Annotated in this window: 53 protein-coding genes and 1 pseudogene (1 of these 54 cut by a window edge); 32 read left to right on the top strand and 22 right to left on the bottom strand. The window is 58.3% G+C overall.

All coding sequences use genetic code 11. The annotated features are described in order from the left end of the window. Together KVG95_RS23175 and KVG95_RS23170 are read right to left on the bottom strand one after the other, a co-directional pair. A pseudogene (locus KVG95_RS23175) lies at positions 1–472 on the bottom strand (VapC50 family PIN domain-containing toxin) (its annotated part extends 92 nt beyond the left edge of the window); the annotation flags it as partial. Between the two features lie 13 nt (positions 473–485). After that, positions 486–947 carry a helix-turn-helix domain-containing protein gene (locus KVG95_RS23170; RefSeq protein WP_217858091.1) on the bottom strand — a complete coding sequence of 154 codons (462 nt, stop codon included), beginning with the start codon at positions 945–947 and terminating at the stop codon, positions 486–488. A gap of 249 nt (positions 948–1,196) precedes the next feature. On the opposite strand from KVG95_RS23170, the gene KVG95_RS23165 reads away from it, so the two are divergent. Together KVG95_RS23165 and KVG95_RS23160 are read left to right on the top strand one after the other, a co-directional pair. After that, positions 1,197–1,409 carry a type II toxin-antitoxin system HicA family toxin gene (locus KVG95_RS23165; RefSeq protein WP_217858090.1) on the top strand — a complete coding sequence of 71 codons (213 nt, stop codon included), beginning with the start codon at positions 1,197–1,199 and terminating at the stop codon, positions 1,407–1,409. Continuing rightward, the gene (locus KVG95_RS23160) at positions 1,409–1,813 is read left to right on the top strand and encodes a type II toxin-antitoxin system HicB family antitoxin (protein WP_217858089.1); all 405 of its coding nucleotides are present in this window, start codon (positions 1,409–1,411) and stop codon (positions 1,811–1,813) included. Before KVG95_RS23165 ends, KVG95_RS23160 begins: the two co-directional genes overlap by 1 nt. Before the next feature lie 113 nt (positions 1,814–1,926). On the opposite strand, the gene KVG95_RS23155 is transcribed toward KVG95_RS23160, so the two are convergent. Then, the gene (locus KVG95_RS23155; protein ID WP_217858088.1) at positions 1,927–3,132 is read right to left on the bottom strand and encodes an MFS transporter; all 1,206 of its coding nucleotides are present in this window, start codon (positions 3,130–3,132) and stop codon (positions 1,927–1,929) included. A gap of 236 nt (positions 3,133–3,368) precedes the next feature. On the opposite strand from KVG95_RS23155, the gene KVG95_RS23150 reads away from it, so the two are divergent. Beyond that, positions 3,369–3,998 carry a hypothetical protein gene (locus KVG95_RS23150; protein ID WP_217858087.1) on the top strand — a complete coding sequence of 210 codons (630 nt, stop codon included), beginning with the start codon at positions 3,369–3,371 and terminating at the stop codon, positions 3,996–3,998. 86 nt (positions 3,999–4,084) lie between these two features. Here KVG95_RS23150 and KVG95_RS23145 read toward each other — a convergent pair whose 3' ends face one another. The 8 genes from KVG95_RS23145 to gcl all read right to left on the bottom strand — a co-directional run bounded on the left by KVG95_RS23145 (position 4,085) and on the right by gcl (position 13,712). Continuing rightward, entirely contained in the window at positions 4,085–5,083 is a 999-nt protein-coding gene (locus KVG95_RS23145) for a sulfate ABC transporter substrate-binding protein (RefSeq protein WP_217858086.1), read from the bottom strand. A gap of 106 nt (positions 5,084–5,189) precedes the next feature. Then, entirely contained in the window at positions 5,190–6,014 is an 825-nt protein-coding gene (locus KVG95_RS23140; protein WP_123360178.1) for an ion transporter, read from the bottom strand. Between the two features lie 21 nt (positions 6,015–6,035). Beyond that, entirely contained in the window at positions 6,036–6,950 is a 915-nt protein-coding gene (locus KVG95_RS23135) for an urea transporter (protein ID WP_217858085.1), read from the bottom strand. Between the two features lie 128 nt (positions 6,951–7,078). Further along, entirely contained in the window at positions 7,079–8,494 is a 1,416-nt protein-coding gene (gene pyk / locus KVG95_RS23130; protein ID WP_217858084.1) for a pyruvate kinase, read from the bottom strand. After that, positions 8,484–9,764, bottom strand: a complete 1,281-nt coding sequence (locus KVG95_RS23125) for a glycerate kinase type-2 family protein (protein ID WP_052966769.1) — start codon at positions 9,762–9,764, stop codon at positions 8,484–8,486. The genes pyk and KVG95_RS23125 overlap by 11 nt, the downstream gene beginning before the upstream one ends. Positions 9,765–9,913: 149 nt before the next feature. Beyond that, a complete protein-coding gene (locus tag KVG95_RS23120) occupies positions 9,914–10,804 on the bottom strand; it encodes a 2-hydroxy-3-oxopropionate reductase (protein ID WP_007894261.1) in 891 nt (296 codons plus the stop codon). Positions 10,805–11,015: 211 nt separating this feature from the next. Next, positions 11,016–11,798: a hydroxypyruvate isomerase gene (gene hyi / locus KVG95_RS23115; RefSeq protein WP_008014978.1), complete on the bottom strand. Its 783-nt coding sequence runs from the start codon at positions 11,796–11,798 to the stop codon at positions 11,016–11,018. 138 nt (positions 11,799–11,936) lie between these two features. Next, entirely contained in the window at positions 11,937–13,712 is a 1,776-nt protein-coding gene (gene gcl / locus KVG95_RS23110; RefSeq protein ID WP_217858083.1) for a glyoxylate carboligase, read from the bottom strand. Between the two features lie 266 nt (positions 13,713–13,978). Between gcl and KVG95_RS23105 the strand changes: the two genes are divergently transcribed. The 3 genes from KVG95_RS23105 to KVG95_RS23095 all read left to right on the top strand — a co-directional run bounded on the left by KVG95_RS23105 (position 13,979) and on the right by KVG95_RS23095 (position 16,281). Beyond that, positions 13,979–14,419 carry a GlcG/HbpS family heme-binding protein gene (locus KVG95_RS23105; RefSeq protein WP_217858082.1) on the top strand — a complete coding sequence of 147 codons (441 nt, stop codon included), beginning with the start codon at positions 13,979–13,981 and terminating at the stop codon, positions 14,417–14,419. Between the two features lie 213 nt (positions 14,420–14,632). After that, a complete protein-coding gene (locus KVG95_RS23100; protein ID WP_038979664.1) occupies positions 14,633–15,091 on the top strand; it encodes an REP-associated tyrosine transposase in 459 nt (152 codons plus the stop codon). 242 nt (positions 15,092–15,333) lie between these two features. Then, positions 15,334–16,281, top strand: coding sequence for an IS110 family transposase (locus KVG95_RS23095; RefSeq protein WP_217858081.1), 948 nt, complete (start codon positions 15,334–15,336; stop codon positions 16,279–16,281). Between the two features lie 115 nt (positions 16,282–16,396). On the opposite strand, the gene KVG95_RS23090 is transcribed toward KVG95_RS23095, so the two are convergent. Continuing rightward, entirely contained in the window at positions 16,397–17,005 is a 609-nt protein-coding gene (locus tag KVG95_RS23090; protein WP_008073046.1) for a TetR/AcrR family transcriptional regulator, read from the bottom strand. A 134-nt stretch (positions 17,006–17,139) separates the two neighbouring features. Here KVG95_RS23090 and KVG95_RS23085 point away from each other — a divergent pair, with 134 nt between their 5' ends. Then, positions 17,140–18,054, top strand: coding sequence for a DUF808 domain-containing protein (locus KVG95_RS23085; protein WP_217858080.1), 915 nt, complete (start codon positions 17,140–17,142; stop codon positions 18,052–18,054). A 176-nt stretch (positions 18,055–18,230) separates the two neighbouring features. Here the strand turns inward: KVG95_RS23085 and KVG95_RS23080 are convergent, their stop codons facing one another. Together KVG95_RS23080 and KVG95_RS23075 are read right to left on the bottom strand one after the other, a co-directional pair. Continuing rightward, positions 18,231–19,019, bottom strand: a complete 789-nt coding sequence (locus tag KVG95_RS23080; RefSeq protein WP_123720733.1) for an MlaA family lipoprotein — start codon at positions 19,017–19,019, stop codon at positions 18,231–18,233. Beyond that, positions 19,012–20,310: a serine/threonine protein kinase gene (locus KVG95_RS23075; protein ID WP_217858079.1), complete on the bottom strand. Its 1,299-nt coding sequence runs from the start codon at positions 20,308–20,310 to the stop codon at positions 19,012–19,014. Before KVG95_RS23075 ends, KVG95_RS23080 begins: the two co-directional genes overlap by 8 nt. Before the next feature lie 223 nt (positions 20,311–20,533). Here KVG95_RS23075 and KVG95_RS23070 point away from each other — a divergent pair, with 223 nt between their 5' ends. Next, positions 20,534–20,902: a hypothetical protein gene (locus tag KVG95_RS23070; protein ID WP_217858078.1), complete on the top strand. Its 369-nt coding sequence runs from the start codon at positions 20,534–20,536 to the stop codon at positions 20,900–20,902. Positions 20,903–21,015: 113 nt separating this feature from the next. On the opposite strand, the gene KVG95_RS23065 is transcribed toward KVG95_RS23070, so the two are convergent. Further along, positions 21,016–22,611 carry a glycoside hydrolase family 17 protein gene (locus tag KVG95_RS23065; protein ID WP_217858077.1) on the bottom strand — a complete coding sequence of 532 codons (1,596 nt, stop codon included), beginning with the start codon at positions 22,609–22,611 and terminating at the stop codon, positions 21,016–21,018. Between the two features lie 286 nt (positions 22,612–22,897). Between KVG95_RS23065 and KVG95_RS23060 the strand changes: the two genes are divergently transcribed. The 3 genes from KVG95_RS23060 (at position 22,898) to KVG95_RS23050 (ending at position 25,921) form a co-directional block, all read left to right on the top strand. Continuing rightward, complete coding sequence (locus KVG95_RS23060) at positions 22,898–23,749, top strand: glycine betaine ABC transporter substrate-binding protein (RefSeq protein WP_217858076.1); 852 nt, start codon at positions 22,898–22,900, stop codon at positions 23,747–23,749. A gap of 205 nt (positions 23,750–23,954) precedes the next feature. Further along, positions 23,955–24,266 carry a DUF485 domain-containing protein gene (locus KVG95_RS23055; protein ID WP_007894282.1) on the top strand — a complete coding sequence of 104 codons (312 nt, stop codon included), beginning with the start codon at positions 23,955–23,957 and terminating at the stop codon, positions 24,264–24,266. After that, a complete protein-coding gene (locus tag KVG95_RS23050) occupies positions 24,263–25,921 on the top strand; it encodes a cation acetate symporter (protein WP_217858075.1) in 1,659 nt (552 codons plus the stop codon). The genes KVG95_RS23055 and KVG95_RS23050 overlap by 4 nt, the downstream gene beginning before the upstream one ends. Before the next feature lie 1,032 nt (positions 25,922–26,953). Here KVG95_RS23050 and gltA read toward each other — a convergent pair. Beyond that, the gene (gene gltA, locus KVG95_RS23045; protein WP_007898998.1) at positions 26,954–28,243 is read right to left on the bottom strand and encodes a citrate synthase; all 1,290 of its coding nucleotides are present in this window, start codon (positions 28,241–28,243) and stop codon (positions 26,954–26,956) included. Positions 28,244–28,605: 362 nt separating this feature from the next. On the opposite strand from gltA, the gene sdhC reads away from it, so the two are divergent. From sdhC to KVG95_RS22985, 12 genes are all read left to right on the top strand, one after another. Then, on the top strand, positions 28,606–28,980 hold the full coding sequence (gene sdhC / locus KVG95_RS23040) for a succinate dehydrogenase, cytochrome b556 subunit (protein ID WP_123360162.1): 375 nt from the start codon (positions 28,606–28,608) through the stop codon (positions 28,978–28,980). Further along, a complete protein-coding gene (gene sdhD, locus KVG95_RS23035) occupies positions 28,974–29,342 on the top strand; it encodes a succinate dehydrogenase, hydrophobic membrane anchor protein (RefSeq protein ID WP_052967227.1) in 369 nt (122 codons plus the stop codon). Before sdhC ends, sdhD begins: the two co-directional genes overlap by 7 nt. A gap of 3 nt (positions 29,343–29,345) precedes the next feature. Further along, positions 29,346–31,118, top strand: coding sequence for a succinate dehydrogenase flavoprotein subunit (sdhA, locus tag KVG95_RS23030; protein WP_123720740.1), 1,773 nt, complete (start codon positions 29,346–29,348; stop codon positions 31,116–31,118). 11 nt (positions 31,119–31,129) lie between these two features. Beyond that, on the top strand, positions 31,130–31,834 hold the full coding sequence (locus KVG95_RS23025; protein ID WP_007898989.1) for a succinate dehydrogenase iron-sulfur subunit: 705 nt from the start codon (positions 31,130–31,132) through the stop codon (positions 31,832–31,834). A 262-nt stretch (positions 31,835–32,096) separates the two neighbouring features. Beyond that, positions 32,097–34,928 carry a 2-oxoglutarate dehydrogenase E1 component gene (locus KVG95_RS23020; RefSeq protein WP_007898987.1) on the top strand — a complete coding sequence of 944 codons (2,832 nt, stop codon included), beginning with the start codon at positions 32,097–32,099 and terminating at the stop codon, positions 34,926–34,928. A gap of 42 nt (positions 34,929–34,970) precedes the next feature. Then, entirely contained in the window at positions 34,971–36,188 is a 1,218-nt protein-coding gene (odhB, locus tag KVG95_RS23015) for a 2-oxoglutarate dehydrogenase complex dihydrolipoyllysine-residue succinyltransferase (protein ID WP_007898985.1), read from the top strand. Positions 36,189–36,298: 110 nt separating this feature from the next. Further along, the gene (gene lpdA, locus KVG95_RS23010) at positions 36,299–37,735 is read left to right on the top strand and encodes a dihydrolipoyl dehydrogenase (protein ID WP_007898983.1); all 1,437 of its coding nucleotides are present in this window, start codon (positions 36,299–36,301) and stop codon (positions 37,733–37,735) included. A 179-nt stretch (positions 37,736–37,914) separates the two neighbouring features. Next, a complete protein-coding gene (sucC, locus tag KVG95_RS23005; protein ID WP_007898980.1) occupies positions 37,915–39,081 on the top strand; it encodes an ADP-forming succinate--CoA ligase subunit beta in 1,167 nt (388 codons plus the stop codon). Continuing rightward, positions 39,081–39,962, top strand: coding sequence for a succinate--CoA ligase subunit alpha (gene sucD, locus KVG95_RS23000; RefSeq protein ID WP_007898976.1), 882 nt, complete (start codon positions 39,081–39,083; stop codon positions 39,960–39,962). Before sucC ends, sucD begins: the two co-directional genes overlap by 1 nt. Positions 39,963–40,270: 308 nt before the next feature. Next, positions 40,271–41,584: a branched-chain amino acid transport system II carrier protein gene (gene brnQ / locus KVG95_RS22995; RefSeq protein WP_217858074.1), complete on the top strand. Its 1,314-nt coding sequence runs from the start codon at positions 40,271–40,273 to the stop codon at positions 41,582–41,584. Positions 41,585–41,858: 274 nt separating this feature from the next. Continuing rightward, the gene (locus KVG95_RS22990) at positions 41,859–42,596 is read left to right on the top strand and encodes a DUF599 domain-containing protein (protein WP_030131722.1); all 738 of its coding nucleotides are present in this window, start codon (positions 41,859–41,861) and stop codon (positions 42,594–42,596) included. Beyond that, the gene (locus KVG95_RS22985; RefSeq protein WP_217858073.1) at positions 42,596–42,997 is read left to right on the top strand and encodes an MAPEG family protein; all 402 of its coding nucleotides are present in this window, start codon (positions 42,596–42,598) and stop codon (positions 42,995–42,997) included. The genes KVG95_RS22990 and KVG95_RS22985 overlap by 1 nt, the downstream gene beginning before the upstream one ends. Before the next feature lie 77 nt (positions 42,998–43,074). On the opposite strand, the gene KVG95_RS22980 is transcribed toward KVG95_RS22985, so the two are convergent. Beyond that, positions 43,075–43,320 carry a hypothetical protein gene (locus KVG95_RS22980; RefSeq protein WP_123720744.1) on the bottom strand — a complete coding sequence of 82 codons (246 nt, stop codon included), beginning with the start codon at positions 43,318–43,320 and terminating at the stop codon, positions 43,075–43,077. A gap of 157 nt (positions 43,321–43,477) precedes the next feature. Between KVG95_RS22980 and KVG95_RS22975 the strand changes: the two genes are divergently transcribed. From KVG95_RS22975 to htpG, 3 genes are all read left to right on the top strand, one after another. Then, positions 43,478–43,954: a PaaI family thioesterase gene (locus KVG95_RS22975; RefSeq protein WP_217858072.1), complete on the top strand. Its 477-nt coding sequence runs from the start codon at positions 43,478–43,480 to the stop codon at positions 43,952–43,954. Next, the gene (locus KVG95_RS22970; protein ID WP_030131718.1) at positions 43,951–44,403 is read left to right on the top strand and encodes a PaaI family thioesterase; all 453 of its coding nucleotides are present in this window, start codon (positions 43,951–43,953) and stop codon (positions 44,401–44,403) included. Before KVG95_RS22975 ends, KVG95_RS22970 begins: the two co-directional genes overlap by 4 nt. An 81-nt stretch (positions 44,404–44,484) precedes the next feature. After that, positions 44,485–46,389, top strand: coding sequence for a molecular chaperone HtpG (htpG, locus tag KVG95_RS22965; protein ID WP_217858071.1), 1,905 nt, complete (start codon positions 44,485–44,487; stop codon positions 46,387–46,389). Between the two features lie 44 nt (positions 46,390–46,433). Here the strand turns inward: htpG and KVG95_RS22960 are convergent, their stop codons facing one another. Both KVG95_RS22960 and KVG95_RS22955 read right to left on the bottom strand, forming a co-directional pair. Beyond that, complete coding sequence (locus KVG95_RS22960) at positions 46,434–47,321, bottom strand: pirin family protein (RefSeq protein WP_217858070.1); 888 nt, start codon at positions 47,319–47,321, stop codon at positions 46,434–46,436. A gap of 61 nt (positions 47,322–47,382) precedes the next feature. Continuing rightward, a complete protein-coding gene (locus KVG95_RS22955) occupies positions 47,383–47,799 on the bottom strand; it encodes an OsmC family protein (protein ID WP_217858069.1) in 417 nt (138 codons plus the stop codon). Between the two features lie 164 nt (positions 47,800–47,963). Between KVG95_RS22955 and KVG95_RS22950 the strand changes: the two genes are divergently transcribed. Together KVG95_RS22950 and KVG95_RS22945 are read left to right on the top strand one after the other, a co-directional pair. After that, the gene (locus KVG95_RS22950; protein WP_217858068.1) at positions 47,964–48,977 is read left to right on the top strand and encodes an amidohydrolase family protein; all 1,014 of its coding nucleotides are present in this window, start codon (positions 47,964–47,966) and stop codon (positions 48,975–48,977) included. Between the two features lie 218 nt (positions 48,978–49,195). Next, complete coding sequence (locus KVG95_RS22945; RefSeq protein WP_038979700.1) at positions 49,196–49,660, top strand: DUF3859 domain-containing protein; 465 nt, start codon at positions 49,196–49,198, stop codon at positions 49,658–49,660. A gap of 72 nt (positions 49,661–49,732) precedes the next feature. Here KVG95_RS22945 and KVG95_RS22940 read toward each other — a convergent pair whose 3' ends face one another. The 3 genes from KVG95_RS22940 to purM are packed head-to-tail and all read right to left on the bottom strand — an operon-like array spanning position 49,733 to position 52,163. Then, positions 49,733–50,446 (bottom strand): DUF3108 domain-containing protein, encoded by a 714-nt coding sequence (locus tag KVG95_RS22940; RefSeq protein WP_123496149.1) that lies wholly within the window; start codon positions 50,444–50,446, stop codon positions 49,733–49,735. 8 nt (positions 50,447–50,454) lie between these two features. After that, positions 50,455–51,105, bottom strand: a complete 651-nt coding sequence (purN, locus tag KVG95_RS22935) for a phosphoribosylglycinamide formyltransferase (protein ID WP_018925121.1) — start codon at positions 51,103–51,105, stop codon at positions 50,455–50,457. Continuing rightward, positions 51,105–52,163 carry a phosphoribosylformylglycinamidine cyclo-ligase gene (purM, locus tag KVG95_RS22930; RefSeq protein WP_008013877.1) on the bottom strand — a complete coding sequence of 353 codons (1,059 nt, stop codon included), beginning with the start codon at positions 52,161–52,163 and terminating at the stop codon, positions 51,105–51,107. The genes purN and purM overlap by 1 nt, the downstream gene beginning before the upstream one ends. Before the next feature lie 387 nt (positions 52,164–52,550). Here purM and KVG95_RS22925 point away from each other — a divergent pair, with 387 nt between their 5' ends. The 4 genes from KVG95_RS22925 (at position 52,551) to KVG95_RS22910 (ending at position 56,524) form a co-directional block, all read left to right on the top strand. Next, entirely contained in the window at positions 52,551–53,609 is a 1,059-nt protein-coding gene (locus KVG95_RS22925) for a DUF2066 domain-containing protein (RefSeq protein WP_217858067.1), read from the top strand. A gap of 30 nt (positions 53,610–53,639) precedes the next feature. Continuing rightward, positions 53,640–54,713, top strand: a complete 1,074-nt coding sequence (locus KVG95_RS22920; RefSeq protein WP_217858066.1) for an AI-2E family transporter — start codon at positions 53,640–53,642, stop codon at positions 54,711–54,713. A gap of 228 nt (positions 54,714–54,941) precedes the next feature. Continuing rightward, a complete protein-coding gene (gene hda, locus KVG95_RS22915) occupies positions 54,942–55,646 on the top strand; it encodes a DnaA regulatory inactivator Hda (RefSeq protein ID WP_007898944.1) in 705 nt (234 codons plus the stop codon). 227 nt (positions 55,647–55,873) lie between these two features. Beyond that, positions 55,874–56,524: a C40 family peptidase gene (locus tag KVG95_RS22910; protein WP_217858065.1), complete on the top strand. Its 651-nt coding sequence runs from the start codon at positions 55,874–55,876 to the stop codon at positions 56,522–56,524. Positions 56,525–56,625: the final 101 nt, after the last annotated feature.

Raw genomic sequence — 56,625 nt, 5'->3', positions numbered from 1 at the left:
GCGGCATCTTTAGCTGTTTGCGTTGCCGTTGTGCTGCCGCGACAACCGCTGCCGGGTCCAGGTCAAAGAGGTTATCGACGAACTCGTCAGGATGCTGGGCCTCGATGCCAAAAGGTCCGAGTGTTTCATCGGGAAAGTCTTTCTGATTAAAAGTCACAATGACACTGGCGTTGCAGCGTATGGCGGCAGCCAGAACATGCCGGTCATCGATGTCGGGCAATGTGAGCCCTTCGATCAGCTTTTCGTAACCGGATACGCAAGCATCGGGTATGGCCTGATCCATCAAGTCGGACGTGCGATCCAATTGCTCTGTTGTCAGGTCCGGACGGTTTTTCAACAGATTGCGCTTCCATTCGTTGTGTATCTCCAGTGACCATCGCGCCCGAAAACGTCCTGAGAGTGCTAGCCACATCAGAAAGTCTCTCAGGGGAGCTGGGTACAAAACACATGCGTCATATACAGCGGTAAAGGGGAGTGCCTCACTCCTATCCTGTCCTTAACGCTTGTGCTTGCTCGGCGAGAAGCGTCATTGCTTGCTCGCTGGCGGTGTCGCGCCGGTTTTTATAATCCATCAAATCGGCAAAGCGCACACGTCGGTGCTTGCCGGTTTTGTGGTAGGACAACTCGCCGGACTCCAGCAGTTTGATCAGGTGCGGGCGTGAGACATTGAGTAAGTCCGCCGCTTCCTGGGTGGTCAGTTCCGCATGAACCGGGACGACCTTTACCGCATTGCCTTCTGCCAATGCAGCGAGGATGTCGACCAGCAATCGAAGGGCTGAAGTGGGCAGTTCGACGCTGTGAGCTTCATTCTGTTCGTCGAAAATCTGGATGCATTGGGTTTCGAATTGAGTCGCGAGATAGGCCGCGAGGGCGCGCTGGCCTTCGATAGCGGCCTGAACTTCGCGCGCCATGGGCAGGTTGATCGGTGGGTGGATGATTAAGGACATGATGAAATTTCAACATTCTGAGTAGCGATGCTGGAAGGCTATTCGAATCAAACGAAAATCGCAATAAACGAAAAAAGAGCTTGTTTAAGGCTCTTTTAACAGCAAGGCCTGGACGTAATCCAGAGCCTTTGTAGGTCCGATCAAAATCACACCCTGTAAAACAACCGAGCGTCGCTATCCGGTTTTTTGTGCTTGAGTAAAAGTAACTCCAGGGTTATTTTTGTTTGAGCCGGAGCAAGGAGGCTGATGGTGCAGAGCAGGTTATTGATCAAGGAACTGATAGAGGCGGGCTGGGCACTGGAACGGGTCACCGGCAGTCATCACATCTTCACTCACCGTTACAACCCTTACACGATACCCGTCCCTCATCCGAAGAAGGATTTGCCGGTCGGGACGGTTAAAAGCATCAGGAGGCGAGCCGGGCTTTATTGCCCGGGAGCCAGTTTGGCAGGAGATCCATAATGCAATACCCAATCTGTATCGAGTGGGGCGACGAGAACACCGCCATCGGTATTCAGATCCCCGATATCCCAGGTGCCGTAACGGCCGGGGATACGTTTGAAGATGCTTACAACGCGGCGGTCGAAATTGCCCACATCATGCTGCAGGAGCTCATGGCAGGCGGGGAGTCAATTCCGATGCCGACCTCAGCGGCTGCGCACCGCGAGAATCCGGAATTTGCCGACATGGGGTGGGGGATGCTGGAACTCGACATCTCGCCGTATCTGGGCAAGACCGAGAAGGTCAATGTGACGCTGCCTGGCTACGTGATCCAGCGCATTGACCGCTATGTGCGAGAGCACAATGTCAAAAGCCGCTCCTCCTTTCTCGCGGATGCGGCGATGGAGAAACTGGTTCGGCCTTGAGTGGCATCAGTCGAATCGCCTTCGCGGGCAAGCCTCACACCTACATGTCTTGCATTACCCCTGTAGGAGCGAGCGGTGCGGCGATCCGACTTGCCCGCGAAGCTTTTAGCGTCCTAAGCCGTCGCCAACGAACGCCTCTGCGAAACACTCAAAAACCGCAACAACGCCAACAACGGAAACGCACTACCCACAATCACGATCCACAACCAGCCACCATGCTCATACACCGCGCTGGCCACCGAAGAACCAAACGCACCGCCGATGAAGATGCTGGTCATGTACAGCGCATTCAGACGGCCGCGGCTTTTAGCGTCGAGGGTGTAGACCGCGCGTTGGCCGAGGACCATGTTCATTTGCACGCAGAAATCCAGCACTACCCCTGTCACGGCCAGGCCGATAACGCTGTAGACCGGGTGGATGAAGGCGGGCAGGAAGCTCAGGCTGGCGAATAGCAGGGCCAGCAGCGAGGCGATGCGGGTATGGCCGGCATCGGCCAGTCGACCGGCGATGGGTGCGGCAATCGCGCCGATGGCGCCGACCAGGGCGAAGATCGCGATCTGGGTTTGCGACAAGCCATGATTACGCGACAGTTCCAGCGGTACTGCAGTCCAGAACAGACTGAAGGTGGCGAACATGCAGGCTTGATAAAACGCCCGTTGACGCAACACCGGCTGCTGACGCAACAGCGTCCAGAGCGAACCCAACAACTGGCCATAAGAAGCACTGTGATCAGGCTGGCGCTTGGGGATGGTCAGGGCCAGCACGATGCTGATGGCCGCCATCAATACCGCAGCGATGACGAACATCGCACGCCAGCCGAAGTGGTCGGCTATTACGCTGGACACCGGTCGAGCCAGCAGAATCCCCAGCAGTAAACCACCCATGATGCCGCCGACCACGCGGCCGCGTGATTCTTCCGGCGCCAGGTGGGCGGCCAGTGGAATCAGGATTTGCACCGACACCGAGCTGAACCCCACCAGCAACGAGATCAACAGAAACACATTCGGCTGATCGGTGAACGCGGCGCCCAGCAGACTGGCAATCGCCACCACGGTGGTGATGATCATCAAGCGGCGGTTTTCCAGCAGATCACCCAACGGCACCAGGAAGAACAGACCCAGCGCATAACCAATCTGCGTCAGCGAAACGATCAGGCTGGCCATGGTGTCGGTCAGGCCGATGTCCGGCGCGATCAGGCCGATGATCGGCTGGGCGTAGTAGATGTTGGCCACGATGGCGCCGCAGCAGAAGGCGAAGAGCAGCACCATGCCTCGGGTCATTGTCGCGGCACCGAGGGGCACCTGAGTCGTTGGATTCATAACGGGTCTCGTTGAACAAGAAGGAATGCGCAGAGGCTAATAGGCTGGCTAGAGCGGCGGAAGAGGGAATAGGGTGATAGTCATCATGCCTCTGAAGAATGATTGAGAGAGGCTGTTCATTTGGACCTTTGAATCGTCGGTCGCGATCGTCGCGTCCGATGATACATTCACTAACATCTTGTTCGATAGCGTGCTTATGTTCTCTCTTAACGCTTCATAAACCGGAAGGCACTTTCATGAATGCGATGTTCCGTCATCTGATCCGAGGCGCTTCAGCAGTCACCTTGATCACTGTGTTCGCGACAACCTTGGCTCAGGCCCAGGACGCGCCGGGTATGCGCATCGGTGTGCGCGGCGAGATTACCGGTATCAGCGCCGACATTCTGAAAGTCCACGTCAACAGCGGCGAAGACGTGGTGATCAACCTGACTAAAGACACCAAAGTCCGCGCCGTTACCGTGGCCAATATCGAAGACATCAAACCCGGCAGCTACATAGGCTCGGCTGCCGTGCCGCAGGAAGATGGTTCTCTCAAGGCCCTGGAAGTCCACGTGTTCCCACCGGAACTGGCCGGCAGCGGCGACGGCCATCGGCCCTTTGATCTGGTCAAGGGCAGCAGCATGACCAACGGCAGCGTGGGCGATCTGGTGGTCAGCAACGGCCGGGTTCTGACCGTCAACTACAAGGGCGGCCAGCAGAAAATTCTGGTGCCGGAGGATGTGCCGATCGTGAATCTGGTGCCGGGGGATCGGAGCTTGCTGAAGGTGGGCGTGAAGATCGTAACGTTCGTCACCCAAAGCGCCGACGGGACACTCACTGCCCAATCGGTTGCAGCGGGCAAGGACGGCATAACCCCGCCAATGTAACGGCATGACGCAACCCCCTCGCCACACAAGCATGCACCTACAAAAAAGGCGACCATTGCAGGTCGCCTTTTCGTTTGGCTCAGGAATTACTGACCGCTGTAAATCTGATCAAAAACCCCACCATCATTGAAGTGGGTCTTCTGCACCGTGCGCCAGTCACCAAAGGTCTTCTCCACCGAAAGGAAATCCACTTTCGGGAAGCGATCGGTGTACTTGGCCAATACCGCAGGATCACGGGGACGCAGGTAGTTGGCAGCCGCAATTTCCTGACCTTCAGGCGACCACAGGTACTTCAAATATTCCTCAGCGGCAGCGCGAGTGCCTTTTTTCTCGACCACTTTGTCGACCACAGACACTGGTGGCTCGGCCTCAGCGGAAACACTCGGGTAAATCACTTCAAACTGATCACGACCAAACTCACGCGCAATCATTTCCGCCTCGTTTTCGAAGGTCACCAGCACGTCGCCGATCTGGTTGGTCATGAACGTGGTGGTGGCTGCACGGCCGCCGGTATCCAGCACCGGTGCTTGTTTGAACAGTTTGCCGACGAAGGATTTTGCCGTGCTTTCGTCACCGCCATTTTTCAGCACGTAGCCCCAGGCCGAGAGGTAGGTGTAGCGGCCGTTGCCCGAGGTTTTCGGATTGGGGACGATCACTTGCACGCCGTCCTTGAGCAGGTCCGGCCAGTCTTTCAGGGCTTTCGGGTTGCCTTTGCGCACGATGAACACGGTGGCCGACGTGAATGGCGCGCTGTTGTTTGGCAGGCGCGTGACCCAGTTGTCCGGGACCAGTTTGCCGTTGTCCGCCAGGGCGTTGATGTCAGTGGCCATGTTCATGGTGATGACGTCAGCCGGCAGGCCATCGATCACTGAACGCGCCTGTTTGCTGGAACCGCCGAAGGACATCTGCAGCGTGATGTTTTCGTTGTGCTCGGCTTGCCAGTGTTTCTGGAAGGCAGCGTTGTAGTCCTTGTAGAAATCTCGCATCACGTCGTAGGAAACGTTAAGCAGGGTCGGTGCAGCCTGAGCCATGCTGCCCAAGGCCAGGCCAGCGGCCAGAAGTGAGGCGCCAAAGAGTTTTTTCACTGCGCATTCCTTGTTTTATCAAACATGTTCTATGGAAAGTGTTGGCAATTTGCCAGCGACTATAGCCGGGCTCGCATAGTCCTTTAAAGATTAAAAAGCACTTTGCTTATTCCAGTTTCTTGAACAGCGCATTGCCGCAACGGGAGCAAAATGCTGCGCCGTGTTCGTGACTGTTTTTCTGGCAGGTCGGGCAATCGTGTTGCAATTGTTCACCGCGCATGGCATTGGCCAATTCCGCGGTAAAGATCCCTGTTGGCACGGCGATGATCGAGTAACCGGTGATCATCACCAGCGATGAAACCACCTGACCCAACGGCGTCCTGGGCACGATGTCGCCAAAACCCACGGTAGTCAGCGTGACGATGGCCCAATAGATGCCTTTGGGGATGCTGGTGAAGCCGTGTTCCGGGCCTTCGATCACGTACATCAGAGTGCCGAACACCGTCACCAGGGTGCTGACGCTGAGCAGAAACACCACGATCTTCTGCTTGCTGCCGCGCAGAGCCGTCATCAAATAGTTGGCTTGCTTCAGATACGGGCTGAGCTTGAGCACGCGGAAAATCCGCAGCATCCGAATGATCCGGATGATCAGCAGGTACTGCGCATCGCTGTAATACAGCGCGAGAATGCCAGGCACGATCGCCAGCAAATCCACCAGCCCATAGAAGCTGAACGCGTAGCGCAGCGGCTTGGGCGAGCAGTACAGGCGCAGGCCGTACTCGATGGCGAAAACGACGGTGAAGCCCCACTCGATGTACGCCAGTATGTCGGCGTAGTTCTGGTGAACGCTGTCGATACTGTCCAGAATCACGATCACCAGGCTGGCGAGGATGATCAACAGCAGAATGCTGTCGAAGCGCCGGCCGGCCGGGGTATCGGATTGGAAGATGATGACGTAAAGCTCTTCACGCCAGTTTTTACTGCTGTCCATGGAAAACGCCTGAATCGAGAATCAGCGAAGCCTAGGTCGATTCTCCCCGGTAGCGCAAGGCGCGCTGTCTATGGCGGCCTGACGCAGCACCCGAATGCCTGCGCGAATCAGCCAGCAGGCGAGGATGAAAGGCGCGGTCAACATGGCCAGGCCGAGTGCGGCGAACCCCGGTGTGAGTAACACCGCCAGCAGGATTCCCAACAATGGCAGCCAAGGTTGGCGACGATTTTGGCTGAAGGCGAGGGCGGCGAGCACGGCGTTGTAGCCGCTCAAACCCTGCAGGGCGGTTAATGTTTCGTGATGCAGAAGGGCGAATCCAAGGCCGGCAACGGAGCCGAGCAGAGCCCACAGGAAGGCACGACGGTCAGCGATCAGCAAACCCGTGGCAATCAGAGCTCCAGCCAGCGGATGACCGAGAAACAGCACCTGACCGAGCCCTTTCAATGACGCGGCGAGCAAGTTGAGTGTGGTCATTTCGATCAGCGGCGCGGGTTGCTGGGGAGCGGCAAATGACAGTAGCAACCAGCTCATCCCGACGAAGGGCGCGGTATAGGCGGGAAGGCAATGATGATCGCGCGAACGCTTGAGCCATTGCTGGGTGAGCATCGCGCTCAGGCCCCCAGCGGCAATGATCAGCGGTGGCAACAGCGCTGACCATGGGAAATAAAGGCTCAGCAGCAGACCGAGCAGGATACCGTTGTAGCTGAACAGCCCGGCCTGACGATCAGCCTTGGTATACCCGCGACGTTGCGCGGTGAGCAACCCGGCGATCCCTCCCAGCAACGCACCGCCGAGCAGAGCGGGCGCGGTGAATAGAATCGCCAACAGAAACAGCAGACCGCACAGCGGATGGCGCTGGAGAAAGATTTGGCTGAAGCCATTGAGCAGGGCAGTGGCCCAGTCGGGGCAGTGGGTGTTGAAGTGGTTGGCAGGCATGATGGGGTCTGTGTGTCTGGGGGACCGAGTCGCCTGCTTCGCGAGCAAGCCCGCTCCCACATTGGTCTTGTGTCGAACACAGATTAAATGTGGGAGCGGGCTTGCTCGCGAAGAGGCCGGTACAGGCGCTAAATCAACGTCTCAATGCGCAACGAATTGGTCGACCCCGGCTGCCCGAACGGCACTCCCGCCGTGATCAACAACGTATCCCCCCGCTGAGCCATGCCCTGTGCCTGGGCAATCTCCAGCGCCGTCGAGCACACTTCATCCACCTGGCGCAGCCGATCATTGACCACCGAATGCACGCCCCACGCCACCGTCAAACGCCGCGCGGTTTGCAAGTTCGGTGTCAGGTTGAGGATCGGCACCGTCGGCCGTTCCCGCGCCGCCCGTAGACTCGACGTGCCGGATTCGCTGTAGTTAACCAACACCGCCACCGGCAACACGTTGCTGATGCGGCGGATGGCGCAGCTGATCGCGTCCGACACCGTGGCCTCGGCTTTCGGTCGGCTCACGTCGAGTTGGGTCTGATAGTCCGGGCCGTTTTCCACCTGACGGATGATCTTGCTCATCATCTGCACGGCTTCCAGCGGGTACTCACCGGACGCGGTTTCCGCCGACAGCATCACCGCGTCCGCACCTTCGGCCACCGCGTTAGCGACGTCAGTGACTTCGGCGCGGGTCGGGGCCGGGGAGAAGCGCATCGACTCCAGCATCTGCGTCGCCACCACCACCGGTTTGCCGAGTTGGCGGCAGGTGCTGATGATGTTTTTCTGAATCTGCGGCACGCTTTCGGCCGGGACTTCCACGCCCAAGTCACCGCGAGCGACCATGATCGCATCGCTCAATTCGGCGATTTCCCGCAGTTGAGTCACTGCCGATGGCTTCTCGATCTTCGCCATCAAATACGCCTTGTCGCCGATCAGTGCGCGGGCTTCGCGGATGTCTTCCGGGCGTTGCACGAACGACAGCGCGACCCAATCCACACCCAGCTCCAGACCGAAGCTCAAATCGCGACGATCCTTGGCGGTCAACGGGCTCAGGTCCAGCACCGCTTGCGGCACGTTGACGCCTTTGCGATCCGACAGCTCGCCGCCATTGAGCACCGTGGTGTCGATGGCGTCGGCGTACTTGGTCACCACCCGCAGGCGCAGCTTGCCGTCGTCCAGCAGCAGGTCCATGCCTGGCTCCAGCGCTGCGATGATTTCCGGGTGAGGCAGGTTGACCCGGCGCTCATCGCCCGGCGTCGAGTCCAGGTCCAGACGCAAGGCCTGACCGCGATGCAGCTGCACTTTGCCCTCGGCGAATTTGCCGACCCGCAGTTTCGGGCCTTGCAGGTCCATCAGAATCCCCAGCGGGTAATTCAGCTGACGCTCGACTTCACGAATCCATTGATAGCGCTGTGCATGGTCGGCGTGATCGCCGTGGCTGAAGTTCAGGCGAAAGATATTGACTCCGGCCTGTACCAGCTCACGGATGTCGTCGATTCCGTTGGTGGCCGGGCCAAGGGTGGCGAGGATTTTGACCTTCTTATCAGGCGTCATGTTTAGGGCTCTCGAGAATCAGGATGGCGCGGAAGTCGTTGACGTTGGTGCGGGTCGGCTCGGTGACGATCAGTGCATCCAGCGCGGCGAAATAGCCGTAGCCATTGTTGTTGTCCAGTTCATCGCTGGCGCTCAGGCCTAGGGCGGCGGCGCGGGCGTAGCTGTCCGGGGTCATGATGGCGCCGGCGTTGTCTTCCGAGCCGTCGATACCGTCGGTGTCACCCGCCAAGGCGTAGACGCCGGGCAGGCCTTTGAGGCTGTCGGTGAGACTCAGCAGGAATTCGGCGTTGCGCCCGCCACGGCCATTGCCGCGCACGGTGACGGTGGTTTCGCCGCCGGACAGAATCACGCACGGCGCTGCCAGCGGCTGGCCGTGCTGGACGATCTGCCGGGCAATGCCGGCGTGGACTTTCGCCACGTCTCGGGATTCACCTTCCAGGTCGCCGAGAATCAACGGACTGAAACCGGCCTGACGGGCTTTCACCGCTGCCGCTTCCAGCGATTGCTGTGGGCGTGCGATCAATTGGAAATGACTGCGGGCCAGGCTCGGATCGCCGGGTTTGACCGTTTCCGATTCCGGGTTTTGCAGCCAGGTGCGCACCGATGCCGGGACTTCGATGCCATAGCGCTTGAGGATCGCCAGCGCTTCGGCCGAGGTGCTCGGGTCGGCCACGGTGGGCCCGGACGCGATGACCGTGGCGAGATCGCCCGGTACATCGGAAATCGCATAGGTATAAACCGTGGCCGGCCAGCAGGCTTTGCCCAGACGACCGCCCTTGATTGCCGAGAGATGCTTGCGCACGCAATTCATCTCGCCGATGGTCGCACCGGATTTGAGCAGGGCTTTGTTGATCGATTGTTTGTCGGCGAGGGTGATGCCGGCGGCGGGCAAGGCGAGGAGGGCAGAGCCTCCGCCCGAGAGCAGGAAGATCACGCGGTCGTCTTCGCTGAGGTCGCTGACCAGTTCCAGCACCCGTTTCGCGACAGCCAAACCAGCAGCATCCGGCACCGGGTGCGCGGCTTCGACCACTTCGATTTTTTCGCACGGGGCGCCGTGGCCGTAACGGGTCACCACAAGACCCGACACTTCGCCGTGCCAGCAGCGCTCGACCACCTGGGCCATGGCGGCTGCGGCTTTACCGGCGCCGATGACGATCACCCGACCGCTGCGATCTTTGGGTAAATGGGCTTCGAGGACGTGCTGCGGATGGGCCGCGTCGATGGCTGTGGCAAACAGCTCGCGCAGCAGTTGTTGCGGATCGACCGACATGGCGGGCTCCCGGAATTCTTGTTATTGGAGGGCGACTCGGTTCCCTGTGGGAGCGAGCCTGCTCGCGATTCAGGCGCCGCAGTATGTCAGGTGCATCGCGGCGATTTCATCGCGAGCAGGCTCGCTCCCACAGGTTTTTGCGCAAGGCTTTATTTATCGCGAATCGAGAAATTCGCCATGTGTTCCAGGCCCTTGATCAGCGCCGAGTGGTCCCAGTTGCTGCCACCGATGGCCGCGCAGGTGCTGAACACTTGCTGGGTATTGGCGGTGTTCGGAAGGTTGATGCCCAGTTCGCGAGCGCCGGCCAGGGCCAGGTTCAGGTCCTTCTGGTGCAGGCTGATGCGGAAGCCCGGGTCGAAGGTGCCCTTGATCATGCGTTCGCCGTGAACTTCAAGGATCTTCGATGATGCGAAACCGCCCATCAGCGCTTCACGCACCTTGGCCGGATCGGCACCGTTTTTCGAGGCGAACAGCAGCGCTTCGGCCACGGCCTGGATGTTCAGCGCGACGATGATCTGGTTCGCCACTTTCGCGGTTTGACCGTCGCCGTTGCCACCGACCAGGGTGATGTTCTTTCCCATGGCTTGGAACAGTGGCAGGGCGCGTTCGAACGCATCGGCATCGCCACCGACCATGATGCTCAGGGTCGCGGCTTTGGCGCCGACTTCACCGCCGGACACTGGTGCGTCGAGGTATTGAGCGCCTTTCTCGTTGATCTTGGCAGCGAAGGCTTTGGTGGCGGTCGGCGAGATCGAGCTCATGTCGATCACGACTTTGCCCTTGCTCACGCCCGCTGCAACGCCGTCGGCGCGGAACAGCACGTCATCGACCTGCGGAGTATCCGGGACCATGACGATGATGAACTCGGCTTCCTGGGCCACTTCTTTCGGGTTCGCCAGCGCGATGGCACCAGCGGCGACCAGATCGGCAGGGGCTGGGTCGTGGTGTGCCGACAGGAACAGGCTGTGACCGGCTTTCTGCAGGTTCAACGCCATTGGGTGGCCCATGATGCCGGTGCCGATAAATCCGATTTTAGCCATGAGAAAATCCTCTTGTTTTTGTGTGGCTCCCGGCTCTGGACCGATGAGCTCTTTGTGGCGAGGGGGCTTGCCCCCGTTGGGGCGCGAAGCGACCCCAAATGTTTTTTCGCGGTGAGTCAGATAGAACGCATGTGCCGGTTTTTACGACTGCTTCGCAGCCGAACGGGGGCAAGCCCCCTCACCACACAAGCCCGCTCCCACAGGTGTCAGATCAAATCGCGTTATGGGTTTTCAACCAGCCCAGACCCGCTTCAGTGGTGGTCAGCGGCTTGTATTCACAGCCAACCCAACCCTGATAACCGATGCGGTCCAGGTGTTCGAACAGGAAGCGGTAATTGATTTCACCAGTGCCCGGTTCGTTGCGCCCTGGGTTGTCGGCCAACTGGATGTGGTTGATCTCGCCCAGGTGCGCGGCCATGGTCCGGGCCAGGTCGCCCTCCATGATTTGCATGTGATAGATGTCGTATTGCAGGAACAGGTTGGCGCTGCCGACCTGCTCGCGAATCGACAGGGCTTGCGCCGTGTTGTTCAGGTAGAAGCCCGGGATGTCACGGGTGTTGATCGCTTCCATTACCAGTTTGATGCCCACCGCTTGCAGCTTGTCGGCCGCGTACTTGAGGTTGGCGACAAAGGTCTTTTCCACGGTGGCATCGTCGACGCCTTGTGGACGAATACCGGCCAGGCAGTTGATCTGGGTATTGCCCAGCACTTTGGCGTAAGCGATGGCCAGATCGACACCGGCGCGGAATTCTTCGACCCGATCCGGCAAGCACGCGATACCGCGCTCGCCCTTGGCCCAGTCACCGGCTGGCAGATTGAACAGCACTTGGGTCAAGCCATTGGCATCGAGCTTGGCTTTGATTTCGGCGGAGCTGAAATCGTAGGGGAACAGGTATTCGACACCACTGAAGCCGGCCTTGGCGGCAGCGTCGAAACGGGCAAGAAAATCCTGCTCGGTGAACAGCATGGACAGGTTGGCTGCGAAACGCGGCATGGTGGTCTCCCGTATATGTGTGAGGTCCCTTGTGGGAGCGAGCCCTGCTCGCGAAAGCGGTATGTCAGCCAACATCTTTGTTGGATGTGAAGCCGCCTTCGCGAGCAGGCTCGCTCCCACAGTGGGAACGGTCAGCAGTTAATCGAGCAGCGAAATCGCCGTTGGCGCATCGTTGCCGACCAGCGCCAGGTCTTCAAATTCGTTGACGGCGTTGATCTCGGTGCCCATGGAAATGTTGGTCACGCGCTCCAGAATGATCTCGACGATCACCGGCACTTTGAACTCCTCGATCAGTTCCTGAGCCTTGCGCAGGGCAGGCTGGATCTGATCCGGTTCAAATACCCGCAGCGCCTTGCAACCCAGGCCTTCGGCGACAGCGACGTGGTCGACACCGTAACCGTTGAGTTCCGGAGCGTTGAGGTTGTCGAAGGACAGCTGCACGCAGTAGTCCATGTCGAAACCGCGCTGAGCCTGACGGATCAGCCCCAGGTACGAGTTGTTCACGACAACGTGGATGTACGGCAGCTTGAACTGCGCGCCCACCGCCAGTTCTTCGATCATGAACTGGAAGTCGTAGTCGCCCGAGAGCGCCACCACTTTGCGGGTCGGATCAGCCTTGACCACACCGAGTGCTGCCGGAATGGTCCAGCCCAGCGGGCCGGCCTGACCGCAATTGATCCAGTGACGCGGTTTGTAGACGTGCAGGAACTGCGCGCCGGCAATCTGCGACAAACCGATAGTGCTGACGTAGCAGGTGTCCTTGCCGAACACCTGGTTCATCTCTTCGTAAACCCGTTGCGGCTTGACCGGCACGTTGTCGAAGTGAGTCTTGCGCTGCAGGCTGGCTTTGCGTTGCTGGCAGTCTTGCAGCCAGGCGCTGCGGTTTTTCAGCTTGCCGGCGGTTTGCCATTCGCGAGCGACTTCGATGAACACGGTCAACGCGGCAGCGGCGTCGGATACGATGCCCAGGTCCGGGGTGAACACGCGGCCGATCTGGGTCGGTTCAATGTCGACGTGAATGAACTTGCGGCCTTCGGTGTAAACGTCGACCGAACCGGTGTGACGGTTAGCCCAACGGTTACCGACGCCCAGCACCACGTCCGACTTCAACATCGTGGCGTTGCCGTAACGGTGCGAGGTTTGCAGGCCGACCATGCCAACCATCAGCGGGTGATCGTCCGGGATGGTGCCCCAGCCCATCAGGGTCGGGATCACTGGAATACCGGTCAGCTCAGCGAACTCCACCAGCAACTCGCTGGCGTCGGCATTGATGATGCCGCCACCGGCGACCAGCAATGGACGTTCAGCCTGATCGAGCATGGCCAGGGCCTTCTCGATTTGCACGCGGTTAGCGGTCGGCTTGGCCAGCGGCAGCGGTTCATAGGCGTCGATGTCGAATTCGATTTCAGCCATCTGCACGTCGAACGGCAAGTCGATCAGCACCGGGCCTGGACGGCCGGAGCGCATTTCATAGAAGGCTTTCTGGAACGCGTAAGGCACCTGGCCCGGTTCCATAACGGTGGTCGACCACTTGGTGACCGGCTTGACTATGCTGGTGATATCGACGGCCTGGAAGTCTTCCTTGTGCATCCGGGCCCGCGGGGCCTGGCCGGTGATGCACAGGATCGGGATCGAGTCGGCCGAGGCGCTGTAGAGCCCGGTGACCATGTCGGTACCGGCCGGGCCGGAGGTGCCGATGCACACGCCGATGTTGCCGGCCTTGGTGCGGGTGTAGCCCTCGGCCATGTGCGAGGCGCCTTCAACGTGGCGAGCGAGGACGTGATCGATGCCACCGACCTTCTGCAAGGCGGAGTACAGCGGGTTGATCGCGGCTCCGGGGATGCCAAAAGCGGTATCAACCCCTTCACGGCGCATCACCAGAACGGCGGCTTCGATTGCTCTCATTTTGCTCATTGTTTTGTGCCTCTTACGTTTTGTAATTGTATACAAGTGGCTTTGCGCAGAGTGTATTCACGGCGGACGGCGCAGGTCAATCCATTTTCTCAAGCAGCTGTTTCATTCGTCGGAAGCCCGAAGGACTGTGGCTTTTCGTCGCATGTGGCGCTTTTTGAAAATTATTGTATACAAAAAAATAATTCATTGTGTTCTATTTGTTGCATCGGATTGCGCAACAGAAAGCAATCCAACGGCTTTCCCAATAACAAAATGAGGACGGCACCATGAGCGCTTTAACCTTGAACGTCGCAGTCAATCTGGCCACTCAGGCCCTCTCCGCAGGTCGTGCAATCTCTGCCGCGCCCTTGACCGTTGCCGTGCTGGACGCCGGTGGGCACTTGATAACGCTGCAACGCGAAGACGGCGCGAGCCTGCTGCGCCCGCAGATCGCCATTGGCAAAGCCTGGGGCGCGATCGCCTTGGGCAAAGGCTCACGCCTGCTGGCCCAAGACGCCCAGCAACGCCCGGCTTTCTTCGCCGCGCTGAATAGCCTGGGGCAAGGCAGCGTCGTCCCGGTACCGGGCGGCGTGTTGATTCGGGATCAGGATGGGAGTGTGTTGGGGGCGGTGGGCATCAGCGGTGATTTGTCTGATGTTGATGAGCAGTGTGCGATCAGGGCGATCGAGGCGCAGGGGTTGAGGGCGGATGCGGGGGTGACCGCTTGATTATTCGGTGACTGATCTACCGCTTTCGCGAGCAAGCCCGCTCCCACACTGATCGTCGGTAGACACAAATTGTGTGAACACCGCAGATCAACGGTGGGAGCGGGCTTGCTCGCGAAGGCGATGTTCCAGACACATCCAGCTAAAAGTCTGCCCCACTATCCGGTATTCGCTGATCTAGCCTTTTCATGATTTCATCCATGAAGGGGCAAAGGAATGCCTGAACTGTCAGCATCACATCGCCTGCGCATTGGTCGCTATGCAGAGCAAAACCGCATCTACCTACTGACGGCCAATACCCTTGGGCGGGAGCCTGTTTTCAAGGATTACACCTTGGGCAGGATGGTCGTACATCAATTCAAGCAAGCACAGAGCGAGGGTTTTGCCGATTCATTGGCCTGGGTTGTCATGCCCGATCATTTTCATTGGCTTGTTCAATTGCAAAAGGGATCGCTGGGGCAGTTGATGTGCCAGGCGAAATCCTTGAGCACTCGATCAATCAATTCGGCGAGTGGACGGACAGGCAGTCTTTGGCAGCAGAGTTTTCATGATCATGCGCTGCGGCAAGAGGAGAGTTTGGTAAGAGTGGCACGGTATGTCGTTGCCAACCCATTGCGGGCGGGACTGGTTGAGAAGTTGGGTGACTATCCGTTGTGGGATGCCATTTGGGTTTGATAGGGAACCGAGTTGCCCCATTCGCGAGCAAGCCCGCTTGTATGGTAGGACTTGAAGGGAGGAGGAGGGACAAAGCCCGATTCTGACTGTTGACGCAGTACAGATCCGTGGGAGATTTCGCCCCTCCTCCTTTCACCCAAGCGCCGATAAAGAATGCATCTGGCTAGGACCGACGATAGGAACAAGCCTGCGCCTCTGGGTGAGCCCTTCAAGTGCTCAAAACATATCCCGGAGGAAATCCAATGGCAATGCCGGTTTCTGTCACAAAGCCAATCGTAGGCGTGGATGTCGCCAAGAACGAACTGGTGATCTATCACGCCGAACTTGACCTGCTTGAAGAGATTCCCAACAACAAGGCTGCCATCAAGCAGTGGTTGAAAGCCTTGTCGGGGACAGTCGCGGTAGCCATTGAGTCGACCAATATCTATCACCTGGAGTTCGCCGATCTGGCCTATGAGGCTGGCTGCGTGATTTACATGGTGGGTGGCTATGAACTCAGCCATTACCGAAAAGGGGTGAATATCCGCGCCAAAACCGATGCGTTGGATGCCAGACTGCTCGCCCGCTATCTGAAGAACGAAGGTGATGATCTTCATCCTTGGACCCCGCCATCACCGCTGTACCGCCAGCTCTTGAGCCTTTTTCGTCGTCGCGCAGCCTTGGTTCAGGCGCGGGTCGGCCTGGTGCAAAGTTGGGCGAATGAACCGCTGCTGAAATCTGCTTTCGCCGCGCAAGTGAAAGCCATGCAGCAGCTTGAAACGCTGGTCGAAAAGACGATTAATGATCATCTGAAAGAAGCCGGTTTGCTCGGTCAGTTGAAGCGTTGCCTGAAAGTTGAAGGCATTGGATTTCTGACCGGAGCCCGCTTGCTCACGGCGTTTCAGCGGGGCGACTTCAGAAACGCAGATGCCTTTATTGCCTTTCTGGGAATGGATTTGCGGGTGGCGAAGTCAGGGCAAAAAGACGGGCGCCGGAGCTTGACCAAGCGAGGTGACCCGGAAGCTCGCCGGCTTCTGCACAATGCAGCTATGTCGGCCAGCCGTACGCCAGCCTGGAAAGGCTTTTATGAAGAGCAAAGAGCTCGAGGTTTCAGCACCACTCAGGCGCTGGTGATACTGGCTCGCAAGCTTGCTCGGATCGTATTCGCTCTACTGAAAGGACAGAGCGAATATCAACCCAAAGCTGGTTGAGGGCTTCCCTTCAACCATAGAATCTCCCACAGTTGATCTCGGTTGGTTCACCGATTTTGTGTACGCAGTAGATCCAATGTGGGAGCGGGCTTGCTCGCGAAGGCCGCACCGCGGTCTACCGGTCCAGCTCACACCCCTTAAGCACCAACCGGATAATCGTCTGCGCCGCCGCTTCATAGTCGGCCTCATCCAGTTTGGCTTTACCGGTAACCGCAGAGATCTGCCAGTCGAAGTCGGCGTAGGTCTGGGTGGCGGCCCAGATGCTGAACATCAGGTGGTTGGGGTCGATCGGGGCGATCTGGCCGCGGTCGATCCAGGTCTGGATGCAGTCGATGTTGTGCCTGGCCTGGCCGTTGAGCTGCTCGACCAGGTCGGGGCTCAGGTGCGGGGCGCCGTGCATGATTTCGCTGGCGAACACCTTGGAGGCGAAGGGCAGGTCACGGGAGATGCGGATTTTCGAGCGAATGTAGCCGCTCAGTACTTCGCTGGGCACGCCGTCGGCGTTGAACGGCGTCGAGGCCTGCAGGATCGGCTCGATAATGCTTTCCAGGACCTCGCGGTAGAGATTTTCCTTGGATTTGAAGTAGTAGTAGACGTTAGGCTTGGGCAGCCCGGCCTTGGCCGCGATGTCACTGGTTTTGGTCGCAGCGAAGCCCTTGTCGGCAAATTCTTCACTGGCGGCACGCAGGATCAGTTCTTTGTTGCGCTCGCGGATGGTGCTCATAAACCAAGGAGTTCCTTGCCTGTTCTGGCGGTTGCGCATGGTAGCACCGGCCTCGCGCGGCGCTCAAGAATGCCCCGTCTGGCCTCGGGTCGCGCTATGCTGCGCACCATTCATTCAAGAAGGAAACCTGATTCATGGCAGGAAGCAGTTTGCTGGTGCTGATCGACGACATCGCCACCGTACTGGACGATGTGGCGTTGATGACCAAAATGGCCGCGAAGAAAACCGCCGGCGTGCTTGGCGACGATCTGGCGCTCAACGCCCAGCAGGTTTCCGGCGTGCGTGCCGAGCGGGAAATCCCTGTGGTGTGGGCGGTTGCCAAGGGCTCGTTCCTCAACAAGCTGATCCTGGTGCCGTCGGCGTTGGCCATCAGTGCGTTCATTCCGTGGCTGGTCACGCCGTTGTTGATGGTCGGTGGCGCTTACCTGTGCTTCGAAGGTTTCGAGAAACTCGCGCACAAATTCCTGCACAGCAAAGCTGAAGATCAGGCTGAACACGCAGAACTGGTCGAGGCTGTGGCCAACCCGGCGGTCGATCTGGTGGCGTTCGAGAAGGACAAGATCAAAGGTGCGATCCGTACCGACTTCATCCTCTCGGCGGAAATTATCGCCATCACCCTGGGCACCGTGGCAGACGCTTCGCTGACCCAGCAAGTGATCGTGCTCTCGGGCATCGCCATCGTCATGACCATCGGCGTATACGGCCTGGTGGCCGGCATCGTCAAACTCGACGACCTCGGTCAGTGGCTGGCGCTGAAGCCCGGCCAGATGGCCAAAAGCATCGGCGGCGGGATTCTGCGTGCGGCGCCGTACATGATGAAAAGCCTGTCGGTGATTGGCACCGCGGCGATGTTTTTGGTCGGCGGCGGGATTCTGACCCACGGCGTGCCGGTGATTCATCACTGGATCGAGAGTGTCAGCGCGGGTGCTGGTGGGGCCGGGTTTATCGTGCCGACATTGCTGAACGCGGTGGCCGGGATTGTGGCGGGTGCGGCGGTGTTGGTTGGGGTGATGGCTGTCAGCAAGGTTTGGAAAACGGTAAAGGCCTGAACCTGTGGGAGCGAGCCTGCTCGCGATAGCGGTCTAGCAGGTCAACATTGATGGTGAATGTGATGACCTCATCGCGAGCAGGCTCGCTCCCACAGTTGATTGGTGGTGTTTGAGACGCCGCACATAAAAAAGGCCATTCGACGCAAATCGAATGGCCTTTTTTGTTGCCGTCGGAATTACTCGGCAACCTGCAGCTTGCGCGACTCGGTGTACACGTAACGCACTTTTTCATATTCGAACGGCGTATTCAGCTGACCATAGCGGAAGCTGTTCTGATAGCGCTTATCGACGGCGCGCAGTGCCCAGACTTCCGGGTGGTTGGAGCTGACTTCGGCCACGTTCAGGAAGTTGATCGCCGATTCGCCGGTGTAATCCACCACCAGGCCTGCGGTGTCACGCAGGTTCGACGGGCCGAGGATCGGCAGCACGAAGTAGGCGCCGCCTGGTACGCCGTAGAAGCCCAATGTCTGACCAAAGTCTTCGCTCTGGCGCGGCAGCCCCATGGAGGTGGCTGGATCCCACAGACCGGCGACACCGATGGTGGTGTTGAGCAGCAGGCGCGCGGTGGTTTCCATCGAGCGCTGACCCTTGAATTGCAGCAGGCTGTTCACCAGGTTCGGTACATCGCCGACGTTGTTGAAGAAGTTACTGACGCCGGTGCGCAGGAAACTTGGGGTGATGTAGCGATAGCCATTGACCACGGGCAGGAACACCCATTGGTCGAAACGGTAGTTGAAGTGGTAGACGCGGCGGTTCCACTCTTCCAGCGGGTCATAGACGTTCAGCGCGTTGAGCGTCGAGCGTTCGAACTCGCGCTGATCCAGCCCCGGGTTGAACTTGAGTTTGCTCAGCGGTTCCTTGAAGCCGTCACTATCGACCACCACAGGTGCATTGGCTTTGCTGTTGTCGGCGTTGGCCACGCCTGCACAGAGTAACGCTGCGATCAGCAGGGGGTATTTAGCCACGGAAAAACTCCAGCATTGCGTCACTGTTGACGCGATAGTTGAGGTTGCCGCAATGGCCGCCCAATGGATAAACAGTCAAACGGTCGCCGAAGGTCCGGCGCAGAAACCCCAGGTCGCCAGGGCCGAGGATCACATCATCGGCATTGTGCATGACGGCGATTTTCGGACTGTCATGCAGATAATCCTTGAGTGCATACAGGCTGACCTGATCGATCAGTTGCAGCAGGCTGCCGCCATCGGTGCGGGCGCGCCACATCGGAATGACCTGTTCGGTCAGGTAGCAGTCGAAGTCGCATTGCAGCGCACGTTTGAGGAACGGCGTGAGGGTGGTGCCTTCGGTGATCGGGTATTTCGGTGGTGTGATCAGGCCACGGCGGTTGATCAGGTCTGAGGTGAAGGCGATGTCGGCCGCCGAGAAACGGAACGAAGTGCCGATCAGCATGGCCATCTGCTCGTTGCTCAAGTGCTGCTTGGACTGCTGGAAGTCATAGAGCAGGGCATCGTTGAGGTCGATGTAGCCTTTCTGCTGGAAGTAGCGGGTCAGTTTGTCCAGCACCAGCTCATAGAAGGTGGTGCTGTTGTTGATGCCTTTCACCTCTGTTTGTACCAGCTTGTCCAGGTTGGTGATCGAGGTGTAAAGGTTGACCGGCGGGTTGAGCAGCAAGACTTTCTTGAAATTGAAGCTGCGACGGGTTTCATCCAGGTGCGCCACAAAGGCTGCATCCAGGGCACCGAGGCTATAGCCACTCAGGTAATAGTCGGTGACCGGCAGTTTCGGGTTTTGCGCCCGCACGGCCTGCATCACGCGGTACATGTCTTCGGCATCTTCCTTGGTCACACCGGGGGTAGCGAAACGCGAAGCAGCGGTCATGAAGTCGAAGCTGGTCGGCGACGACAGCTGCACCACGTGATAGCCCGCTTTGTAATAGAGCTTTTTCAGGTACTCGTTGAGGGTGCTGTCATAGCGTGCACCGGTGCCGGAAATCAGGAAGATCAACGGTGCCGCTTGATCTTGCGTGGCGATGCGGTAGGTGAGTTGCTTCACCGGCCAGAAGTTGTCCGGCAGGCTGAATTCACGCTCGGGGCGCATCGTGACGCTGCGATCTTCCTGATTGATGTCGTCGTCCAGCGGTAATTCCGGGCGTAACTCCGGCGGTGTCGTGGCGATGGTCGCCTCGAACGGGTTGGTCAGGGGGTAGCCGTAACTGGCGGCATCAATGTCGGCCGCCAGTGCGGACGCACTTAAAAACAAGCCGCCAAACAGGGCGGCGCAGCGCAAGGAACGGAGCATGACTAGATCCCTTAGAGGAAGGTGCCGGGTGAAGTTCGCAGGCTATGACCACAGGATTTGCGCCAAAGTGCCATGATGGACACCAAACAGGCCTGATTTCGGAGCAACGGTAGCTGGACGATACACTTTGCAGCTATTTCATGAACAGTTATCTGTTGATGTCACTTGCTTACCGCGGGCGGGGGATTAAGCTGGCCGCCGATTTCGTTTATTGGAGTGTTGCATGTCCCGCCGTCTGCCCGTGATCCTGTTGCTCGTTCTTCTGCCGTTATGGCTGGCCGCCAGTTATGGCGCGCGTTATGGCTTCATGGAGGACGCTCAATGGGTCGGCATTTGCGTTGATGAGGCCAGTCGTTGGGAATGCCAGATTCGTTCGAACCTGGGCCTGATGATTCATTTCAAGGTGCTGGGCTGGACGGCATTGGCCGCAGCCGTTATCGGTTTTGTGCTGCCGGGGCGAGCGGGGTGGTGGTTGGCGGTGCTGGCGCTGGTATTCGGGTTTCCGGCGCTGGCGTTGTACAACACGACGTTGGCGGTGTTTGCGGTGGTGATTGCTGCTTTGCGTCTGGTCCGGGCTTCTCGCAGCGCCTGATAGTCAGCCTTCGCGAGCAAGCCCGCTCCCACAGTTGACCGCATTCTCATGTTAGATGCGATCGAATGTGGGAGCGGGCTTGCTCGCGAAGAGGCCAGCAGGCGCGCTGAAAATCAGCCCTTGCGAACCCGCAAGCTGCGCCACAACGCTGCCACCATCAACACACTCACCAGCGCCCAACCCCAGGCCTGCTGGTTTTGCAAACCTTCTTGATACAGTTGCGGCGCAATACCGGCACCGATAATGAAGGTCAGCACGGCGATTTCCCGACGCGGTACGTTCACCGGACGGCACAGGTACACCAGCGCCGGCAGGATGAACGCGACACTCGGGAAGCTGCGATAACGCGGGTCGAACACCAGCTCCAGCATCATCACCGCTGCGGCAAAACCTGCCGCTGCCAGCCACCAGCCGGCGCGACGTTCCAGTGCATTGAAGGCGCGTTCACGCCAGCCGGTGCGAGCGCTCAAGGTCAGCGCGGCATGCGCCAGCACCAACAGATTCAACCCTGTCAGCAAGGCGACCCACAGCCATTCACTGGCAAACCGGGTGGTGACACGGGCCAGATCGCCCCAGGCGCCAATCGAACAGGCCGCCAACGCACCGAGCAGTGGCAGAACCAACGCCGCGCGGGTACTGCGAACGCGACCGCCGAGAATCAGCGTGCCGATGAAGATCAAGCCACCCACCGCCAGCCATTGCGACCAGTACGGTACGTTCGAGACTGGTCCGGCGAGTACGCCCTTATCTTGGCGATCGGCGTCGAACAGTCCCCAATAACCTCCGACCGCACCTTCGCTGGCGCGTTTCCAGGGCTGGTCGAAAGCCTCGATCAGGTTGTAATGCCAGCCTTGCTGCTCGGCCATGATCACAAAGCTGCGAATGAACTTGGCTTCATTGACCCGGCTCGGCAGGGCGGTTTCGCGCTGACGGCCTTCGCTCGGCCAGCCGGTCTCGCCAATCATCACGTCTTTGGGCGCAAATTTGTTGCCGAACACCTGACGCACTTCGGCCACATGCTGCAGCGCGGCGTCGATGTTCGACGGATCGTCTTCCCAGTACGGCAGCAAATGGATGGTCAGGAAGTCTACTGCCGGGGCGATTTCCGGGTGCTTGAGCCAGAATTCCCAGACGTCGGCGTAGGTCACCGGTTGTTTGACCTGACTTTTGACCTTGTTAATCAGCGTTGCCAACTGTGCGCCGGTGACTTCCTTGCGCAGCAGGGTTTCGTTACCTACGATCACTGAGGTCACGACATCGGCGTTGGCATTGGCCGAGGCGATCAGCAGGTCGACCTCCTTGGCGGTGTCCACCGGGTTGCTGTTGACCCAGGCGCCGATCATCAGCTTCAAGCCGTGCTTGCGTGCCAGGTCGGGCAGGGCCTCGAGGCCGGTCATGGAATAAGTGCGGATGCATTCGAAGCGGGTTGCCAGTAGTGCGAGGTCGGCGTCCATGCGCTCGGGGCGCAGTTTGAACGGCACATCGAACGGCGATTGGTCTTTATCGAACGGGGTGTAGGAGGCGCATTGCAGCTTGTGCGTCGCGCTGGCCACGTCCGGCAGGATCACCGGTTTGCCGAGTCCATACCAGAAGCCACCGAGGGCAAAAAGCCCCAGCAGGCAGGCGAATAAATAAGCAAAAAAAGGAAAGCGGGATGTCACGGGCATGGTCAGGCCGTCTGGGAACAAAGCCGCGCATGTTACCTGCATTTGTCCCGCGCTTGGTGGCCTGCATAATTTTGACATGCAAAGTTCGGGCGGGGTGGCGGATGGAGTTGCGACGGTTGCAATTAATGGCCTTCTGATGTCGTTTCTCGATGCCTTGAGGTCGCTGGCAGAGCAGGTCATCGTGGGCGTCAGGTTGATCATCCAATCGTCAGTACTCCGCTGATGTTTGAACGAGTTTGCAGTGAGGCGTGATGGGGGCGCTGTGCACCATAACAATACGTTGAGCGGCTCGGCATCCGTCGAGCGCAGCACTTTCGGGGAAGTAACGATGAAGATGCGACGACTCTTGGGCGCAGGTGCCGCTTTGGTGCTGGCGATCAGTTCTACAGTGGCCAGTGCTGAAGGCAAGGCAGTGACGATCGGTTATGTAGACGGCTGGTCGGACAGCGTCGCCACGACCAACGTGGCCGCAGAAGTGATCAGGCAGAAACTCGGTTATGACGTGAAGCTGCAAGCGGTTGCCACCGGGATCATGTGGCAGGGTGTGGCCACTGGCAAACTCGACGCCATGCTGTCGGCGTGGCTGCCCGTGACCCACGGTGAATACTGGACCAAGAACAAGGATCAGGTCGTCGATTACGGCCCGAACTTCAAGGATGCGAAAATCGGCCTGATCGTGCCGGAGTACGTCAAGGCCAAGTCTATTGCCGATCTGAAAACCGACGACAGCTTCAAAAACCGTATCGTCGGCATCGACGCCGGTTCAGGCGTGATGCTCAAGTCCGAGCAGGCGATCAAGGACTATGGCCTGGACGGCTACACCCTCAAGGCCAGTTCCGGCGCCGGTATGATTGCCGAGCTGACCCGTGCCGAGAAGAAAAACGAATCCATTGCCGTCACCGGTTGGGTGCCGCACTGGATGTTCGCCAAGTGGAAACTGCGCTTCCTGGACGACCCGAAAGGCGTTTATGGCGCGGCTGAAACCGTGAACAGCATCGGTAGCAAAGGCCTGGATGCCAAAGCACCTGAAGTTGCGAAGTTCCTGAAGAACTTCCAGTGGGCGTCGAAAGACGAAATCGGCGAGGTCATGTTGGCTATTCAGGAGGGCGCCAAGCCTGAAGCCGCAGCGAAAGACTGGATTGCCAAACACCCGGACCGCGTTGCCGACTGGACCAAATGATTTGACCTGAAGCGTCTAGTCAGTATCTCTCAAGGCCCCTTGGCATATATGCCAAGGGGCCTTTTGCTTTTTTATATGTTTAATGCATGCTGAAAAATGGCGACTCTGTCATGTCGTTCTAATACTAAGGTCGTCTGGAACCTGTCCGGCAGCCGCATAGAGTGGATACCGTTCCAACTAAATCTGTGCTGCGAGGATAAAAACAATGAACGACAGCATTTACCTCTCGATTCAAAACAGCTCGCGCTTCAAAGAGCTGGTCAGCAAGAGAGAACGATTCGCCTGGATTCTTTCAGCGATCATGCTTGGGCTGTACTCCGGATTCATCCTTTTGATTGCTTACGGGCCGCATATTCTGGGCGCGAAAATCAGCCCCGAGTCTTCGATTACCTGGGGCATTCCGATCGGAGTCGGGCTGATCGTTTCGGCCTTTATCCTGACGGGCATCTACGTGCGACGCGCCAATGGCGAATTCGACGACTTGAACAATGCGATTCTCAAGGAGGCTCAGCAATGATCCGGCGTCTAATGGCTCTATTGAGCATCGCAGCTTTTGCACCTGGCGCCTGGGCGGCTGACGCCTTGACCGGTGCAGTGACCAAACAACCCCTGAACGTCGCGGCGATCCTGATGTTCGTGGCGTTCGTCGGCGCGACTTTATATATCACTTACTGGGCTTCCAAGAAAAACAACTCGGCCGCCGACTACTATGCGGCGGGCGGCAAGATCACCGGTTTCCAGAACGGTCTGGCGATTGCCGGTGACTACATGTCCGCGGCGTCCTTCCTGGGTATTTCCGCCCTGGTGTTCACCTCGGGCTACGACGGCCTGATCTACTCGATCGGCTTCCTGGTGGGCTGGCCGATCATTCTGTTCCTGATCGCCGAGCGCCTGCGCAACCTGGGCAAGTACACCTTTGCCGACGTGGCGTCCTACCGCCTGGGGCAAACCCAGATTCGCTCGCTGTCCGCTTGCGGTTCGCTGGTGGTGGTGGCGTTCTACCTGATCGCGCAAATGGTGGGTGCCGGCAAACTGATTCAGCTGCTGTTCGGTCTCGACTATCACGTTGCGGTGATCCTGGTCGGTATCCTGATGTGCCTGTACGTGCTGTTCGGCGGCATGCTGGCGACTACCTGGGTGCAGATCATCAAGGCGGTGCTGTTGCTGTCCGGTGCCTCGTTCATGGCGCTGATGGTAATGAAACACGTCAACTTCGACTTCAACGCGCTGTTCTCCGAGGCGATCAAGGTTCACCCTAAAGGTGAAGCGATCATGAGCCCGGGCGGCTTGGTGAAAGATCCGATCTCGGCGTTCTCCCTTGGTCTGGCGCTGATGTTCGGTACCGCTGGCCTGCCGCACATCCTGATGCGCTTCTTCACCGTGAGCGACGCTAAAGAAGCACGTAAAAGCGTGCTGTATGCAACCGGCTTCATTGGCTACTTCTACATCCTGACCTTCATCATCGGCTTCGGCGCGATCCTGCTGGTCAGCACCAACCCGGCCTTCAAAGATGCGGCCGGCGCGCTATTGGGCGGCAACAACATGGCGGCGGTGCACCTGGCCAACGCGGTCGGGGGCAGTATCTTCCTGGGCTTCATCTCGGCGGTGGCGTTCGCAACCATCCTGGCGGTGGTAGCTGGTCTGACCCTGGCCGGCGCATCGGCGGTGTCTCATGACCTGTATGCCAGTGTGATCAAGAAGGGCAAGGCCAACGAGAAGGACGAGATCCGCGTCTCTAAAATCACCACCATCGCTCTGGCGGTGCTGGCGATCGGCCTGGGCATTCTGTTCGAGAAGCAGAACATCGCGTTCATGGTGGGCCTGGCGTTCTCCATCGCGGCGAGCTGCAACTTCCCGGTGCTGCTGCTTTCGATGTACTGGAAGAAGCTGACGACTCGCGGTGCGATGATCGGCGGCTGGCTGGGTCTGGTCAGTGCTGTTGGCTTGATGGTGCTGGGGCCAACCATCTGGGTGCAGATCCTCGGTCACGAGAAGGCGATCTTCCCGTATGAATACCCGGCGCTGTTCTCTATGGCCATTGCGTTTGTCGGGATCTGGTTCTTCTCGATCACTGACAAGTCCGCCGAGGGCGTGAACGAGCGGGCGCTGTTCTTCCCGCAGTTTGTTCGTTCGCAGACCGGGTTGGGGGCGAGTGGGGCGGTTTCGCACTAAGGCTTCTATATATAAGCCGCGCTAAAACGAATGCCCCGGTCGAGAGATCGGGGCATTTTTTATTGGGCGGTTATCGCACTCTGTTCGGCTTGCTCGCGAAGGCGGCCTGATAGCCGACCGTGCTCTTTGATGGTGTACATATCCGTTTCTGCGGTAACGCCGGCTGGCGGTTTCGCTCTTACAGCGAGTCCCTTTTCCAAACGCCGAAAAGGAACCAAAAGGCTTTGCCCCTCCATTCGGTGCCTCGCCTAGGCTCGGCATGCCATAACGAAGGCATTGCTCCGGGGGCCCGCCGCCATCGGCCATCCATGGCCGGGGGCGGCTACCGAGGCATCCTTGCCGCGGTGCCCCCTGCGCAATACCTGCGTTCGGCCTCTGGGAAAGGGGCAACAGATCACGATCAAGATCAAAAGCCAAAGCCAAAGCAACGGCAAGATCAACAGCTTCGCGAGCAAGCCCGCTCCCACAGTTGGACTGGGTACATCCGGGGAAAATTGGTCGGCTGACAGGCGCCATCGCAGCGATGCGGCGACCCGACAAGCCAGCTCCCACAAAAAATCAGAGCACATCCAAAATCAGAGCATATCCGCTCTGCTTTTCACCACTCAACAGGCCGAGCGTTAGCTCGCCTGCAGCTTTTGATGTTGACGCACCGCCCCCTCGAGAGGCCGAGTGGAGGTTCTGCGCAGTGGGCAACCCGGCATGGATGCCGGGTTAGCCGCCCCCGGCCATGGATGGCCGATGGCGGCGGGCCCACGGAGCAGGACCGGAGCGAGGGTATGCCGAGCCTAGGCGAGGCACCGAACGACAGGGGCAGAAGCGCTTTGGTTACTTTCGCGCTTTTCGAAAGTGACCCGCTGTAAGAGCGGAACCGCCAGCCGGCGCAACCGAAGAAACGGATATGGACACAACCATAGAGCCCGGTCGGCCCTCAGGCCGCCGCGTCATTCAACGTCAGGCACAAACAAAAACGGCCCCTATCCAATAGAGGCCGTTCCCGGTACAGCTCAAGACATTATCGCAAGACAGGTCTTATTCGCGGTCTTCCAGCTTGGTGATATCACGCGACTCGTAGCCGGTGTACAACTGGCGCGGGCGGCCGATCTTGTACGGGCTGGAGAGCATTTCTTTCCAGTGGGAAATCCAGCCGACGGTCCGCGCCAGCGCGAAGATCACGGTGAACATGCTGGTCGGAATGCCGATCGCCTTGAGGATAATCCCCGAGTAAAAGTCGACGTTCGGGTACAGCGAACGCTCGATGAAGTACGGATCGGTCAGGGCGATCTCTTCCAGGCGCATGGCCAGTTCGAGTTGCGGATCGTTGGTGATGCCCAGCTCTTTCAGTACTTCGTCGCAGGTTTGCTTCATGACGGTGGCGCGTGGGTCGCGGTTTTTGTAAACCCGGTGACCGAAGCCCATCAATTTGAACGGATCGTTCTTGTCCTTGGCCTTGGCGATGTACTTGTCGATGTTCGAAACATCGCCAATCTCGTCAAGCATGGTCAGAACGGCTTCGTTCGCACCGCCGTGGGCAGGGCCCCACAGTGCAGCGATACCGGCGGCGATACAGGCGAACGGGTTGGCACCCGACGAACCGGCCAGACGTACGGTAGAAGTCGATGCGTTCTGCTCGTGGTCGGCATGGAGGATGAAGATCCGGTCCATGGCCTTGGCGAGTACCGGGCTGATCGGTTTGATCTCGCACGGGGTGTTGAACATCATGTGCAGGAAGTTTTCCGCGTACGACAGGTCGTTGCGCGGGTACATCATGGGTTGGCCCATGGAGTACTTGTAAACCATTGCGGCCAGGGTCGGCATCTTGGCAACCAGGCGGATCGCGGAGATTTCGCGATGCTGCGGGTTATTGATGTCGAGGGAGTCGTGGTAGAAGGCCGAGAGGGCGCCAACTACGCCGCACATGACGGCCATCGGGTGGGCGTCGCGACGGAAGCCGTTGAAGAAGGTCTTCAATTGCTCGTGAACCATGGTGTGGTTCTTCACGGTGCCTACGAACTGGGCCTTCTGTTCTGCGGTCGGCAATTCGCCGTTGAGCAGCAGATAGCAGGTTTCCAGGTAGTCCGACTTTTCAGCCAGCTGTTCGATCGGGTAGCCGCGGTGCAGCAGAATGCCGTTGTCGCCGTCGATGTAGGTGATCTTCGACTCGCACGAGGCAGTCGACATGAAACCAGGGTCAAAGGTGAAACGGCCCGTGGCCGTCAGGCCCCGAACGTCGATAACATCGGGACCAACGGTGCCGGTTAAAATGGGCAGCTCGACGGGGGCTGCGCCCTCGATGATCAACTGCGCTTTTTTGTCAGCCATGTGGCCTCCTATTTATGCTTGAAATCATCAGACAGACCCCCCACGCAGGGCCCGCACCACTATAGTGAGATAAATTCGAATGTCAATTTGCCTAAAGTCTTGCTCCAGAAGGCTTTAACCGGACTTTTTCCTCGAAATTGCCTGCCATTTACGCCTTTTATCTCACTTGTGCAATCAGCTATTAGGGGAAGGCGAACGCGTTGTCATTAGTAGCCTAACTGTCTATACTCGGCCACCGACCGCCAGGGGCTTTTGGGCCTGCTTTATTGGGGGTCGCATCCCTGGGTGGTGGTTACCTGACCAGTGCACTCCCCAACAACTTTGCCCTGATTGTTAGGGGCTCTTCAGTGTGAAAAAAAGCCGTGAAAAGCCAACGACCTGTAAACCTAGACCTAAGGACCATCAAACTCCCCATCACCGGCGTTACGTCGTTTCTTCACCGTGTTTCCGGCATCATCCTCTTCCTGGGCCTTGGCTTCATGCTGTATGCATTGGGCAAGTCTCTGGGTTCCGAGGAAGGTTTTGCCGACGTGAAGGCATGCTTGACCAGTCCGCTGGCCAAGTTCGTAGCATGGGGCCTCCTGTCCGCTCTTCTGTATCACCTGGTAGCCGGTGTGCGCCACTTGATTATGGATATGGGCATCGGTGAGACGCTGGAAGGCGGCAAGCTGGGCTCGCAAATCATTATCGCCGTGTCTGCGGTGTTGATCGTTCTGGCGGGAGTTTGGATATGGTAACCAGCGTTACGAACCTGTCGCGTTCGGGCCTCTATGACTGGATGGCACAGCGTGTGTCTGCGGTCGTTCTCGCGGCTTATTTCATCTTCCTGATCGGATACCTCGTTGCGAATCCTGGCATTGGCTACACCCAATGGCACGAACTGTTCGCAAGCAACTGGATGCGTATCTTCAGTCTGCTGGCCCTTGTGGCCCTGGGCGCTCACGCCTGGGTCGGCATGTGGACCATCGCGACTGACTACCTGACGCCGATGGCGCTGGGCAAGTCCGCGACTGCAGTACGTTTCCTTTTCCAGGCAGTATGCGGCGTTGCGATGTTCGCTTACTTCGTCTGGGGTGTGCAGATTCTCTGGGGTATCTGATCCATGGCTAACATTCCAACGATTTCTTTCGACGCCATCATTATTGGTGGTGGCGGTGCCGGCATGCGCGCAGCGCTGCAACTGGCACAGGGTGGTCACAAGACTGCCGTGATCACCAAGGTTTTCCCGACTCGTTCGCACACCGTGTCGGCCCAGGGCGGCATCACTTGCGCCATTGCGTCTGCCGATCCGAACGATGACTGGCGCTGGCACATGTACGATACCGTCAAGGGTTCCGACTATATCGGTGACCAGGACGCTATCGAATACATGTGTCAGGAAGGTCCTGCCGCCGTATACGAGTTGGACCATATGGGTATGCCGTTCTCGCGTACCGAACAAGGTCGTATCTATCAGCGTCCGTTCGGTGGTCAGTCCAAGGACTACGGTAAAGGTGGCCAGGCCGCCCGTACCTGCGCCGCTTCCGACCGTACCGGTCACGCGCTGCTGCACACCCTTTATCAGGGCAACCTGAAAGCTGGCACCACGTTCCTGAACGAGTACTACGCTGTTGATCTGGTGAAAAACCAGGAAGGCGCATTCGTCGGCGTGATTGCCATCTGCATCGAAACCGGTGAAACCACCTACATCCGTGCCAAGGCCACTGTATTGGCCACCGGCGGTGCAGGTCGTATCTACGCTTCGACCACCAACGCCCTGATCAACACCGGTGACGGCGTTGGTATGGCGCTGCGTGCCGGCGTACCGGTACAAGATATCGAAATGTGGCAGTTCCACCCGACCGGCATCGCCGGCGCCGGTGTTCTGGTTACTGAAGGTTGCCGTGGTGAAGGTGGTTACCTGATCAACAAGCACGGCGAGCGTTTCATGGAGCGCTATGCTCCGAACGCCAAAGACCTTGCCGGTCGTGACGTTGTTGCCCGTTCGATGGTTAAAGAAATCATTGCCGGTAACGGTTGCGGTCCGAATGGCGACCACGTAATGCTCAAACTCGACCACCTGGGCGAGGAAGTGCTGCACAGCCGTCTGCCAGGCATCTGCGAACTGTCCAAGACTTTCGCACACGTTGACCCTGTTGTTGCTCCGGTTCCGGTTGTTCCGACCTGCCACTATATGATGGGCGGCGTTCCGACCAACATTCACGGTCAGGCAATCACCCAGAACGACGAAGGCGTAGACGAAATCATCCCTGGCCTGTTCGCAGTGGGTGAAGTGGCGTGCGTATCGGTTCACGGCGCCAACCGTCTGGGCGGCAACTCGCTGCTCGACCTGGTGGTATTCGGCCGCGCTGCCGGCCTGCACCTGGAAAAAGCGCTGACCGACGGTATCGAATACGATGAGGCCACCGACGCTGACATCACCGCGGCCCTGGCACGTCTGTCCGCTTTGAACGAGCGTACCGAAGGTGAAGACGTGGCAACCCTGCGTCGCGAACTGCAAAACTGCATGCAGAACTACTTCGGTGTGTTCCGCACCGGCGAATACATGCAGAAGGGTATTGCTCAGCTGGCTGATCTGCGTGGCCGTATCGCCAACGTCAAGATCAACGACAAGAGCCAGGCGTTCAACACCGCGCGTATCGAAGCGCTGGAACTGCAGAACCTGCTGGAAGTGGCCGAAGCCACTGCCATCGCTGCAGAGGTGCGCAAAGAGTCCCGCGGTGCTCACGCCCGTGAAGACTTCGAAGACCGTGACGACGAAAACTGGCTGTGCCACACCCTGTACTTCCCGGGTGACAAGCGCGTGACCAAGCGTGCTGTGAACTTCTCGCCGAAGACTGTTCCGACTTTTGAACCTAAGATTCGGACTTATTAAGGGTGGCCGCCATGTTGCAAGTCAGTGTTTATCGTTACAACCCTGATCAGGACGCTGCGCCGTTCATGCAGGAATTCCAGGTTGATACCGGTGGTAAAGACCTGATGGTGCTGGACGTGCTGGCCCTGATCAAAGAGCAGGACGAAGGTTTTTCCTATCGTCGCTCTTGCCGTGAAGGTGTTTGCGGTTCCGACGGCATGAACATCAACGGCAAGAACGGTCTGGCATGCATCACGCCGCTGTCTGCCGTCGTAAAACGTAACAAGCTGATCGTTCGTCCGTTGCCAGGTTTGCCGGTTATCCGTGACCTGGTCGTCGATATGAGCATCTTCTACAAGCAATACGAAAAGGTTAAGCCATACCTGCAGAACGACACGCCGGCTCCGGCCATCGAGCGTCTGCAGTCTCCTGAAGAGCGTGAAAAGCTCGATGGTCTGTACGAGTGCATCCTGTGCGCTTGCTGCTCGACTTCGTGCCCGTCCTTCTGGTGGAACCCGGACAAGTTCCTGGGTCCGGCTGCTCTGCTGCAAGCCTATCGCTTCCTGGCAGACAGCCGCGACAACAAGACATCCGAGCGTCTGGCTTCGCTGGATGACCCGTTCAGCGTATTCCGCTGCCGGGGCATCATGAACTGCGTCAACGTTTGTCCGAAAGGCCTGAACCCGACTAAGGCCATCGGTCACATTCGTAACATGCTGCTGCAAAGCGGCGTGTGATTCAGCTGCTGTACCCGTAGGACCGCTGTACCCGTAGATGCTACGGCGCAGGCTTCAACCGGCGCCGTAGTTTTAACCTGAGCAGCAGCTTATAAGGCTGCGGCTCTTATTTTGAAGAAATGAGACAAGCAGGGGCATCCGGGCTGGTACCCGGACTATCAGCGTGATCCTAAGTGGCTTGTTTTAGTCGCTGCATTCGGACTTCTGCAAGTTTTCTCGGTGTCGACGCCGGTGGTGTTCCCCTAACCGAGGGTGACCAAGCATGCAAGAAAGCGTGATGCAGCGCATGTGGAACAGCGCCTACCTATCCGGTAGTAACGCTGCCTATGTGGAAGAGCTCTACGAGCTCTACCTGCACGACCCTAACGCTGTGCCAGAAGAGTGGCGCACCTACTTCCAGAAGTTGCCTGCTGATGGCAACACTGCCACCGATGTTTCGCACTCCACAATTCGCGATCATTTCGTCTTGCTGGCAAAGAACCAGCGCCGCGCCCAACCGGTTTCCGCCGGCAGCGTGAGCAGTGAGCACGAGAAGAAGCAAGTTGAAGTGCTGCGATTGATCCAGGCCTACCGTATGCGTGGCCACCAGGCAGCCCAGCTTGACCCGCTGGGGCTGTGGCAGCGTCCTGCACCTGCAGACCTGTCAATCAATCATTACGGCTTGACCAATGCCGATCTTGATACGACCTTCCGTGCCGGCGACCTGTTCATCGGCAAAGAGGAGGCGAGCCTACGCGAAATTCACGAAGCGTTGCAGCAGACATATTGCCGCACCATCGGCGCTGAATTTACGCATATCACCGATTCCGAGCAGCGCCAGTGGTTCCAGCAGCGTCTGGAAAGCGTGCGCGGCCGTCCGACGTACTCCGTCGACATCAAGAGCCACCTGCTTGAGCGCGTCACCGCCGGCGAAGGCCTGGAAAAATACCTCGGGACCAAATACCCGGGTACCAAGCGTTTCGGTCTGGAAGGCGGCGAGAGCCTGATTCCGATGCTCGACGAGCTGATCCAGCGTTCCGGTTCCTACGGCACCAAGGAAATCGTGATCGGCATGGCCCACCGTGGTCGTCTGAACGTACTGGTCAATACCTTCGGCAAGAACCCGCGCGAGCTGTTCGACGAGTTCGAAGGCAAGAAGAAGGTCGAGCTGGGGTCCGGTGACGTTAAATATCACCAGGGCTTCTCGTCCAACGTGATGACCACCGGCGGTGAAGTTCACCTGGCCATGGCGTTCAACCCTTCTCACCTGGAAATCGTTTCCCCGGTGGTCGAGGGTTCGGTTCGCGCCCGTCAGGATCGTCGTAACGACCCTACCGGCGAGAAGGTTCTGCCGATCTCCATCCACGGTGACGCGGCATTCGCCGGTCAGGGTGTGGTGATGGAAACCTTCCAGATGTCGCAGACCCGCGGTTTCAAGACCGGCGGCACCGTGCACATCGTGATCAACAACCAGGTCGGTTTCACCATCAGCAACCCGCTGGACTCGCGCTCCACCGAGTACGCGACCGACGTTGCGAAGATGATCCAGGCGCCGATCCTCCATGTAAATGGTGATGATCCGGAAGCCGTGTTGTTCGTGACCCAGCTGGCCATCGACTACCGCATGCAGTTCAAGCGTGACGTGGTGATCGACCTGGTCTGCTACCGTCGTCGCGGCCACAACGAGGCCGACGAGCCTAGCGGCACCCAGCCAATCATGTATCAGCAGATCACCAAACAGCGCACCACCCGTGAGCTGTATGCCGATCGTCTGACCCAGGGCGGTGTGCTGGACGCAGAACGTGTTCAGGCGAAAGTCGACGAATACCGCAATGCGCTGGACAACGGTCTGCATGTTGTAAAAAGCCTGGTCAAAGAGCCGAACAAAGAGTTGTTCGTGGACTGGCGTCCGTATCTGGGCCACGCCTGGACCGCGCGTCACGACACTCGCTTCGATCTGAAAACCTTGCAGGAACTGTCCGCCAAGCTGCTGGAAATTCCAGAAGGCTTCGTGGTTCAGCGCCAAGTCTCGAAAATCTACGAAGACCGTCAGAAAATGCAAGCCGGCGGCCTGCCGATCAACTGGGGTTACGCCGAAACCATGGCGTACGCGACCCTGGCGTTCGAAGGTCACCCGATTCGCATGACGGGTCAGGACATCGGTCGCGGTACGTTCTCGCACCGTCACGCTGTCTTGCACAACCAGAAAGACGCGGGTACCTACGTCCCGCTGCAAAACCTGTACAAGGGCCAGCCACGTTTCGACCTGTACGATTCGTTCCTGTCCGAAGAAGCCGTGCTGGCGTTCGAATACGGTTACTCGACCACCACGCCTGAGGCGCTGGTGATCTGGGAAGCCCAGTTCGGCGACTTCGCCAACGGTGCCCAAGTGGTTATCGACCAGTTCATCACCAGTGGCGAGCACAAGTGGGGTCGTCTCTGCGGTCTGACCATGCTGCTGCCGCACGGTTATGAAGGTCAGGGTCCAGAGCACTCTTCGGCTCGTCTGGAGCGTTACCTGCAGCTGTGCGCCGAGCACAATATTCAGGTCGCCGTTCCGACTACGCCGGCTCAGATCTACCACTTGCTGCGTCGTCAGGTGATTCGCCCGCTGCGCAAGCCGTTGATCGTTCTGACTCCGAAGTCGCTGCTGCGTCACAAACTGGCCATCTCGACTCTGGAAGATCTGGCCGAAGGTTCGTTCCAGACCGTTATCCCGGAAATCGATGCCCTGGACCCGAAAAAGGTCGAGCGCGTTGTTCTGTGTAGCGGCAAGGTCTACTACGACCTGCTGGAAAAACGCCGTGCCGAAGGTCGTGATGACATCGCCATCGTGCGTATCGAGCAGCTGTACCCATTCCCTGAGGACGACTTGAACGAAGTCCTGGCTCCGTACACCAACCTCAAACATATCGTTTGGTGTCAGGAAGAGCCGATGAACCAGGGGGCCTGGTACTGCAGCCAACACCACATGCGCCGCATCGTTGGCAATCACGACAAGTCTCTCGTACTCGAGTACGCGGGCCGTGATGCTTCTGCTGCACCTGCTTGTGGTTATGCATCGATGCACGCTGAGCAGCAGGAACAACTGCTGCAAGACGCCTTTACTGTTTAACGCCTTCGCGCACCTGAAACCGAATTTAAGGACCCACAGATAATGGCTATCGAAATCAAAGCCCCCACTTTCCCGGAATCGGTTGCCGATGGCACCGTTGCCACCTGGCACAAAAAACCGGGCGACGCCGTCAAGCGTGACGAACTGATCGTCGACATCGAAACTGACAAAGTCGTACTGGAAGTGTTGGCTACCGCTGACGGCGTGCTGGGCGCTATCGTCAAGAACGAAGGCGACACCGTTCTGTCCGACGAAGTTCTGGGCTCCATCGGTGAGGGCAGTGCTGCTGCCGCTCCAGCCGCCGCTGCTGCACCTGCTGCCGCTGCCGCTGCTCCTGCCGAAGCGGGCGAAGACGATCCTGTTGCTGCACCGGCTGCTCGCAAGCTGGCTGAAGAAAACGGCATCAACATCGCTTCCGTTGCCGGCACTGGCAAAGGCGGTCGTGTGACCAAGGAAGACGTGGTAGCAGCTGTTGCCGCCAAGAAAGCCGCTCCGGCTGCCGCGCCTGCCAAGGCTGCTGCGCCTGCCGCTGCTGCTCCAGTGTTCGCTGCCGGCGATCGCATCGAGAAGCGCGTACCGATGACCCGCGTGCGGGCCACCGTTGCCAAGCGTCTGGTTGAAGCTCAATCGAACATGGCAATGCTGACCACTTTCAACGAAGTCGACATGACCGAAGTCATGGCGTTGCGTTCGAAGTACAAGGATCTCTTTGAGAAGAGCCATAACGGTGTGCGCCTGGGCTTCATGTCGTTCTTCGTCAAGGCTGCCACCGAAGCGCTGAAACGCTTCCCGGCTGTCAACGCGTCGATCGACGGTGCCGACATCGTTTACCACGGCTACGCTGACGTCGGTGTTGCTGTTTCCAGCGACCGCGGTCTGGTTGTACCGGTTCTGCGTAACGCCGAACTGATGAGCCTGGCTGAAATCGAAGGCGGCATCGCCACCTTCGGCAAGAAGGCTCGTGACGGCAAGCTGTCGATGGACGAAATGACCGGTGGTACGTTCACCATCACCAACGGTGGTACTTTCGGTTCGATGATGTCGACCCCGATCGTCAACCCGCCACAAGCGGCCATCCTGGGCATGCACAACATTCTGCAGCGTCCTATGGCGATCAACGGTCAAGTCGTTATCCGTCCGATGATGTACCTCGCTCTGTCCTACGATCACCGTTTGATCGACGGCAAAGAAGCTGTGACCTTCCTGGTTACCATCAAGAACCTGCTGGAAGACCCGGCTCGTTTGCTGCTGGATATCTGATTTCGTTGCACGGGCCGCTCAGCGATGAGCGGCTCTTCTGTAATGACCAGCTTCGTCCCACGACGGTCCCCAAAAGGGGCCGTCCGGTTTGATTCGAGAAGGAATGACACATGACTCAGAAATTCGACGTGGTAGTGATTGGCGCGGGCCCTGGCGGCTACGTGGCTGCCATTAAAGCAGCGCAACTGGGCCTCTCCACTGCCTGCATCGAGAAATACACCGACAAGGAAGGCAAACTGGCCCTCGGCGGTACTTGCCTGAACGTCGGCTGCATTCCATCCAAGGCGCTGCTGGACAGCTCCTGGAAGTTCCACGAAGCCCAAGATGGTTTCGCGATCCACGGTATCAATCACGCTGGCGTGACCATGGACGTGCCAGCAATGGTCGGCCGTAAAGCCAACATCGTCAAAGGCCTGACCTCGGGTGTTGCGACCCTGTTCAAGGCTAACGGTGTGACCTCGATCCAGGGCCACGGCAAACTGCTGGCCGGCAAGAAAGTCGAAGTCACCAAGCCTGACGGTTCGGTAGAAATCATTGAAGCCGAGAACGTGATTCTGGCTCCAGGTTCGCGTCCGATCGACATTCCACCGGCTCCGGTCGACCAAAATGTGATCGTCGATTCCACCGGCGCGCTGGAATTCCAATCGGTTCCAAAACGTCTGGGCGTGATTGGCGCTGGCGTGATCGGTCTGGAACTGGGTTCGGTCTGGTCCCGTCTGGGCGCAGAAGTTACCGTTCTCGAAGCGCTGGACACCTTCCTGATGGCCGCTGACGCTGCCGTTTCCAAGGAAGCGCTGAAAACCCTGACCAAACAAGGTCTGGACATCAAGCTGGGCGCTCGCGTTACCGGTTCCAAAGTGAACGGCGACGAAGTCGTTGTGAACTACACCGATGCCAACGGCGAACAGAACATCACGTTCGACAAGCTGATCGTAGCCGTTGGTCGCCGTCCGGTGACCACTGATCTGCTGGCTGCTGATTGCGGCGTGACCCTGGACGAGCGCGGTTTCGTGCACGTTGACGATCACTGCGCCACCACCGTACCGGGCGTTTACGCCATCGGTGACGTGGTTCGCGGCATGATGCTGGCACACAAAGCCTCGGAAGAGGGCATCATGGTCGTTGAGCGCATCAAGGGCCACAAAGCCCAGATGAACTATGATTTGATCCCGTCAGTTATTTATACTCACCCGGAAATCGCGTGGGTCGGCAAAACCGAGCAGACCTTGAAGGCTGAAGGCGTTGAAGTTAACGTTGGCACCTTCCCGTTCGCAGCCAGTGGCCGTGCCATGGCAGCCAACGACACCGGCGGTTTCGTGAAAGTCATTGCTGATGCCAAGACTGACCGCGTATTGGGCGTCCACGTGATTGGCCCGAGCGCTGCAGAACTGGTTCAGCAGGGCGCGATCGGTATGGAATTCGGCACCAGCGCTGAAGACCTGGGCATGATGGTTTTCTCCCATCCGACCCTGTCTGAAGCCTTGCACGAAGCAGCTTTGGCTGTGAATGGCGGCGCCATCCACATCGCCAACCGCAAGAAGCGTTAAGACAATAAGAAACCACGGCGGTACGGCCCGTCGTGAGCCTTGCATGCAAGACTCACCGCGGAATGTCCGCTGGACGCAGTCTTGCGTAGCTCAGCTACGCAAGCAGCAGTCACAGGTGGTGCGGCACTTCAACTAGTGCAGCACCGAATGCGCAGTACCTAACGAAGACGGTAATAAGCATGAATCTTCACGAGTATCAGGGTAAGCAGCTGTTCGCTGAGTACGGCCTGCCAGTTTCCACCGGCTACGCAGTAGACACCCCGGAAGCAGCAGCAGAAGCTTGCGACAAAATCGGCGGCACCGAGTGGGTTGTCAAAGCCCAGGTCCACGCTGGTGGTCGCGGTAAAGCGGGCGGCGTAAAGCTGGTTCGCAGCAAAGAAGACGCCAAAGCATTCGCTCAACAGTGGTTGGGCAAGCGTCTGGTGACTTACCAGACTGATGCCAATGGTCAGCCAGTCACCAAGATCCTGGTTGAATCGTGCACTGATATCGCTAAAGAGCTGTACCTGGGCGCTGTCGTTGACCGTTCGAGCCGTCGCATCGTGTTCATGGCTTCCACCGAAGGTGGCGTGGACATCGAGAAAATCGCTCACGACACCCCTGAAAAAATCCTCAAGGCCACTATCGATCCACTGGTTGGCGCTCAGCCATTCCAGGGTCGCGAGCTGGCATTCCAGCTGGGTCTGGAAGGCAAGCAAGTTGCTCAGTTCGCCAAGATCTTCGTAGGTCTGGCCAAGCTGTTCAAGGATCACGACCTGGCTCTGCTGGAAGTGAACCCGCTGGTGATCAAGGCTGACGGCGATCTGCATTGCCTCGACGCCAAGATCAACATCGACGCCAACGCCATGTACCGTCAGCCTAAGCTGAAGACTTTCCACGATCCGTCGCAAGACGATCCGCGCGAAGCGCACGCTGCCAAGTTCGAACTGAACTACGTAGCACTGGAAGGCAACATCGGTTGCATGGTCAACGGTGCTGGCCTGGCCATGGGTACCATGGACATCGTCAACCTGCATGGCGGCAAACCAGCCAACTTCCTCGACGTGGGCGGCGGTGCTACCAAAGAACGCGTTACCGAAGCGTTCAAGATCATCCTGTCCGACACTAACGTCGCTGCAGTATTGGTCAACATCTTCGGCGGCATCGTTCGTTGCGACATGATTGCCGAAGGCATCATCGGTGCTGTGAAAGAAGTCGGCGTGAAAATCCCGGTTGTTGTTCGCCTTGAAGGCAACAACGCTGAGCTGGGCGCTAAAGTACTGGCAGAAAGCGGTTTGAACATCATCGCTGCTACCAGCCTGACCGACGCTGCTCAACAAGTCGTTAAAGCTGCGGAGGGCAAATAATGAGCGTCCTGATCAATAAAGACACCAAAGTTATCTGCCAGGGTATTACCGGTTCGCAAGGTAGTTTCCACACCCAGCAAGCCATCGAATACGGCACCAAGATGGTGGGTGGCGTAACTCCTGGCAAAGGCGGCACCGAGCACCTGGGCCTGCCAGTGTTCAACACCGTGAAAGACGCTGTAGCTGCCACTGGCGCCACCGCCAGCGTGATCTACGTTCCAGCTCCTTTCTGCAAGGACTCCATCCTGGAAGCAGCATTCGGCGGCATCAAGCTGATCGTTTGCATCACTGAAGGCATTCCTACCCTGGACATGCTGGATGCCAAGGTCAAGTGCGACGAACTGGGCGTAGTCCTGATCGGTCCTAACTGCCCAGGCGTGATCACTCCAGGCGAATGCAAGATCGGCATCATGCCAGGTCACATTCACTTGCCAGGCAAGGTCGGTATCGTTTCCCGTTCCGGCACCCTGACCTACGAAGCTGTGAAGCAGACTACTGACGCCGGTTTCGGTCAGTCGACTTGCGTCGGCATCGGTGGTGACCCGATCCCGGGTTCGAACTTCATCGACATCCTGAAGCTGTTCCAGGAAGACCCGAAGACCGAAGCGATCGTAATGATCGGTGAGATCGGCGGTTCGGCTGAAGAAGAAGCGGCTGCCTACATCAAGGCAAACGTGACCAAGCCGGTTGTTTCCTACATCGCTGGTGTGACTGCCCCTGCGGGCAAGCGCATGGGCCATGCTGGCGCAATCATCTCTGGCGGCAAAGGCACTGCAGACGAGAAGTTTGCTGCCCTGGAAGACGCAGGCGTTAAAACCGTGCGTTCGCTGGCAGACATCGGCAAGGCTTTGTCCGAGCTGACCGGTTGGGCGATCAAGTAAGCCTCGCGCTTAACTGACGCTTCACCAAACAAAGGCCACCTTCGGGTGGCCTTTGTCGTTTCCGGGTGATCCAAGGTAGGAAAATTAGGTATGTAAACGCGACATCGAAGTGTCGCGTATCGGATAGTTCGCCCCGTAACAGTGCGTTTGTCGTGCAAATTCGTTAGGCTAGCAGCCATTTTTGCGTCCGCGGCCCACAAGGTAGCAACGCGCTAAACGGGTTAGTCCTATACGGGCCGACAGCATTTCCCTCACCCATAAGGGAAATCCCTCTCTAAATTCCGATTCAGTAGTGTGGTATTTCCTTAATGAAAGTGTTGAAAGGCCAGGACATCCTGGCACTGGGTTTTATGACATTTGCCCTGTTCGTCGGGGCTGGCAACATCATCTTCCCGCCTATCGTCGGTTTGCAGTCCGGGCCTAATGTCTGGATGGCGGCGCTGGGTTTTCTGATCACCGCGGTCGGTCTGCCGGTGATCACCGTTGTCGCCCTGGCCAAGGTCGGTGGTGCGATGGATGCCTTGAGCAGCCCGATCGGTAAAGTCGCCGGTGGCCTGCTGGCAGCCGCGTGCTACCTCGCTGTCGGCCCGTTGTTCGCGACGCCGCGCACCGCGACGGTGTCGTTCGAAGTGGGTCTGGCGCCGTTGACTGGCGAGAGCCCGCTGGCGCTGTTTCTCTATAGCTCGGTGTACTTCCTGCTGGTGTTCTTCATCTCGCTCTATCCGGGCCGTCTGCTGGACACCGTAGGACGTTTCCTTGCACCGTTGAAGATCATCGCCTTGGCCGTTCTCGGCATTGCCGCGTTCGCGTTGCCGGCCGGTGATATCGGCGTGGCCACTCCTGAATATGTCGCAGCACCGTTCTCCCAAGGCTTTATCAATGGTTACCTGACCATGGATACCTTGGGCGCGTTGGTATTCGGCATTGTCATCGTCAATGCGATCCGCTCCCGCGGTGTGGAATCGCCAGCGCTGATCACCCGTTATGCGATCATCGCCGGGCTGATTGCCGGCGTGGGTCTGGCGCTGGTGTACATCAGTCTGTTCCGTCTCGGTTCGGGCAGCCATGAAGTCGCCACCGGTGCTGCCAACGGCGCAGCGGTATTGCACGCGTACGTGCAGCACACATTCGGTTCGCTCGGCAGCGGTTTCCTTGCGGTGCTGATCTCCTTGGCCTGCCTGGTGACAGCGGTTGGTCTGACGTGTGCCTGTGCCGAATACTTCAGCCGTGTACTGCCACTGTCCTACAAGACGCTGGTGATCATCCTGGCAGCGTTCTCCCTGTTGGTGTCCAACCTGGGTCTCACCAAGCTGATTGCGTTCTCGATCCCGGTGCTGACCGCCATCTACCCGCCGTGCATCGCCCTGGTAGCCCTGAGCTTCTGCAAGGACTTCTGGCATGAGCAGGGCCGCATCGTCGGTCCGGTGATGCTGGTGTCGTTCATCTTCGGCCTGATCGATGCGCTCAAGGGTGCTGGTCTGGCTGACTGGATGCCGACTCAGCTGACTCATCTGCCGCTGAGCGAGCAAGGTCTGGCGTGGCTGGTGCCGTCGTTCATGACCCTGGTGGTCGCCGTGGTCTGCGATCGTCTGCTGGGCAAGCGCGCCGAAGCGCTGGCTTAAACTGCTTCATGGCCCGCCACAAGCGGGCCTTGAGTTGTCGTGCACAAAAATAGAAATGCCCCGTATCAATCGATACGGGGCATTTTTTATGGGCAGGATGCGGTGTCTTTTTCCTTGCGCTAACGTCGAAGCACTACCAAATCTAATGTGGGAGCGGGCTTGCTCGCGAAGACGGCTTATCATTCGACATTGATGTCGACTGACCCACCGCCTTCGCGAGCAAGCCCGCTCCCACAGGGTTTCAGTTCCCCGCAAACACATCACAAGGACCTGCATGTCGTTCATCCACGCCAATCTGATCCACATCCTCGCCGCGCTCTGGTTTGTCGTCTGCTGGGGCGGTTACACCCGTTACGCCTCATGGAAGGGCCGCGACACTGCGTGCCTGGCCAGCGTGCTGCACCTGTATCGCGAAGACTGGATGCGCCGCATGCTGTTGCGCGACAATCGCATTGCCGATGCCAGCGTGATCGGTAACCTGGAGCGTAATGCCTCGTTCTTCGCCTCCAGTACGCTGATTATCCTGGCCGGTATTCTCACAGTGTTGGGTGCGTCCGACAGAGCCGTTTCGTTGCTGGCGGATATCCCGATGGTGCAACAGGCTTCCCAAGGGATGTCAGAGATCAAGTTGTTGTGCCTGGCGCTGGTATTTGTCTATGCGTTCTTTACGTTCAGCTGGTGCATGCGTCAGTACAACTTTGCGGCGATTCTCGTGGGCTCGGCGCCGATGATCGGCGAGCGCCATGTGTCCGAGCAAGAGCGTAAAGCCTTCGCTTCCCGAGCCGCCCGTGTCATCTCCATGGCGGCCAACCAGTTCAACTTCGGTCTGCGTTCCTATTACTTCGGCATGACCATGCTGGCGTGGTTCGTCAGCCCCTGGTTGTTCATGTTGATGAGTGCCGGCGTCGTGCTGGTGTTGTATCGCCGCGAGTTTCACTCCGACGTTCTTGATGTGATGGTCTATACCCCTACAGAGGCGCCATTGCCTGAAGCAAACAAGGAGGCTGCTTGATGAGTATTCCGTTCTGGTGTGTGTTGATCAGCGCATTGTTGATTTACGTGGCAAAGATTCCGGTGGCCAAAGCCATGAACGAGCAGGGCGGTTACGACAATCACCTGCCGCGTCAGCAACAGGCCCAACTAACCGGTTTCGGCGCCCGCGCATTGGCGGCCCATCAGAACAGTTTCGAGGCGTTCATATTGTTTGCGGTAGGGGTGTTGATGGCGCACACCACGCAGACGGCGGGGTGGCTGATCGATACGCTGGCAATCATCTTCGTGATCACACGCATCATTTACTTGTTGTGCTATTGGGGAGATCTGGCCTGGCAGCGCAGTCTGGTGTGGTTCGTGGGTTTAGTGTGTTCGTTGTTGCTGATGATTAGTCCGACTTTTAGGACGATTTTGATCTAATACTGCATTGCAAACAAAAGCCGCAGATAAAAGAAAACCCGCACTTGGCGGGTTTTCTTTTATCACTAAAAACGCTTTTAGTTTTTAGGTGCTTCTGGCGCGGCTTCTTTTGTCGCAGCTTCGTTCGATTCGGCCTGAGCTTTGGCAGCTTCGGCGTTTTCTTTTGCTGCGTCGTTCACTTTATCCTGAGCTTCGCTCATTTTTTCCTGAGCTTGCTCGGCATGTTGGTTAGCATCTTGAGCTTTGTCCTCGGATTTTTTATCGCAAGCAGCGAGACCGAGGGAAGCGGTCAACATCAAGGCAATAGCTAAAGTCTTACGCATGGGGTGTTTCTCCTTATGGAAAATATCTACTGGCCTTTCGAGCACAGCGAATAGGGTTAAGTTCCTCAATTCGCACAGATATATAAGTTTGTTTTGCTGCGGAACTTTTGCCTTCTAGCCCGCTACTTTGCCCAGACACTAAGAAGAGTTTTATCAAATGGCCGAAAACCCCGTTTTTGAGCGTGCGACGCGATTCCTGTCGGCATTGCGGCATTGTCAGGTGCTTGGTTTGCGTGTTCACAGCGCCAGTAGCGAAGGGCTGACGGTGATTCTGCCGTACAACCCGCAGATCGTCGGCAACCCGCAAACCGGGGTGATTCATGGCGGTGCGCTGACCTCACTGATGGACACTGCCTGCGGTATGGCCACCCTTTGCGTGTTGCCCGAGTTCGAAGTCTGTCCGACGCTCGACTTGCGCATCGACTACATGCATGCCGCCGAGCCGCACAAGGACGTATACGGCTTCGCCCAATGCTACCGAGTGACCACCGACGTGATCTTCGCGCGCGGTTTTGCCTATCAGGACGACCCCGAACAGCCCATTGCCCATGTGGTGGGTACCTTCATGCGCATGGGCAAGAGCATCAAAGGCACCAAAGGTTTTGCCGGTGCCATTGCTGGAGCTGCGAAATGACCGACACGTTCAAGGAACAACTTCAACAGGCTCATGCGCAGGGGGACTACGCTTCGCTGCTGGACCTGATTCCCTACGCCAGACTGATCGGCGTTGAATGCTCGCGGGTGGGGGATGAGCTGCTGTTTCGTCTGCCGGCCAACAAGGACAACATTGGTAATCCTTTATTGCCGGCGATCCATGGCGGGGTGATTGCCGGGTTCATGGAGCTCTCGGCGGCACTGCACCTGCTGATCTTCACCGGTTCGCCCGGCGTGCCGAAGATTATCGACTTTTCCCTCGACTACCTGCGCGCGGGACAGTTTCGCGATACCTGGGCCAGATGCCAGGTGTGTCGTCAGGGGCGCCGGGTGGCAAACGTGGCGATTACCGCCTGGCAAAGCACTGAGGCCGAGCCCATTGCCACGGCCCGGGCTCACTTCAAAATCGAAGAGCCCTTGAAATCCTGATCTCAGCCCCCAACTCTGATGACAACCCGCCGCCGACCCTCAAGGTCGCGGCCACTGCCATCTGATTGGAGTTTGATGACCATGAGTGTGGAAACTCAAAAGGAAACCCTGGGCTTCCAGACCGAGGTGAAGCAACTGCTGCACCTCATGATCCATTCGCTGTATTCCAACAAGGAAATTTTCCTTCGCGAATTGATCTCGAACGCCTCTGACGCTGTCGACAAATTACGCTTTGAAGCCCTCGCCAAGCCTGAATTGCTGGAAGGCGGCGCTGAACTGAAAATCCGTGTGAGCTTCGACAAAGACGCTAAAACCGTCACCCTCGAAGACAACGGCATCGGCATGAGCCGTGAAGACGCGGTGACCCATCTGGGCACCATCGCCAAGTCCGGCACTGCCGATTTCATGAAGCACTTGTCTGGCGATCAGAAAAAAGACTCGCACCTGATCGGTCAATTCGGTGTCGGTTTCTACTCGGCCTTCATCGTCGCCGATAAAGTTGACGTATTCAGCCGCCGTGCCGGCCTCGCTGCCAGCGAAGGCGTGCACTGGTCGTCCAAGGGCGAAGGCGAGTTCGAAATCGCCACCGTCGAGAAAGCCGACCGTGGCACTCGCATCGTTCTGCACCTGAAGTCCGCGGAAGACGAATTCGCCGATGGCTGGCGTCTGCGCAACATCATCAAGAAGTACTCCGACCACATCGCCTTGCCGATCGAGTTGCCGAAAGAAGTGGCAGCCGTTGAAGGCGAAGACAAGCCTGCCATTGAATGGGAAACCGTCAACCGCGCCAGCGCCCTGTGGACTCGTCCTCGCACTGAAGTAAAAGACGAGGAATACCAGGAGTTCTACAAACACGTCGCTCACGATTTCGAAAACCCGCTGAGCTGGAGCCACAACAAGGTCGAAGGCAAACTCGAGTACACCTCGCTGCTTTATGTACCGACCCGTGCTCCGTTCGACCTGTACCAGCGTGAAGCACCGAAAGGCCTGAAGCTGTACGTGCAGCGTGTATTCGTCATGGATCAGGCCGAATCGTTCCTGCCGCTGTACCTGCGCTTCATCAAAGGCGTGGTCGACTCCAACGACCTGTCGCTGAACGTGTCGCGGGAAATCCTGCAGAAAGACCCGATCATCGATTCCATGAAGTCGGCGCTGACCAAGCGCGTTCTGGACATGCTGGAAAAACTGGCGAAGAACGAGTCTGAGCAATACAAAGGTTTCTGGAAGAACTTCGGTCAGGTCATGAAAGAAGGCCCGGCAGAAGACTTCGCCAACAAAGAGAAAATTGCTGGCCTGCTGCGTTTCGCGTCCACTCAGGGCGACGACGGCGAGCAGGTTGTAGGTCTGGCCGACTACCTGGCTCGCGCCAAGGAAGGTCAGGACAAGATCTACTACCTGACTGGCGAAACCTACGCGCAAGTCAAAAACAGCCCGCACCTGGAAGTCTTCCGCAAGAAAGGCATCGAAGTGCTGCTGTTGACCGACCGCATCGACGAGTGGCTGATGAGCTACCTCAACGACTTCGACGGCAAGAGCTTTGTCGACGTGGCACGCGGTGACCTGGACCTCGGCAATCTGGATTCGGAAGAAGACAAAAAAGCCGCGGAAGAAGTCGCCAAGTCCAAAGAAGGCCTGGTTGAGCGTCTCAAGACCGCTTTGGGCGACTCCGTTGCTGAAGTGCGGGTTTCCCATCGCCTGACCGATTCCCCGGCGATTTTGGCCATCGGCGAGCAGGACCTGGGCCTGCAAATGCGTCAGATCCTGGAAGCCAGCGGTCAGAAGGTTCCGGATTCGAAGCCGATCTTCGAATTCAACCCGGCTCACCCGCTGATCGAGAAACTCGACAACGAGCAGAGCGACGAGCGCTTCGGCGACCTGTCGCACATTCTGTTCGATCAAGCGGCCCTGGCGGCCGGCGACAGCTTGAAAGACCCGGCCGCTTATGTGCGCCGTCTGAACAAGCTGCTGGTTGAACTGTCAGTTTAACTGCGTTGTAAAAAACCCGCTTCGGCGGGTTTTTTTTTTGATCGTTACAGGGGCGTTGGCGGGCTTCGGTGTTTCGGCAGTTCGATCCGCTCACTTTCCCCCGGTACTGTCGGCCAATCCCCGGCCGCCCAGCGCCGACGTGCTTCATCGATCAATGCCGGATCACTGGCCACGAAGTTCCAGTTGATCCGTCGCGGCCCATCCAGCGGCGCACCGCCAAACAGCACGGCATGACAGTCGCTCTCGGCGAACAAGGTCATCTCTTCCCCGACCGGCAATACCACCAGCGAGTGAGGTTCAATCAGCTCGCCATCCAGTTGCACCTCACCGCTCAGCACATACAGTGCCCGCTCTTCATGTTCGGTGGGAATCAGCAACGTGGTCGCCGTTTGCAGGTTCAATTCGGCGTACAGCGTAGGAGAAAGCACTGGGACCGGCGATTCGAGGCAAAAGCCTGACCCCGCGATCATCCGTATCTTCACGCCCAGGTTATCGCTGACGGGCAGCGTGGCAGCCGGATGGTGGCTGTAGTGTCCCGGGCCGTGCTCACGATCCTTGGGCGACGCCAGCCAGATCTGCAAGCCGTGCATCGTAAAGCCGCTGTCTTTCAAGGGTTCGGGCGTGCGTTCGACGTGGGCAATTTCGCTACCTGCCGTCATCCAGCTGACATCGCCGGCATTCACCACCTGATCGGAGCCGAGGCTGTCCTTGTGCTGGATTTGCCCTTCGAACAGGTAGGTGAGGGTGGACAGGCCGATGTGCGGATGCTGACGGATGTTCATGCCTTTACCCGCCGGGTAACGGGTTTCGAGCATGTGGTCGAAAAACACGAAAGGCCCGACGTTGCGGCATTTGGCTGACGGTAACGGACGAAGAATCGGCTGGCCTTCGACATCTTCGGCGCGGGGGCGGATCACGAGTGGCGTGTTCATGGTGCATTCCAGGCTGAGCGGGTGACGCAGGGAGCATAACCCGCTTGCGCAGCCCTTGCCGCTATTGGCTGAAGGCACCTTCGGACAGATGGGTTTCGATGCTGATGTCGGAAGTGGTCATCAGCTTGTGTACCGGGCAGCGGTCGGCCACGCGGTGCAGCTCGTCACGCTGGGCGTCGGTGAGCACACCCTTGAGCGTGAGTTCGACGTGCAGGGCATATTTGCCTTTCTGCTCTTCGCTGTTGTCGCGCGTGACCTCAACCTCGACGCCCGTCAGCGGGATGTCCTTTTTCTTGGCATACATTTTCAGCGTCAGGGCCTTACAGGCACCCAGAGCTGCGTCGAAGTAGTCGTGTGGTTCAGGCGCGGTGCCTTCGCCGCCCGAGGTTTTCGGCACATCGGCAAAAAGCTCGTGCTCATCGATCTGGACGCTGTGACGAAAACCTTCGGCGGAGACAGTATTGACGGTAACAGTCATGGGAAACCTCGCGGGCAGTGGAAAAGTCATTCGATCAAAAAAGACCGTGAAGTTATAGAGCATTCCTTCAAGTTCGCGTTCCACTTTCTTGCCGGCTGAACCCTGGTTTGCGTGGTGCGGTCTATGTTGCTCATACCGCAGATGCTCATATCCAGGAGAATCCCGTGCCCCCGATCCGCTTGAGCCTCGCCTGGCTGTTGGCGCTGTGCTGCGTTGATGCTTATGCCCGCGAATATGCCTACAGCGATGCGCACCTGCATTACGTCGATTTCTTCCAGGAAACGGCGGGCATGTCGAAATTGCTTACGGCCATGGACGACAATGCCATTGAGCATGTGATGATTTCCGGCATTCCTGTGGCAAAGAAATGGCACGAAGACGAACCCAAGCGCCCACGTTATTACGCCGGCGATGACGCCGATGCCTACTGGTACAGCGCGACCGATGTGATCGTCGCGGCGGCGGTGAATAAGCTGACGCCCGAGCAGCGCCAGCGATTCCACCCGTTTCTGTCTGGCTTCAACCCGAATGACAAAAACTCCGCGGCACACATCCAGCGCATGCTCGACCTCAATCCCGGGCTTTGGCAGGGCATTGGCGAAGTTTTTACCCGTCACGACGATCTGACTGCGCTGACGGCCGGCGACACGCCGCGGGCCAACAATGAGGCGATGACCCGCATCTACCACCTGGCTGCCGAGAATGATTTGCCGGTGATGCTGCATTCCAACATCACCTCCAAGCGTGAAAAAAATCCGCTGTACCTGGCAGAAGTCGAAGAGCCGCTGCGCAATCATCCACACACGCGATTCATTTGGGCTCATGCAGGCACCAGTGCGGAGATTCATCGGCATCAGACTCAGCTGGATTTTCTGTTGCCGACGCTGTCGCGAATGCTCGAGGCTTACCCCAATCTGTTCGTTGACCTGTCCTGGAGCATGCTGACGCCTTACCTGCTGGACGAGCAGGGCAAGCCTCGGGATGAATGGGTGAAGCTGGTGGAGCGCTTTCCGGAGCGCTTCATGCTCGGTTCCGATGTGGTGGGACGTTTCAACAAGCTCGGTAAGGAAATGCGCGGCTTCGATCCGTTTCTTGATGCCTTGCCGGAGGATGTTGCCAGAAAGGTTGCGCGGGATAACTTTTTGGCGATTTTGCCTCGTTCCGTAGGTAAAAGCTGATTTCGCGGCGCGGCCTTCGCGAGCAAGCCCGCTCCCACACTGGATCTCCTGTGTACATAGATGTTGTAAACGACCGAGATCCAGTGTGGGAGCGGGCTTGCTCGCGAAAGCGATAGCTAATTCAACCCATTTGTTGAACCTGTCGCCAAACTCGGACCTGTCATCAATAAGTCATGTCCGTGTCATACGCTCCGGCCATCTCAATCAAGGAGCGCACCATGCACCTCACCCGTTTAGCCGCCCTGGCCACAATGATGTTCGTCAGTGGTCTGGCCAGTGCCGAAGTCCGCGTCGAAGGCCCAGTGGAATACGGCGTGTTTGCTGGCCCGAAAGCCGAACTGCAATCGGGCGAGCGAGTTTTGCGCCGTAGCAATGAACAGATCCAGCAAACTGAAATCGTCCCCGCCAAACTCGGCACCAAGTTCGGTATGCGTTACCAGTTAGCCGGCAAGGTCGCCGAAGACCAACCGCTGACTTTGCTCTATTTCACGCCGGGCATTCGCACTCCGGATGGCGTGCGTCACGACAAACTGGAAGTCACTCAAAAACTGGTACCCGGTGCTCCGCAGGATGTGATGGCATACGAGTTCACCGAAAGCCACGAAGTCGTTCCCGGTGAATGGCGTTTCATGGTGTTCCAGGGCGATCGCCTGCTGGCCCAGCAACGCTTTACCGTGCGCTGATCGCTTTCTCGCCCGGCCAAATGCCAGACGAAAAAAAGCCCCGCGTTTGCGGGGCTTTCATGTTGTTGCAGATCAGCTGCCTTTGACCGTCTTGCCGTTGACCGTACCGTCGAGGAGCATGATGTTGTACTCCTTGCCGTCGGTTTCGACCTGTTGCAAACGGACCAGCAGGTAATCCCAGTCCTTGGCGAACCACAGGACGGTGATGCGCTTGCTTTGTGTCGGGTCGCGCACGCGCTCGACCTTGATCGCATCGATCTGGCCAGCCTTGGTGTCGACTTTCTCCGAACCCAGCACGCGGAAGTCATAGGTATCGACTTCCCCATCATCGACCACCTGATAGCTCATGCTTTTCTTGCCGGCGGCCACGTCATGCTGCAGCGCCAGTTGATAGGTGGACTTGTCGACCATGCCGCGGTTGAGCGGAAGCTTGACGGCGTCACCGCGATCGGTGCCGGTGACCATCTTATTGGTCCAGTCGAAATCCAGATCAGCCTTCTTGGCTTTGCCCAGGCCACCACGTTCGAAGTGGTAGGACTGCGGCAGCAGCGTGTCCTTGTCCAGGGTCAGGGTGCTTTCTTCAGTCAGGCTGGCGATCATCATCGACGCCTTGAAGCTGAGTTTCCAGACGCCGTTGGCTCCCTTGGTCAGGCTGCGTTCGGCGGTGCCGCTCATGGGCAGCTGTTTCCAGTCGGCGGTGTAGCTGGCGGAGAAGGGCTGAAGGTCTGCGGCCTGCGCAAACGGCAGGGCGAGCAGAGCGCAAGCGAAGAGCAGGGCGCGACGCATAAAATCTCCTAGGTTCGAATCAAGTGGCCGCTGGCCGCGAGTAACTGTCCGTCCAGTAAAGCACCTTGTTCACCGAGTGATAAACGGCCTTCGGCAAACCAGCGTACGGCCATCGGGTAGATCAGGTGTTCCTGGGTATGGACTCGCTGCGCCAGACTCTGCGGCGAATCGTGCAACTCTACCGGTATTACTGCCTGTACGACCAGTGGTCCGCCATCGAGTTCCTCGGTGACGAAGTGCACGGAACAGCCGTGTTCAGTGTCGCCGGCCTCCAGCGCGCGCTGATGAGTGTGTAACCCTTTGTATTTGGGCAGCAGCGAGGGATGGATATTGAGCAGGCGACCCTGATAGTGGCGCACGAAGTCAGCGCTGAGAATGCGCATGAAGCCGGCCAGTACCACGAGTTTGGGGTTGAAGGCGTCGATCAGTTCGATCAGCGCGGCATCGAAGGCCTCGCGACCTTCGAAAGCCTTGTGATCCAGGGTGCGGGTGTCGATACCCGCGTCCCTGGCGCGTTGCAGGCCGTAGGCGTCGGCGCGGTTGGAGATCACCGCAGCGATGCGGGCCGGGCTGTCGCCGGTCCGCGTGCTGTCGATCAAGGCCTGCAAGTTACTGCCGGTGCCGGACAACAGCACCACCACATCACAGGTCTGGGACATCAATGAGCCTTGAGGTTCTTCAGTTCAACCTGAGCCGCGCCTTCGGCAGCGGTGGCGATCTGACCGATGACCCAAGGCTGCTCGCCAGCTTCACGCAGTACGTTCAGCGCGGTTTCAACGTGCTCCTGAGCCACGCAGATGACCATGCCGACGCCGCAGTTCAGTACGCGGTGCATTTCGTTTTCATCGACGTTGCCTTTCTCTTGCAGCCAGTCGAACACGGCAGGGCGAGTCCAGCTTGCAACGTCAACCACCGCTTGTGCGCCTTTTGGCAGAACGCGCGGAATGTTGTCCAGCAGGCCACCACCGGTGATGTGGGCCATGGCTTTGACGGCGCCGGTTTCTTTGATCAGCTTGAGCAGCGGCTTCACGTAGATGCGGGTCGGGGCCATCAGCAGGTCGGTCAGCGGTTTGCCGTCAAGCTGAATGTTTTCGATGTCTGCGCCGGACACTTCAATGATCTTGCGGATCAGCGAGTAGCCGTTGGAGTGCGGGCCGGAAGACGGCAGGGCGAGCAGGGCATCGCCGGCAGCGACTTTGGAACCGTCGATGATTTCGGACTTTTCCACGACACCGACGCAGAAGCCGGCCAGGTCGTAGTCTTCGCCTTCGTACATGCCAGGCATTTCAGCGGTTTCGCCGCCGACCAGGGAGCAGCCGGACAGTTCACAGCCAGCGCCGATGCCGGTCACGACCTGGGTCGCGGTTTCGACGTTCAGTTTGCCGGTGGCGTAGTAGTCGAGGAAGAACAGCGGCTCGGCGCCACAGACCACCAGGTCGTTCACGCACATGGCAACCAGGTCGATGCCAATGCTGTCGTGCTTGTTCAGGTTCAGCGCCAGGCGCAGTTTGGTGCCGACGCCGTCAGTGCCCGATACCAGTACCGGTTGTTTGTAACCGGCCGGGATTTCGCAGAGGGCGCCGAAACCGCCCAGGCCGCCCATGACTTCCGGGCGCGCAGTGCGCTTGGCGACGCTCTTGATGCGTTCGACCAATGCTTCACCGGCGTCGATGTCTACACCGGCGTCCTTGTAGCTCAGGGAGGGTTGCTTGCTCATGATCCAGGCCTTTAGGGGGGATTCAGGGGTAACGACCGAGTCCAGTGGGACCGCCGAAACAAACGAAGGCGAGTGCCATCCGCGAATTTCAGGGTGCCCGGCTGTTGCCGGTCTGCGAAGGCGCGCGATTTTATCAGGCTTGAGGGGCAGCGGCCATCCTCGTGCCGACGGGCAGAGGCATATCGCGTTAAAAAAACCGATATTGCCCGTGTTGGTGGCGTCCCGGATGGCTGTATAAGGTATCGACGTTAACCGTCTATCGTTATGACAGTGCGAAAACTTACCGGGATCGGGTGAATGTTTTGCTTGAACGTGTGGTCAACAGACCCCGGTTCAATCATCTTCACGCGGTCTGTTCCAGCCGCTCTTGTCGTCAGGAATCTTTTTATGCGTTTTCTTAAATTCTTGTTCGTGGGCTGTTTATCCATGGTCAGCCTGACCAGTCATGCCGAAACAGTCAAAAGCCTCTATCAAGTGCGCGAACCTGTCAGCAGCCAGACGCCAGAGGAGCGCGATCAGGCGACTCAGCGGGCGCTGGATACGTTGGTGTTGCGCCTGACCGGCGACCCCAAGGCGGCGCAGAGCCCGGGCCTGGCGACCGTGCGCAAAGACCCTCAGCAGATCATCAGCCAGTTCGGTTATGAGGCCGGGCCGCCGCAAGTGCTGAAAGTCGATTTCGATCCGGCCACCACCGAACAGGCCTTGCGGCGTGCCGGGTTGGCCATGTGGGGCAGCAACCGGCCGTCGATTCTCGGTTGGTGGTTGAACGATTCCACTGAAGGTTCAAGCCTGGTCGGCGATGGCCAGGCCAGTGCCACGCCACTGCTTCGAGCGGCGCAACATCGTGGGCTTCCGCTGCGTTTGCCACTGGCGGACCTGAACGAGCAGATTGTCGCCACTGCGCCGAATCTGGAAAGTGCAGACCCGGCACCGCTGCGGGGCGCATCCGACCGTTACAATGCCGACGCCTTGCTGGCGGTGCATGCCCGTGAAGAGGGTGGCCAATGGCAAGCCAAGTGGCGTTTGTGGTTGGGCGATCAGAAAGAAGCCGGTAACGTGCAGGGCGCCGATACCGCCGCGCTGGCCGATGCGGTGATGCTGGCGGTCAGCCAACGCCTGGCGCCGCGTTTTGCCGCCAAGCCGGGTGCGTCGAGCGAGCAATTGCTGGAAGTGCAGGGGATGAGCCTGGAGCGTTATGCGACGCTCGGGCGTTTGCTGGAGCCTTTTGGCGCACGTCTGCAGAGTGTCGACGGCGACCGCGTGCTTTATCGGGTCAACGGCAGCCCCGATCAGCTGCGGGCGCAGTTGTCTTTGGCCAAGTTGCAGGAAATTCCGGCCGGTGAGGCGCCGGCCCCCGCTGCGCCTGTTCAACCCGTGGCGGCTGGCTCGACACCGGTCGCAGCGCCGGCCCCGGCACCGACGCCGCAGTTACGTTTTCGCTGGTAGTTTTTCCTTATATAGAAGCAGGAGTGGTACATGGCCGATACACGGCGTTGGTTCTGGCTCGGTGGGGTGGTCCTGCTTTGCGCGTTTGTTTACCTGTTGCACCCGATCCTGACGCCGTTCCTGGTGGCGCTGTTGCTGGCTTATCTGTTCGACCCGCTGGTGGATCGGCTGGAGAAGTACGGTCTGTCACGGACCTGGGGCGTGGTGGCGGTGTTCGCCTTGTTCACATTGATCGTCACCGCGTTGCTGTTGGTGCTGGTGCCAATGCTCGCCAAGCAGCTGTTCCGTTTGTATGAACTGGCGCCGCAAATGCTCGACTGGTTGCAGCACACCGCCGTGCCGTGGGCCCAATCGAAGATCGGGTTGTCGGACGGCTTCTGGAAGTTCGACAAGCTCAAGGCGGCGTTCAGCGCGCACATGGGCCAGACCACCGATGTGGTCGGCGTAGTGCTGAGTCAGGCGACGGCTTCAGGTCTTGCACTGATTGGCTGGCTGGCCAACCTGGTGCTGATTCCGGTGGTGAGTTTTTATCTGCTGCGCGACTGGGACCTGATGATGGCCAAGATCCGCAGCCTGCTGCCGCGTGATCGTGAAGAGCGCGTCATGTCCCTGGCGGGAGAATGCCATGAAGTGCTCGGGGCATTCGTGCGCGGTCAGTTGCTGGTGATGCTGGCGCTGGGCGTGATCTACGCCGCAGGCTTGATGATCGTCGGGCTGGAGCTGGGGCTGTTGATCGGTCTGATTGCCGGTCTGGCGGCGATCGTGCCGTACATGGGGTTCGTCATCGGGATTGGTGCGGCGTTGATTGCCGGTCTGTTCCAGTTCGGTGGCGATTTGTATCCCATGATCGGTATTGTCGCGGTGTTCATGGTCGGTCAGGCGCTGGAAGGCATGGTCCTGACACCATTGCTGGTGGGCGACCGGATCGGCCTGCACCCGGTGGCGGTGATCTTCGCGATCCTGGCCGGCGGCGAGCTGTTTGGTTTTACCGGTGTGTTGCTGGCGTTGCCGGTGGCGGCGGTGATCATGGTCCTGGTGCGTCACGTACACGATTTGTATAAGGATTCAGATATCTACGGCGGTGTCGACGAATCCGAGCTGTAAGTTTTTAATCGCTCGTAGCGGGCAGTCTGGTTTCGTGCCAGGTTTGCCCGTATCGCTGGCGTGGCTGTCATATGCGCCGTCAAAGAATCTGTCATAAAACCAATGCATTAACGCAAACCTTTGATTTTGCTTATGGTCTGTCGCATTGTGCGGTCAGCCGCACGGGTATAAACTTCGCAAACTTTACACAGAGGCCACTAACGGTTCCTTTGGAACTGTTCAGTCAGCATGAAACCGATTCAGCTGCCCCTAGGTGTGCGTCTGCGTGATGACGCTACCTTTATCAATTACTACCCAGGCGCCAATGCCGCTGCACTCGGCTATGTCGAGCGGCTCTGCGAAGCCGACGCCGGCTGGACGGAAAGCCTGATTTACCTCTGGGGCAAGGACGGGGTAGGGCGCACGCACTTGTTGCAGGCAGCGTGTCTGCGTTTCGAACAACTGGGGGAGCCGGCGGTGTACCTGCCGTTGGCCGAGTTGTTGGACCGTGGCATCGAAATCCTCGACAACCTCGAACAATACGAACTGGTCTGCCTGGACGATTTGCAGGCGGTTGCCGGCAAGGCGGATTGGGAAGAGGCGTTGTTCCATCTGTTCAATCGTCTGCGTGACAGCGGCCGGCGTTTGCTGATCGCCGCCTCGACATCCCCGCGCGAACTGCCGGTGAAGCTGGCAGATCTCAAGTCGCGGCTGACACTGGCACTCATCTTCCAGATGCGGCCACTCTCTGATGAAGACAAATTGCGTGCCTTGCAGTTGCGCGCATCCCGTCGCGGCCTGCACCTGACCGATGAAGTCGGGCATTTTATTTTGACCCGCGGTACCCGCAGCATGAGTGCGCTTTTCGAGCTGCTTGAACGCCTCGATCAGGCCTCCCTTCAAGCTCAGCGCAAGCTGACAATCCCGTTCCTGAAAGAAACCCTTGGTTGGTAAAAACCTGGATCAGACTCAGGTTTTACACGGGTTTCGGCATATTACAGGCGTCAACAAATCCGCTTTCCTGCAAGACGGCAGGCTGCGCAAAGGTTCAAAATGGGCTTAAGCGCTTAGATGTAAATGAGAAACCGATAAGTCACATAAAGATCGATTGAATTTGCAAATGAGGTTGATAGCGGGCATAGTCTCGGCTTCTTTAGAAACTATCAGCCACGGTCGTGCCCATGCTAAATCGCTTCGCACCCCTCGTGCCTCTCGCACTCGTCACCCTGTTGTTCGGTTGCGCTGCCCACTCTCCAGTGTCCCAGCAAGCGCCACAACCGCAGGTTTCAAATTCAGTTACCGCGCAGTCTTCCGTTCTTTTCCAGGAAACTCTTTACCAGGAAGAGACGGCCACCGATAAAGAACTGGCAGACTTCGCCGGCGGCAAGTCGTACCAGCTTCCGGTTCTGGCCGACAGCATCCTCGAACGTGGCATGTCCCTGATCGGTACCCGTTACCGTTTCGGCGGCACCTCCGAGGCTGGGTTCGACTGCAGCGGCTTCATCGGTTATCTGTTTCGTGAAGAGGCCGGCATGAACCTGCCGCGCTCCACTCGCGAAATGATCAACGTTGACGCTCCCCTGGTTGCTCGCAGCGCCCTCAAGCCAGGTGACCTGCTGTTCTTCGCCACCAATGGTCGTCGCGGTCGTGTCAGTCACGCCGGGATCTACTTGGGTGACAACCAGTTCATCCACTCCAGCAGCCGCCGCAGCGGTGGTGTCCGGATCGATAGCCTGGGCGACAGTTACTGGAGCAAGACCTTCATCGAAGCCAAGCGTGCACTCGCGATGGCGCCGGCAGCGGCCCCGGCTATCGTCACGGCACGCAAGTAAGCGGACAGTTTGTAAGGCGAACTTAAAGTCTTACTTGAAGTTTGCTGCGTAGCCGCTAGAATCCTGATCTATTATTGATGGCAAACCGCCTGCGTTCTACG

Origin of the sequence: Pseudomonas farris (assembly GCF_019145235.1) — a bacterium.
Classification (GTDB): Bacteria; Pseudomonadota; Gammaproteobacteria; order Pseudomonadales; family Pseudomonadaceae; genus Aquipseudomonas; species Aquipseudomonas farris.
This window is presented reverse-complemented; position numbering and strand designations above follow the sequence as displayed.

Bases quoted from the DNA above. Each gene is read 5' to 3' on its own strand.
- KVG95_RS23170 (WP_217858091.1), bottom strand. From the start codon at position 947: ATGTCCTTAATCATCCACCCACCGATCAACCTGCCCATGGCGCGCGAA.
- KVG95_RS23160 (WP_217858089.1), top strand. From the start codon at position 1,409: ATGCAATACCCAATCTGTATCGAGTGGGGCGACGAGAACACCGCCATC.
- KVG95_RS23155 (WP_217858088.1), bottom strand. From the start codon at position 3,132: ATGAATCCAACGACTCAGGTGCCCCTCGGTGCCGCGACAATGACCCGA.
- KVG95_RS23150 (WP_217858087.1), top strand. From the start codon at position 3,369: ATGAATGCGATGTTCCGTCATCTGATCCGAGGCGCTTCAGCAGTCACC.
- KVG95_RS23140 (WP_123360178.1), bottom strand. From the start codon at position 6,014: ATGGACAGCAGTAAAAACTGGCGTGAAGAGCTTTACGTCATCATCTTC.
- KVG95_RS23135 (WP_217858085.1), bottom strand. From the start codon at position 6,950: ATGCCTGCCAACCACTTCAACACCCACTGCCCCGACTGGGCCACTGCC.
- pyk (WP_217858084.1), bottom strand. From the start codon at position 8,494: ATGACGCCTGATAAGAAGGTCAAAATCCTCGCCACCCTTGGCCCGGCC.
- KVG95_RS23125 (WP_052966769.1), bottom strand. From the start codon at position 9,764: ATGTCGGTCGATCCGCAACAACTGCTGCGCGAGCTGTTTGCCACAGCC.
- KVG95_RS23120 (WP_007894261.1), bottom strand. From the start codon at position 10,804: ATGGCTAAAATCGGATTTATCGGCACCGGCATCATGGGCCACCCAATG.
- hyi (WP_008014978.1), bottom strand. From the start codon at position 11,798: ATGCCGCGTTTCGCAGCCAACCTGTCCATGCTGTTCACCGAGCAGGAT.
- gcl (WP_217858083.1), bottom strand. From the start codon at position 13,712: ATGAGCAAAATGAGAGCAATCGAAGCCGCCGTTCTGGTGATGCGCCGT.
- KVG95_RS23105 (WP_217858082.1), top strand. From the start codon at position 13,979: ATGAGCGCTTTAACCTTGAACGTCGCAGTCAATCTGGCCACTCAGGCC.
- KVG95_RS23100 (WP_038979664.1), top strand. From the start codon at position 14,633: ATGCCTGAACTGTCAGCATCACATCGCCTGCGCATTGGTCGCTATGCA.
- KVG95_RS23095 (WP_217858081.1), top strand. From the start codon at position 15,334: ATGGCAATGCCGGTTTCTGTCACAAAGCCAATCGTAGGCGTGGATGTC.
- KVG95_RS23090 (WP_008073046.1), bottom strand. From the start codon at position 17,005: ATGAGCACCATCCGCGAGCGCAACAAAGAACTGATCCTGCGTGCCGCC.
- KVG95_RS23085 (WP_217858080.1), top strand. From the start codon at position 17,140: ATGGCAGGAAGCAGTTTGCTGGTGCTGATCGACGACATCGCCACCGTA.
- KVG95_RS23075 (WP_217858079.1), bottom strand. From the start codon at position 20,310: ATGCTCCGTTCCTTGCGCTGCGCCGCCCTGTTTGGCGGCTTGTTTTTA.
- KVG95_RS23070 (WP_217858078.1), top strand. From the start codon at position 20,534: ATGTCCCGCCGTCTGCCCGTGATCCTGTTGCTCGTTCTTCTGCCGTTA.
- KVG95_RS23065 (WP_217858077.1), bottom strand. From the start codon at position 22,611: ATGCAGGTAACATGCGCGGCTTTGTTCCCAGACGGCCTGACCATGCCC.
- KVG95_RS23060 (WP_217858076.1), top strand. From the start codon at position 22,898: ATGAAGATGCGACGACTCTTGGGCGCAGGTGCCGCTTTGGTGCTGGCG.
- KVG95_RS23055 (WP_007894282.1), top strand. From the start codon at position 23,955: ATGAACGACAGCATTTACCTCTCGATTCAAAACAGCTCGCGCTTCAAA.
- KVG95_RS23050 (WP_217858075.1), top strand. From the start codon at position 24,263: ATGATCCGGCGTCTAATGGCTCTATTGAGCATCGCAGCTTTTGCACCT.
- gltA (WP_007898998.1), bottom strand. From the start codon at position 28,243: ATGGCTGACAAAAAAGCGCAGTTGATCATCGAGGGCGCAGCCCCCGTC.
- sdhD (WP_052967227.1), top strand. From the start codon at position 28,974: ATGGTAACCAGCGTTACGAACCTGTCGCGTTCGGGCCTCTATGACTGG.
- sdhA (WP_123720740.1), top strand. From the start codon at position 29,346: ATGGCTAACATTCCAACGATTTCTTTCGACGCCATCATTATTGGTGGT.
- KVG95_RS23025 (WP_007898989.1), top strand. From the start codon at position 31,130: ATGTTGCAAGTCAGTGTTTATCGTTACAACCCTGATCAGGACGCTGCG.
- KVG95_RS23020 (WP_007898987.1), top strand. From the start codon at position 32,097: ATGCAAGAAAGCGTGATGCAGCGCATGTGGAACAGCGCCTACCTATCC.
- odhB (WP_007898985.1), top strand. From the start codon at position 34,971: ATGGCTATCGAAATCAAAGCCCCCACTTTCCCGGAATCGGTTGCCGAT.
- lpdA (WP_007898983.1), top strand. From the start codon at position 36,299: ATGACTCAGAAATTCGACGTGGTAGTGATTGGCGCGGGCCCTGGCGGC.
- sucC (WP_007898980.1), top strand. From the start codon at position 37,915: ATGAATCTTCACGAGTATCAGGGTAAGCAGCTGTTCGCTGAGTACGGC.
- sucD (WP_007898976.1), top strand. From the start codon at position 39,081: ATGAGCGTCCTGATCAATAAAGACACCAAAGTTATCTGCCAGGGTATT.
- brnQ (WP_217858074.1), top strand. From the start codon at position 40,271: ATGAAAGTGTTGAAAGGCCAGGACATCCTGGCACTGGGTTTTATGACA.
- KVG95_RS22990 (WP_030131722.1), top strand. From the start codon at position 41,859: ATGTCGTTCATCCACGCCAATCTGATCCACATCCTCGCCGCGCTCTGG.
- KVG95_RS22985 (WP_217858073.1), top strand. From the start codon at position 42,596: ATGAGTATTCCGTTCTGGTGTGTGTTGATCAGCGCATTGTTGATTTAC.
- KVG95_RS22980 (WP_123720744.1), bottom strand. From the start codon at position 43,320: ATGCGTAAGACTTTAGCTATTGCCTTGATGTTGACCGCTTCCCTCGGT.
- KVG95_RS22975 (WP_217858072.1), top strand. From the start codon at position 43,478: ATGGCCGAAAACCCCGTTTTTGAGCGTGCGACGCGATTCCTGTCGGCA.
- KVG95_RS22970 (WP_030131718.1), top strand. From the start codon at position 43,951: ATGACCGACACGTTCAAGGAACAACTTCAACAGGCTCATGCGCAGGGG.
- htpG (WP_217858071.1), top strand. From the start codon at position 44,485: ATGAGTGTGGAAACTCAAAAGGAAACCCTGGGCTTCCAGACCGAGGTG.
- KVG95_RS22960 (WP_217858070.1), bottom strand. From the start codon at position 47,321: ATGAACACGCCACTCGTGATCCGCCCCCGCGCCGAAGATGTCGAAGGC.
- KVG95_RS22955 (WP_217858069.1), bottom strand. From the start codon at position 47,799: ATGACTGTTACCGTCAATACTGTCTCCGCCGAAGGTTTTCGTCACAGC.
- KVG95_RS22945 (WP_038979700.1), top strand. From the start codon at position 49,196: ATGCACCTCACCCGTTTAGCCGCCCTGGCCACAATGATGTTCGTCAGT.
- KVG95_RS22940 (WP_123496149.1), bottom strand. From the start codon at position 50,446: ATGCGTCGCGCCCTGCTCTTCGCTTGCGCTCTGCTCGCCCTGCCGTTT.
- purN (WP_018925121.1), bottom strand. From the start codon at position 51,105: ATGTCCCAGACCTGTGATGTGGTGGTGCTGTTGTCCGGCACCGGCAGT.
- purM (WP_008013877.1), bottom strand. From the start codon at position 52,163: ATGAGCAAGCAACCCTCCCTGAGCTACAAGGACGCCGGTGTAGACATC.
- KVG95_RS22925 (WP_217858067.1), top strand. From the start codon at position 52,551: ATGCGTTTTCTTAAATTCTTGTTCGTGGGCTGTTTATCCATGGTCAGC.
- KVG95_RS22920 (WP_217858066.1), top strand. From the start codon at position 53,640: ATGGCCGATACACGGCGTTGGTTCTGGCTCGGTGGGGTGGTCCTGCTT.
- hda (WP_007898944.1), top strand. From the start codon at position 54,942: ATGAAACCGATTCAGCTGCCCCTAGGTGTGCGTCTGCGTGATGACGCT.
- KVG95_RS22910 (WP_217858065.1), top strand. From the start codon at position 55,874: ATGCTAAATCGCTTCGCACCCCTCGTGCCTCTCGCACTCGTCACCCTG.